The sequence below is a fragment of the Pseudomonas sp. TH04 genome, from assembly GCF_016651355.1.
In the GTDB taxonomy this organism is placed as follows: Bacteria; Pseudomonadota; Gammaproteobacteria; order Pseudomonadales; family Pseudomonadaceae; genus Aquipseudomonas; species Aquipseudomonas fluorescens.
Map to the genome: position 1 here is coordinate 3386551 of NZ_JAEKEA010000001.1, position 57671 is coordinate 3444221.

Sequence of the window (57671 nt, forward strand, 5' to 3'; positions counted from 1 at the left end):
ACCTGGGAGGGCGCAAGCCTGGGTGACCCGGAGCACATCCAGTCCGCCGCAGGCCGCGAGCTGCGCACGTATCTTCAAGCCGCTGGCGACTTCTACAGCGGCCGGTTCGGCGACGCACAGCGCGGCTTTGTCGCCGCCGCCAGCGCCAGCCTGCCCTGGGTCAAGGAAACGGCGCTGTACATGATCGCCCGCACCGAGTTGAACCAGGCCCAGGAAAACGCGTTCGACGAATACGGCATGCCGCAATTGGAGCATGTGGATAAGGCCGTGTTGGCCGATGCGGATACCCGCTTCAACCTGTACCTGAAAACTTATCCACAGGGCGAATACGCAGCTTCCGCTCAAGGCCTGTTGCGCCGGGTGCATTGGCTGGCGGGCGATACCGACAAGCTGGCAAATGACCTGGCCGCGCAACTGAGCAGCGAGCAGCGCAACGTGTCGTTGGACGACCTGGTGCAGGAAACCGACAATAAGCTGCTGAGCGCGACCAACAAGCCTGCGGCCAACCCGCTGATGCTGGCCCTCAACGACTTGATGTGGATGCGTGCCGGCAACCCGCCCAAATTGACCCGCGACGCTTTGGCCGCGCAGAAGCCGGTGTTCGCCGAGGAGCCAGCGCTGTACGACTACGTGCAAGCAGCGTTTGCGCTGTACGTCGAGCATCAACCCGACAGCACGTTGAAACTGCTGCCTCAGGACGTACCCGCCAACCTGGGCTACCTGGCGTTCAGCCAACAGACCCTGCGCGGCCTCGCCCTGGAAGCCAAGAATGATTGGAAAGGCGCCGAAGCGCTGTGGCTGAAACTGTTGCCCCTGGCCAAGCAGCCCTTGCAGCGTGACCAGTTGGAACTGGCCCTGGCGATGAATTACGAGCGCAGCGGGCAACTGGCCAAGGTGTTTGCCACCGACTCGCCGATCAGCGCCAAACAGGTGCGCTACATCTTGCTGCGCAACATCGCAGGCCAGGATTTACTGCGCCAGCAGATTACCCAGGCAAGCGACCCGGCCGAGCGTGAAACTGCGCAGTTTGTGCTGCTGTACAAAGACCTGATGCGCGGCCAGTACGCCACCTTCGCCGAAGACTTCAAGCAACTGCCGGCATCCGTGCCACAAGACAAACTCAGTACCAGCCTGGGTTATGTCTATGGCGATGGTCGCTCGTTGCAGCTGTTCCAGTGGAACGGCGATAAACCTGAAGACGGCTACGCGTGCCCGAGCATTGCGCAAATCGCGAGCGCCCTGCAGGCCGATCCGAAAAACCCCAAGGGCCTGAATTGCCTGGGTGAGTTCATCCTGCGTAACCATCTGGATGGCATGCCGCTGGACCAGGCGCGCGCGGCGGGCAGCCTGGGCAGCACGGCCTCGCTGTTCAAAGGCGAGACCTTCTCACGGCTCGACGGCTACCGGCAGGTCATCGCCAACCCCAAGGCAGCGCATAACGACAAGGCCTATGCGCTGTTCCGTGCGATCAACTGCTATGCGCGGGCCGGTTACAACAACTGCGGCGGTGAAGATGTGGATAAATCCGTGCGCAAAGGCTGGTTCCGCCAGCTGAAAACCGGGTTTGCCGACACTGAGTGGGCCGAGTCCCTGAAGTATTACTGGTGAAACACCTGTGGCTAGGCTTGCTATTGCTGGCAAGCCCGGCCTTTGGCGCTGTTGACGCCCGCGACTATGACGCCTTCTGGCTGTGGAGCGGCGTCACCCCACAGCCGGTACTCAAACAGGCAAAAACCCTCTACATCCTCCAGGGCCAAATCAACTCCACCCGGCGCGCGCCCCAGCTTGGCGTGCAGTTTATCGCCCAAGGCATCAGCGTTCCGCGCATCACCCAGGGCGACGTCTGGGTGGTGTACCGCGCCCACACCCTGCACTGGCCGGAGCAGGTCTACACCCAACTGCTCGGCCAGGTGCAACGCTGGCGCGAGGCGGGCAACCCGGTGGTTGGCATCCAGATTGATTTCGACGCCCGTACCCAATACCTGCACGAGTACACACGCTTCCTGCGTGACCTGCGCCAGCGCCTGCGCGCCGACCTGAAGTTAAGCATCACGGGGCTTATGGACTGGAGCAGCAACGCCGATCCGGCCGCCATCGCCCAGCTCAAGGGCGTGGTAGATGAAGTGGTGGTGCAGACCTATCAGGGGCGCCACAGCATTCCGGATTACGCGGCGTATTTGCCCCGGATGAACCGGCTGGGGCTGCCATTCAAGATTGGGCTGATTCAGGGTGGCGTGTGGGACGAGCCGGGGTATTTGAAGGGCAGCGAGTGGTTTCGCGGGTATGTGGTGTTTTTGCAAAACCGGTGATCACGCAGTACTCCCTGTGGGCGTGGGCATGCCCGCGATAGCGTCAGTCCAGTCAACGTGGTGTTGAATGATCCGCCCTCATCGCGGGCATGCCCGCTCCCACAGGGAGAGGTATTCAGCCTGCAGGAAGGGAGGCTGTTTCAGGGTAGACGGATTGCCACCCGCCGCCCAACGCCTTGTACAACCCGACCATGGCCAACGACACGCCGGTGGAGCTTTCCACCCACTGTTCCTGCGTCGCCAGCAGCGCGCTTTGCACCGTGAGCACGTTGACGAAATCCACCACGCCTTCGACGTACTGCTGTTGCGCGGTCGCCAGCGCGATCTGGTTCTGGCGCACCGCTTCGGCGAGGCTGTCGCGGCGCAGTTGACTGGCGTTGTAGCGGGTCAATTGGTCGTCGATTTCATGCCAGGCGCGCAATACGGTTTGCTGGTACGCCAGCGCCGCTTCCTGCTGCTGGGCCTCACGCAGGTTTAACATGCCTTGCAGGCGCCCACCGTTGAACAGCGGCAGGCTGAACTGCGGGCCGAAGGCGAACGCGCGCGAGCCCCACGAACCGAAATCTGACAATTGCAGCGCTTGGGAACCGAGGCTGCCGGACAGGGTGATACGCGGGTAGAAATCGCCTTGGGCCACGCCAATGTTGGCGGTGGCGGCGTGCAAGCGTGCCTCGGCCTGACGGATATCCGGGCGGCGTTCGGCCAACTCCGACGGCAGGCCGATCGCGACCTGGCGCTGGGTTTGCGGCACGGCGGCGTCTTTGGACAGTTGCGCGTGCAGCGCTTGCGGCGGCTCGCCCATCAACAGGCTCAGGGCGTTGATCAGTTGGTCCTGGCGCTGCTGCAAATCCGGCAGGCGCGCGTCGATGGCAGCGACCTGGGCAGCGGCTTCGGCCACGTCAAGGTCTGTCGCCACACCGTCGGCCAAGCGCAGTTGCGAGAGCTTGAGGCTGTGCCGGGCCACGTCGAGGTTTTGCTCGGTGACCGCACGGGTGTTCTGCACACCGCGCAGTTGGATGTAGTCCTGGGCGGTCTCGGCGAGTACCGATAAGAGCACCGCACGGCGGTCGTTCTCGGCGACTTGCAGGGTGGCGTCGGCGGCTTCGGTTTCACGTTTGACGCGGCCCCAGAAGTCCAGCTCCCAGGCCGCAGAGAAGCCCGTGTCCCACTGGTTGTAAGCCGACCGGCCACCCTCACCAGACGGGTCGTTCAGGCCTTTGGCGCTGTTGCGTTGGCGCCGGTAGTCACCCGTGGCGCTGACGTCGGGGTAACGCTCGGCGGTGGTCACCTGGCGTACCGCGCGGCTTTGTTGCAGGCGGCTGCTGGCCAGTTTCAAGTCGAGGTTATCGGTGACGGCACGGCGTGTGAGGGCCGAGAGTTGCGCATCGTGGAACACGTCCCACCAGCGCTCCTGCAACGGCTCGGTGACGGCGCGGCTGGCGGCCTGACGACCTTGAGGCTCGCTCCATTGCGTGACGTGTGGACCTTGAGGCCGTTGGAAATCCGGGCCGACGGTGCACGCGCTCAGGCTGATCAGGCTCAAGCTGAGCCAGACAAATGACTTCATTGCTGGGCCACCTCACGCGGTTGCGCGAGCGACTGGGTGTCGACACTGGCCTCCACCGACATGCCGACGCGCAAGCGCTCGGTCAGCGGTTGGTTCGGCTCGAGGATGATCTTCACTGGAATACGCTGCACCACCTTGGTGAAGTTGCCGGTGGCATTGTCCGGTTTGACCGAGGCAAACGTCACGCCGGTGGCGGGCGCCAGGCTTTCCAGATGGCCGTTGAGCAACTCGCCGTCGAGGCTGTCGACACGCACCTGCACCGCCTGGCCAGCGTGCATATGCGACAGTTGAGTCTCCTGGAAATTAGCCACCACATAGGCCTCGGCCAAGGGCACCACCGCGAGGATCTTGCTGCCTGGCGTCACATAGGCGCCGACCCGTACCGCACGCTCACCGACCATGCCATCCACCGGCGCAACGATGCGCGTGTATGACAGCTGATAACTGGCCATTTCCAGCGCAGCCTGGGCCCGTTTGAGCCCACCGGCGGCCGCATCACGCTGGGCGGTGAGGATTTCCACTTGCTTGCGTTCGGCGGCCAACACCGCCGTGGCACTGGCCAGGCGCGCGGTGGCCTGGTCGATGCGGGTCTTGGCCTGCTGCGCGTTCTGCACGGTGCCGGCCCCCACGCCGGCGAGGTGGTTGTAGCGGTTCAGTTCATGCTCGGCGAAGGCCACTTCGGCGCGGTCAGCCGACACGGTGGCCTGGGCCTGGGCGATCACCGAGCTTTGGCGCTCCAGGGTGGCGGTGGCGTTTTTCAGTTGGGCTTGGGCAACCAACGTATCCGCGTCGGCGGCTTGGGCGGCCGCGCGAAAATCACGGTCGTCGATCAATGCCAATAATTGGCCGGCTTTGACACGCTGGTTATCTTCCACCAGCACTTCCTTGATGAAGCCGGCAACACGCGGCGCCACCAGGGTGAAGTCGGCGGCGACGAAGGCATCGTTGGTGGTCTGGCGCTGGCTGCCCAGCACGCCTGGCGCGACCCGATAAACCAGCACGCCGACGGCAAACACAGCAATAACGGCGACGGCAATTTTGTCTTTGCGTTTCATGAGAAGTCCTTGAGGCTAGGTCGGTGCGCGAGGCGGAAAGATCCGCGTGGGCATCCAGAAAATCAGCAGGATCAACGCCACCGCGACACCGGCCATGACGTAATAGAGGTCCGCAGAGGTCAGTACCACGGCCTGTTGGTGCAGGCGGTGCGCCAGGCCCGCCGCGTCGCCGTCGGCCAGCGGTGAATTGCCCAGTCGGTCCACCAACATCGTCGAGTGGAAGTGCAGCCGCTGGGTGGTCAGTACCTCAATCACGGCCGTGGCGATCACCGCCGCGAGGCCTTTTACAGTGTTGAACCAGGCCGAGGCGAACGGCCCATCAATCGGCTGGATGCTGCCGGTGGACAGCATCAGCAGCGGCAGTACGGCCATCGGCTGACCAAAAATTTGCAGCAGGTACAGGCCATAGAAGTCATCGCGAATCCACGCCGAGGTCAGGTGTGCGCTGCCGATGCAGCACAGCACCAACAGGCTCAAGCCGATCCCCAGCACCCAACGGCAATCTACCCAACGCAGGTTGCACAGCGCCGCCACCAGCGGCAACGCGATCAACTGCGGCAACGCCATCAGCAACATCACCGGCGCGGTTTGCAGCGGCCGGTAACCCTGGACCTGAGCGAGGAAACTCGATGGGATGATGATCACCGAGGTCAGCACCATCAGCACGCCGGCCAGCACCACCAGGGCAAACGCCAGGTTGCGCAGGCCAAGCATCTGCAACTTGAAGAACGGAATCGGCTGCGACCATTCGTTGATCAAAAACAGCACCAGCAACAGCGTGCCGCCGCTTAGCAGGAATGTGATCAGGCCAGACTCGAACCAATCCAGGCGATTGCCCTGCAACAGACCAATCACCAACATGCAGATCGCCGGAAACCCCAGGAGCAGGCCGCGCCAGTTGAACTGCTTTAATCGCTCCAGGCGCAACGGGTCTTGCGGCAAGCCGTAGGCCACGGCGGCCATCGCCAGCAGGCATGGCCCGACGATCTGCCAGAACGCCCATTGCCAGCCGACGTATTCGGTCCACAACGCCGCCAACGGCGTGCCCAGGCTGGGCCCGAAAGTGGCCGTGAGCGCATAGCCAGCCAGGCCATATAACTTGACGTTGGCCGGCAGGAAACGCAGCGCCACGGTCATCAGCATCGGCGGCAACGCGCCGCCAGCCAGGCCTTGCACAGTACGCAGCACCCACAGGCTTTCGTAGTTCGGGGCAAACGGACACAGGATCCCCAACACCGTGAACAAACCGATGGCCCACAGGGTGAAGCGGCGCAGGGAAAAGGTCACCGAACACCACGGCGCAAACGCCATGGCCGCAACCGAGGTGGCCGTGTAGGCCGCAACCAGCCAGGTGCCTTCGTCAAAGCCGATGTACAGCGCACCACGGATATCCGCGAGGGCGACCTTGGTGACCATCTCGTTGAGCCCGGAAACCAGCACCGCGAGCAACACACCGACCAATCCGATGATGATGCGCGGGCCGAACACGGGCGGGTTCAGCGCAACAGGTTTGGCTGCAGCCTGGAGGGCGGGGGCAGCGAGGGACGTCATGAACAGGTAACTCGGCATTAGAAATACCCGAGCAGTTTAATCAGGCTAATACATGACAAAAAAGTTACTTATCGGCAGGTTATAAGTGCGTCAGACGCAACTGTTAACAACAACGAAATGCTCTAGGCACCGGGCTTGCCCGCGATGCAGGCAACTCGGTCTGTCCGGCAGACCAAGGTGAGGTGATTGCAGGCAAGCCAGCTCCCACCGTTTAAGTGGGTTGGGCTTCCAGCCACGTGGCGTGGCAACTCGCGCGCATGGTCTCGCGCAGCCATTTGTGGGCCGGGTCTTTGTCGAAGCGCGGGTGCCAGGATTGAGCCAGAACCAGCGTCGGCAGGGAGATCGGCAGCGGGAATGAGCGCAGTGGCAGGTTCAGGCGGTTAGCGCTCAACAGGGCTTCCTTGGGCACCGGCAGCAGCAGGTCGGAATCAGGCAGCATGAACATCGCACCGTGAAAGCCGGGCGCGATCATCGCGACACGGCGCTCCAGGCCCTGGGCATTCAGCGCCGTGTCGATCGGACCACGGGCGATACCGCGCCGCGAAATGCTGATGTGGGAATAACTGGCGAAACGTGCGGCGGTGATTTCTTCGTCGAATAACGGGTGGTCTTGCCGCGCCAGGCCGACGAAGGTGGTTGAGAACAAATTCTGCACCTTCACCTCAGGGCTGGCCGGCGGCGTATTGCTGACCCGCAGGTCCAGGCGCCCTTCACGCAACGCATCGTCGTCGGTGTCGCCTTCGGGTACGAAACACAGCTCGCACAGCGGCGCCATGCGCTCCAGGGTGTCGAACAACCGACCGCCATACACCCCGACAAAAAAGTCATTGGCCCTCACGCTGAACCGGCGGCGCAAAGTGCGGAGGTCGACCTGATCCGCCGAGCGAAACAGCAACGCGGCCTGCTCCACCACGTTGCGAACCTGGCCCTGCAACTGCAACGCCTTGGGCGTCGGCACCAGGCCGCGACCGGCGCGCACCAGGATCGGATCACCCACCGCTTCGCGAATTCGCGTGAGGGTGCGGCTCATGGCCGCCGGGCTCAGGTTCATGCGCCGCGCGGCACCCACCACGCTGCCCTCGTCAAGCAAGGCGTCGAGGGCGACCAGCAGGTTCATGTCCGGTAGTTGCATGCCAAGCACTCGTGACCAATGGGGAGTGAACTGGGCGCAATCGTAGCAGGGATGAGGGGCTCAGCGCTGCATACCCCACCGCTTCACCGTCAGCCGCTCGAAGGTGTCGAACACCAGGTTTTCTACAAGCAGGCCGATCAGAATCACCACAGCCAAGCCGGCGAAGACTTTGTCGGTGTACAGCTCATTACGGTTCTGGAAGATGTACCAACCCAAGCCGCCCTTGCCGCTGGTGGCGCCGAACACCAGCTCGGCGGCGATCAACGTACGCCAGGCAAACGCCCAGCCGATTTTCAGGCCCGCCAGGATCGACGGCAGCGCCGCCGGGATCAGGATGAACAGCACAAAACGCATGCCCTTGAGGCCATAGTTGCGACCGGCCATGCGCAGGGTTTCCGACACGCCGAGGAACCCGGAGTAGGTATTCAGCGCCAAGGCCCATAGCACCGAATGCACCAGCACGAAAATCAGGCTGTTCTGCCCCAGGCCAAACCACAGCAGCGCCAGCGGCAGCAAGGCAATCGCCGGCAGCGGATTGAACATCGAGGTCAGTGTGCTAAGCAGGTCGCGCCCCAATTGGGTCGACACCGCCAGCGTGGTCAAGGCGAACGCCAGCACAATGCCGATCAGGTAACCCTTGATCAGCACCGCCAGCGAGATACTCACTTTGCTGAGCAACTCACCACTGAGCAGGCCGTCGAACAGGGCGTGAGAGGTCTGCAGGAAACTTGGCAGCAGCAGGTCATTGTTCTGATAGCGGGCGACCGCCTCCCAGACAATCGCCAGCACGATCAGGATCAGGCCTTTACGCAGCCAACCTTGTTGCCACAGGCGTTGACGCAGGGGAAGCTCGCGTTCCACAGGGACGCTGAGCAGCGGTTCGAGGGTGACTTCAAATTCCTGGCGCATGAGGTGTCCCTTCAGTAGGCGATGCGGATATCGGCGAAACCCAACTCACGTTCGGCCTCGGGCGCTTCATCGAACAGCAGGCGATGAATCCGCCGCGCCGACGCCTGGAACTCCACACCCCCCAGGCTGTGCAGGTCATATTGATGGCTGTGAATTTCCGCCCGCACACGCCCGGGATGCGGCGACAGCAACAGGATGCGATTGCCCACCACCAACGCTTCTTCGATGGAGTGGGTGACGAACAACAGGGTAAAGCGCACCTCTTCCCACAGCAGCAGCAACTCTTCCTGCATCTTACGTCGGGTCAGGGCGTCGAGGGCGGCGAAGGGTTCATCCATGAGCAGGATTTTCGGTTGCATGGCCAGCGCACGGGCAATGGCCACGCGGGCTTTCATGCCGCCGGAAAGGGTATGCGGGTAAGCCTCGGCGAACGCACTGAGGCCGACTTTTTCGAGGTAATGCAGGGCCCGCTCTTCGGCTTCGCGCCGCTTCAGGGTTTTCGACGCCAGGAGCGGGAACATCACGTTCTGCTTGACGGTTTTCCACGGCGGCAGTTGGTCGAATTCCTGAAACACCACAATACGATCCGGGCCGGGCTCATCGACCTTTTGCCCCAACAGGCGAATCTCGCCTTCGCAGGGCTTGATAAACCCGGCAATGGATTTGAGCAAGGTGGACTTGCCGCAGCCTGAGGGGCCGAGCAGTACGTAACGGTCGGCCGGGTCGATCTCGAAGCTGACCTGGTGCGTGGCCCGCACCACGCGCTCGGGGGTACGGTATTCAAGGCTGACGTTATCCACCGCCAACAGGGGTTCGACGGTGGTGTTCCGGTTGCTGGCCGCGTGGCCTTGCAGGGGCGCGTTCATTTCATCTCTCTTGCCGGGAATAAGGTTCAGAAAGGCGCGTCGCCCTGAATGGTGGTGCGAAACAGCTTGCGGCGCAGATGGCTTGGGCAACCTGCGGCCAGGTGAATCAGCGAGCGGTTATCCCAGAACACCAGGTCGTGGGGCTGCCACGGGTGGCGGTAGATGTTTTGCGGCAGCACGCTGTGGGCGTAGAGCTGCGCCAACAGGTCGCGGCTTTCGTCTTCCGGCAGGTCGACGATGCGGGTGGTGAACCCTTCGCTGACGAACAGCGCTTTGCGGCCGTTTTCCGGGTGGGTGCGCACAATCGGGTGTACCACCTCCGCGACTTGGGCGAGTTGCTCGGGCGTCAGGGTCGGGCGCCAGTTGCCTTCGAATTTGCTCTCGCTGTAGCGCGCCGTGTAGGAGTGCGCAGCGCTGCGACCCTCCACGGCTTTGCGCAGGTGCTCGGGCAATTGCTCCCAGGCTTTGTGCATGTCGGCGAATAACGTGTCGCCGCCCTCGGCAGGCAGCTCTTGGGCGTGCAACATCGAGCCCAGGCTCGGCAGCTCTTTGTACGACAGGTCCGAATGCCAGAATTTGCCCGCGTCACCCAGGCCGATGGATTGGCCGTTTTCGATGATATTGGAGACGATCAGGATTTCCGGGTGGTTGGCCAGCAGGAATTGTTTGAGCACGTGGATCTGCAGCACACCGAAGCGGCGGCTGAAGGCGATCTGTTGTTCGGGGGTGATGCGTTGGTCGCGGAATACCACGACGTGGTGATCCAGGTGCGCGCGGTGAATGCGCGCGAAGTCCGTGTCGTTGACCGGGCGGGACAAGTCCAGGCCAATAATCTCGGCGCCGACGCTACCGGGGAACGGGCGAATCTCGAACGTTTGGGCGGTAGAGGTCGCTGTTGGAACAGTAGAGGTGGCGGACATGAGGGCACTCCCGGTCGGACAGGGGAGTGACTTTATAGATATAAGAACGGACGCTTAAATACCGTTAGCGAATATCGATATGCATTAGGGTTGGGATCTGCAGTGAAGCTGATGGCGCCATCGCAGGCCAGCCAGCTCCCACACTTGAATGTGTTCACAAATCAACATGTGGGAGCTGGCTTGCCTGCGATGAGGCCCTGGCAGGCGATAGAGATTACCGCTCGTGCAACGCCTCGGCCCGCGCCTTGATGATCGGCTTGAGCAGGTAGCTCAGGATGCTTTTCTTGCCAGTGATGATATCCACTGACGCCACCATGCCGGGGATGATCAGCAACGGCTTCTCATCGGTGCCCAAGTGGCTGCGGTCGGTGCGCAGGGTGATCATGTAGTAAGTGGTTTTTTTGTCTTCATCGGTAATGGTGTCGGCACCAATGCGTTCCAGCTTGGCCTTCAGGCCGCCGTAGATGGTGTAGTCATAGGCGGTGAATTTAACGATCGCTTCTTGCCCCGGGTGCAGGAAAGCAATGTCTTGCGGGCGGATCTTGGCTTCCACCAGCAGGGTGTCGTTGAGCGGCACGATTTCGACCATGTCGCTGCCCGGCTGGATCACGCCGCCCACGGTGTTGACCAGCAACTGCTTGACGATACCGCGCACTGGCGAGGTGACCAGCGTGCGGCTGACGCGGTCTTCGAGGGCGCGGCCAGTGGATTCGGCCTTGTTCAGTTCGGTGCGGGCTTCGTTGAGCTGGGTCAGCGCTTCACTGCGGAATTTGCCACGGGTTTCGTCGATCTTGCGCTGCACTTCCTTGATCGCCGATTCGGCGCGGGGAATCGCCAGGGTGGTGGCGTCGAGCTGACCACGGGTTTCCATTTCGGCGCGCTTGAGGCGCAAGACTTCCACCGGCGACACCGCACCCTGCGCCACCAACGGCTCGGACATGTTGATTTCCTGGCGTTGCAGGGACAACTGGCTGCGGTACTGGCCTTGCTTAGAGGTAAATTCGCGCAGTTCCTGCTGGCGCTGCACCAATTGCTCCTGCAAGCCGCCCACTTCGTCCTTCAACTGCTGGCGACGGCTTTCATACAAGGAGCGTTCGTTGGCGGCCTGGCTTGGGGCGGCCTTGAGCACCTCGTCAGGGATGTTCAGCGGGCGATCATCCACCTGCGCGCTGAGACGCTCGACACGCAGTTGCATGGCCAGGCGCAAGGCTTCGGTTTCACCGGCATTGGAGACAAACCGCGTGTCATCGAGGCGAATCAACGGCGCGCCAGCCTCTACAATCTGGCCTTCTTTCACATACAACTCGGAAACGATGCCGCCTTCCAGGTTCTGGATTTTCTGCAGCTTGGACGACGGAATCGCCTTGCCGTCGCCACGAGTGACTTCGTCAATGCTGGAGAAACCCGCCCATACCACCAGAAATACGAAGAACGCGATGATCGCCCAGATGGTCAGGCGGATAACCCGCGGTGCATCTTCGATCAGGGCTTTGTTAACCTCGGGCAGGGGCTGGTTGCGCAGGGAGTCGGAGCCTTTGAAATAGCGGCCAACCGCGCTTTTGATGGACTTAAGCAACACTGATCTGCCCCTTTTTCAACGCTTCCATAACCACCGCTTTCGGGCCGTCCGCGAGGATCTGCCCACGGTCGACGACCAACAGGCGGTCCACCAGAGAAAGCAGCGAGGCACGGTGGGTGACCAGCACCACGGTCTTGCTTTGCACCACGGCTTGCAGGCGTTGTTTCAAGCGTTCTTCACCGGTGTTGTCCATGGCGCTGGTGGGTTCGTCCAGCAGCAGGATGGGCGGGTTGAGCAACAATGCACGCGCCAGGGCGACGTTCTGACGTTGGCCGCCGGACAGGTTTTGCCCACGCTCGCCGACTTGCAGCTCATAGCCCTGGGGGTGCAGGCGCGCAAATTCGTGCACGCCGGCCAGCTCGGCGGCTTGCAGGACCATTTCGTCTTCTACGTAACGCGCACCGGACACCAGGTTGTCGCGCAGGGTGCCGGCCAGCAATTGGATGTCTTGGGCGACGTAGCCGATGTTGTGGCGCAGTTCGCTCACATCGATCTGGCGCACATCGACGCCGTCCACCAGCAAGGCGCCGGAGTCGGGCTGATAAAGGCCGACAATCAGTTTGGCGAGGGAGCTTTTACCCGAGCCGCTGCGGCCGATGATGCCGATTTTCTCGCCCGGTTTGATCACCAGGTTGATGTTTTTCAGCGCGGCGTTCTGTTGGTTCGGGTAGGTGAAATTCAGGCCCCGGCACTCGATGGCGCCTTGCAGGGTGCGACGGCTCATCGGGCGCTCTTCGAAATTGCGCTCCTGGGGCAGCTCCATCATCTGGTCCACCGAGGTCATGGTGACCTTGGCTTGCTGGTAACGGGTCAGCAGGCCCGACAGTGAGGCCAGCGGGCTCAAGGCGCGGCCGCTGAGCATGTAGCAGGCAATCAGGCCGCCCATGCTGAGGTTGCCGTCGATGATCTGGTACACGCCGAATACGATCATGACCACGCCGGCCAATTGCTGGATCAGCAGGGTCATGTTCATCGACAGGCCCGACAGCAACTTCACGCGCAACTCAAGCCGGCTCAGGGTGCCGATGGTCTGCTCCCAACCGTACTGGCGCTCGCTTTCGGCGTTGTTGACCTTGACCGCGTCCAGCCCGGCGAGGGTTTCGATCAGGCTCGACTGGCGCTCGGCGGCCAGGGCCATGGTTCGCTCCATGGTCGCCACCAGCGGTTTTTGCAGGGCGTAGCCAATGCCGAGGGCAAGCGGGAACGCCAGCACCGGAATCCACACCAGGTGCCCGCCGAGAATCGCGATTACCAGGAAAATCAGCAGCGTAAACGGCAGGTCGATCAGGCTGGTAAGGGTCAGCGACGCGAGGAAATCACGCAGGCTCTGAAACTCATGAATGTTCTGCGCAAAGCTGCCGACCCGCGCCGGGCGGTACTTCATGGACATGCCGACGATGCGCTCGAACAGCGTGGCCGAGATGATCAGGTCGGTCTTTTTACCGGCCAGGTCCAGGCACAGACTGCGCAGGCTTTTGAGGATCAGGTCGAACAGGTACGCACCGCCGATACCTACGGCCAGCACCCACAGGGTGGCAGTGGCCTGGTTCGGCACGACACGGTCGTACACGTTCATCACGAACAGCGGCGCGGCCATGGCGATGATGTTGATCAGGAAGCTCGCGGCGATGGCATCGGTGTAGAGCCAGCGCGAGCGCATGAGGGTGTCACGGAACCACGAGCGCGCCCGGGGAATCAGGGTGCCGTGGTTGACGTCGAATTTGTGCTGAGGCTGGGCGAAGAAGACCTTGCCGATGTAGTCCTCGGCCAATTGCTCACGCTTGATCAGCACTTCACCGCCGTCGCTTTCGCTGAGCAGGATTCGCGCCTCGTCTTCGCCTTGCCAGCCCACCAGCACGGTACTGCGCCCGTCTTTGAGCAACAGCAGCGCGGGCAATGCAATTGTCGGAATCTGTTCGAGCTTGCGTTGCAGCAACCGCCCCTGCAGCCCGGCACGCGCGGCGGCGCGAGGCAGCAGCTCGGCGCTCAACCGCTGCGAAGGCAGCGGCAGGCCGGTGGTGAGCATGGCTGCGCTGGCGGGTTTTTGATGCAGGGCACAAAGCGCCAACAACCCGTCCAGTAACGGGTCGTCGTGCAGCGTGCGTGGATCATGACTGAGATGAACTCGACTGACTTCGGATTCCACGCGCTGCACTCTCGACTAACAGATGGGGCTATTGGGGTGGCTCAATTCATCCCAGGCAGTTGGACTTTAGGCTTCACGTCGTTCTGCACGACGGAGGCCATCGGTGCGACCACTCCCTGGCTTTTGAGCAATTCGCCCATGGTCGCCTTGATTCGATATTGAGTAAATAACTGAATGTTCTTGATCTCTTCCAAACGACGGGAAGCGGTGAACAATTCGTTCTCGCTGTCGAGCAAATCCAGCAGGGTACGCTGGCCCAGACTAAACTGCTGCTGGTAGGACGTGCGCACACGGGTGCTGTGATCCACGTATTGCTGAGCCACCGGCAACTGCGCATTCGCGTTGTTCAAGGCGTTCCAGGCAAGGCCCAGTTCTTCATTGAGTTGGCGCAAGGCGTTGTTGCGGATATCCAGTGCCTGGCTGGCCTGATACGACTTGGATTGAAGGTCAGCCTTGTTGCTGCCACCGGCGAACAGGTTGAAGCGCATGCGCACCATGGCTTCCCAGCCGTTACTGTGGCTGGCATCGCCGGATACGTTGTTGTCGGCGTTGGTGCCGAGCTCGGCATCAAAACGCGGGTAGAAGCTCGACTTGGCGGCTTCGTACTGGCTTTCGGCGGCGGATATGTCCGACTCGGCCGAACGCAGGATCGGGCTGTTGTCGAGCATCTGGCGGCGCGCTTCATTCAGGTCTGCCGGCAGCATGGCCATGAACGGCGCCGGGCGCTCGAGCTGGTCGGGCATCTGGCCGACTGCACTGAGGTAGTTGACCTGCGAGTCGGCCAGGTTGGTCTGCTCGGTGATCAGGTTGTTGCGGGCCTGGGCCAGACGCGCTTCGGCCTGGTCCTGGTCGGCGCCGTTGCCAACGCCGCGCTGGGTGCGCAATTTGATCTGGTCGTAGATGCGTTCGTGGTTACGCAGGTTTTCTTCAGCCAGGCGCACGAATTCGCGACGGGTCAGCACGTCCAGGTACACCTGGGCGACGGTCAGCCCGGTGCGCTCGGAGGTACCCAGCAACGAGTAAGCACGAGAATTAACGTTGGCTTGTTGACGCCCGACTTCGCTGGAGGTGGCGAAACCGTCAAAAATCATTTGTTGCAGGCGCAAGCTGGACTCGCCGCGATTGAGCGTGTCCCAGTGGTTGCCGTTTGGGCCATTGGCGGCGCGGGTGGTGGAGTTGTCGGTGCCTTCACGGCCGTAACCGGCGTTCAGGTCAACGCGCGGCAGGTAACCACCTTGGGCGGCGCGCAATTGGTAATCGGCGGCGATACGGCTGTTCACACCGGCTTGAATTTCCGGGTGCACATCCAGCGCCTGTTGCATGGCCTGGGGCAATGTTTGGGCTTGTACAAAACTGGCGGCGAGGACGAACGGTATTGCCTTAAACAGGTGCAGACGCATTAAAAAATTCCCCAGGACTTCTTGTCTCAAATCACAGCGATTGGCCTCGCTGCGTCGGATAATGGCTACCGTTATGACCGTACGTCGGAAAGTTCAAAAAGCGGAACTGCTTCACACATGTAGGACGGTTCGCCGCATAAATATCAATGTGACATTACGGAGGCGATTGTTTAGGATGACGACCAGAAGGTCAATAGTTTGGCATAAACTAGATCGCGAAAAAATATAGCCAAATATTTGACGTCATTAACACCATAGACTACGCCCCCTACTATCTGGCGTCCTAACTTGGGCTGCCACATGGATTTCATCAGAACGGAACGCCGGAGAAAATTTTAATGAGCAGTGTTGTTGCCATCGTCAAAAGCATTGTTGGTCAAGTTTTCGTTATTTCTCCGGAAGGAACGCGCCGAGTTCTTGTTGAGGGCGACCGTCTGTTCGCGGGCGACCAAGTAGACACTGGCCTGTCTGGCGCTGTCAGCCTGGAGCTGGCCGACGGCCGTACGCTGGACCTGGGCCGCGATACCCAGTGGAGCGCCGATTTGCCGGACTCCAGCACCGACCTGGCCGCTGCCGCTGAGAACGCCGCGCCGTCGGTTGCCGAGCTGCAACAAGCCATCGTCGCAGGTGCCGACCCGACCACCGACCTGGAAGCCACTGCTGCCGGCCCGACCGCAGCCGGTAACGGCGCTGCAGGCGGGGGCCACAGCTTCGTCGTACTGGATGCGACCGCTGGCCGTGTCGATCCCACTATCGGCTTCCCAACCGGCCCGCTGGGCCAGGGCGCTTCGACGCTGACCCAACTCACGGGCGCCCAAGCCGCCAACACGGGCAACCTCGCCCTGCAGGCCTCGACGCTGAGCCTGAGCGCGACCCCAACCATTACCGAAGCCGGCGGCGTACTGACCTACACCGCCACCGTCACGCAGGCGCCCTCCAGCGACTTGAGCATCACCCTGTCCAATGGCGCGGTGATCACGATCAATGCCGGCCAACTGACCGGCACCGTCAACGTACCGCTGGCACCCAATGACAGCCCATACATCGACGCAAGCCAGATCACCGTCAACGTCACCGGCACCACCGGCGGCAACAACCTGGTACTGACCCTCGACCCTAATCCGGCCGTTACTCAGATTACCGATACCATCGACACCACTACCGTTACGCTGACCGCAGGTCAAAACGTGACCGAAGGTGGGCAGATCACTTACACCGCTACGCTGACCAATCCTGCGCAGACGCCGGTAACTGTCACCTTGAGCAATGGCGCGGTGATTACCATCAAGGCTGGCGAGTCGGTGGGCACGGTTGTGGTCGATACACCGGCTAACGACGTCTACAACAATGGTTCGACTGTCAGCACTACGATTACAGGCGCGACCGGCGGCAACTTTGAGAATCTGGTACCGAGTACAACACCTGCGGTCACCACAATTACTGATTCGATCGATACCACCACCGTTACGCTGACCGCAGGTCAAAACGTGACCGAAGGTGGGCAGATCACTTACACCGCTACGCTGACCAACCCAGCGCAGACACCGGTAACTGTCACCTTGAGCAATGGCTCGGTGATTACCATCAAGGCCGGCGAGTCGACTGGCACGGTTGTGGTCGATACACCGGCTAACGACGTCTACAACAACGGGTCGACTGTCAGCACTACGATTACAGGCGCGACCGGCGGCAACTTTGAGAATCTGGTACCGAGTACAACGCCTGCGGTCACCACGATTACTGATTCGATCGATACCACCACCGTCACGCTGACGGCGGGCAATACCGTGACCGAAGGCGGTCAGATCACTTACACCGCTACGCTGACCAATCCTGCGCAGACACCGGTAACTGTCACCTTGAGCAATGGCTCGGTGATTACCATCAAGGCTGGCGAGTCGGTTGGCACGGTTGTGGTCGATACACCGGCTAACGACGTCTACAACAACGGTTCGACTGTCAGCACTACGATTACAGGCGCGACCGGCGGCAACTTTGAGAATCTGGTACCGAGTACGACACCAGCGGTCACCACGATTACTGATTCGATCGACACCACCACCGTCACGCTGACGGCGGGCAATACCGTGACCGAAGGCGGTCAGATCACTTACACCGCTACGCTGACCAATCCTGCGCAGACGCCGGTGACTGTCACTTTGAGCAATGGCTCGGTGATTACCATCAAGGCCGGCGAGTCGACTGGCACGGTTGTGGTCGATACCCCGGCTAACGACGTCTACAACAACGGTTCGACTGTCAGCACTACTATTACAGGCGCGACCGGCGGCAACTTTGAGAATCTGGTACCGAGTACGACACCAGCGGTCACCACGATTACTGATTCGATCGATACCACCACCGTCACGCTGACGGCGGGCAATACCGTGACCGAAGGCGGTCAGATCACTTACACCGCTACCTTGACCAATCCTGCGCAGACGCCGGTGACTGTCACCTTGAGCAATGGCTCGGTGATTACCATCAAGGCTGGCGAGTCGGTGGGCACGGTTGTGGTCGATACTCCGGCTAACGACGTCTACAACAACGGTTCGACTGTCAGCACTACGATTACAGGCGCGACCGGCGGCAACTTTGAGAACCTGGTACCGAGCACAACGCCTGCGGTCACCACGATTACTGACTCGATTGACACCACTACCGTGACCCTGACGGCTCCGTCGCAGGTGAGTGAGGGTGGTCAGATTACTTACACCGCTACGCTCTCCAATAAAGCGGGTACTGACGTCACTCTGAAGTTGGATAACGGCTCGACTATCACCATCAAAGCCGGCGATACCGTCGGCACTGTGACTGTCCCAGCACCTAGCGATGACGTGTTCATCGACAAGAGCACCCAGACGGTCAAGATCACTGACACCGCTGGCGGTAACTTCGAGAAGCTGGAAGTTGCTGGCGACGGCGCAACGACGACGATCAACGACACCATCGACAAGGTTGATGTAGTCCTGACTGCCACCACCACCGTTGGTGAGGGCGGCAATATCGTTTACACCGCGTCGCTGGTCGATAAGTCGGGTAACGCGGTGACCAACATCACCAACCCACTGACCGTGACCTTGGATAACGGCCAGACCATCACTATCGGTGTGAACCAGTCCAGCGGCACCGTTACCACCGTGGCGCCGAACGATGTCTACAAGGGCGACCAAACCGTAACGGCTGCTATCAAAGGCGTGACCGGCGGCGAGCACTTCGAAAACCTGGTGCCGGGTACCGATAAAGTCACCACCACTGTGACGGACACTCCGGGCACCGCCGATACCACCACCGTGACCCTGACAGCTCCGTCCGAGGTGAGTGAAGGTGGCCAGATTACCTACACCGCTACGCTTTCTAATAAAGCGGGTACCGACGTAACCCTGAAACTCGACAACGGCTCAACTATCACCATCAAGGCCGGCGACACCGTCGGTACTGTGACTGTCCCAGCGCCAAGCGATGACGTGTTCATCGACAAGAGCACTCAAACGGTCAAGATCACTGACACCGCTGGCGGTAATTTCGAGAAGCTGGAAGTTGCTGGTAACGGTGCGACCACCACGATCAACGACACCATCGATAAAGTTGATGTGGTTCTGACTGCCAATACCACTGTTGGTGAAGGCGGCAATATCGTCTACACCGCCAGCCTTGTGGATAAAAACGGCGCGGCAGTGACTAACATCACCAACCCGTTGACCGTGACTTTGGATAACGGCCAGACCATCACCATCGGTGTGAATCAGTCGAGCGGTACAGTTACAACCGTTGCGCCGAACGATGTCTATAACGGTGATCAGACCGTCACCACCGCAATTAAGGGTGTGACTGGCGGCGAACATTTCGAAAACCTGGTGCCAGGTACCGATAAAGTCACCACCACTGTGACTGACACTCCGGGTACCGCCGATACCACCACTGTCACGCTGACCGCACCAAGCGCAGTCAACGAGGGTGGTCAGATCACGTACACCGCTACGCTTTCCAATAAAGCGGGCACCGACGTCACCCTGAAACTCGACAACGGCTCGACTATCACCATCAAAGCCGGTGATACCGTCGGTACTGTGACTGTCCCAGCACCTAGCGATGACGTGTTCATCGACAAGAGCACCCAGACCGTCAAAATCACTGACGCTACTGGCGGCAACTTCGAGAAGCTGGAAGTTGCTGGTAACGGTGCGACCACCACGATCAACGACACTATCGACAAAGTTGATGTGGTTCTGACTGCCACCACCACCGTCGGCGAAGGCGGCAACATCGTCTATACCGCCAGCCTTGTGGATAAAAACGGCGCGGCAGTGACTAACATCACCAACCCGTTGACCGTGACTTTGGATAACGGCCAGACCATCACCATCGGTGTGAACCAGTGGAGCGGCACCGTTTCGGTTGTAGCTCCAGATGACGCCTACAAGGGCGACCAGACCGTTACTACCGCTATCAAAGGCGTAACCGGCGGCGAGCACTTCGAAAACCTGGTGCCAGGTACCGATAAAGTCACCACCACTGTGACTGACACTCCGGGCACCGCCGATACCACCACCGTGACCCTGACAGCTCCGTCGCAGGTGAGTGAGGGTGGTCAGATTACTTACACCGCTACGCTTTCCAATAAAGCGGGTACTGACGTCACGCTGAAACTGGATAACGGTTCGACTATCACCATCAAAGCCGGTGATACCGTCGGTACTGTGACTGTCCCAGCGCCAAGCGATGACGTGTTCATCGATAAGAGCACTCAGACGGTCAAGATCACTGACGCTGCTGGCGGTAACTTCGAGAAGCTGGAAGTTGCTGGTAACGGTGCGACCACCACGATCAACGACACCATCGACAAGGTCGACGTCGTACTGACCGCCACCACCACCGTGGGCGAAGGCGGCAATATCGTCTACACAGCGTCGCTGGTCGATAAGTCGGGTAACGCGGTGACTAACATCACCAACCCGTTGACCGTGACCTTGGATAACGGCCAGACCATCACCATCGGCGTGAACCAGTCGAGCGGTACCGTTTCGGTTGTAGCTCCAGATGATGCCTACAAGGGCGATCAGACTGTCACCACCGCAATTAAGGGTGTGACTGGCGGTGAGCACTTCGAGAACCTGGTGCCGGGTACCGATAAAGTCACTACCACTGTGACTGACACTCCGGGCACCGCCGATACCACCACCGTGACCCTGACAGCTCCGTCCGAGGTGAGTGAAGGTGGCCAGATTACCTACACCGCTACGCTTTCTAATAAAGCGGGTACCGACGTAACCCTGAAACTCGACAACGGCTCAACTATCACCATCAAGGCCGGCGACACCGTCGGTACTGTGACTGTCCCAGCGCCAAGCGATGACGTGTTCATCGACAAGAGCACTCAAACGGTCAAGATCACTGACACCGCTGGCGGTAATTTCGAGAAGCTGGAAGTTGCTGGTAACGGTGCGACCACCACGATCAACGACACCATCGATAAAGTTGATGTGGTTCTGACTGCCAATACCACTGTTGGTGAAGGCGGCAATATCGTCTACACCGCCAGCCTTGTGGATAAAAACGGCGCGGCAGTGACTAACATCACCAACCCGTTGACCGTGACCTTGGATAACGGCCAGACCATCACCATCGGTGTGAACCAGTCGAGCGGCACCGTTACAACCGTTGCGCCGAACGATGTCTATAACGGTGATCAGACCGTCACCACCGCAATTAAGGGTGTGACTGGCGGCGAACATTTCGAAAACCTGGTGCCGGGTACCGATAAAGTCACCACCACTGTGACTGACACTCCGGGCACCGCCGATACCACCACCGTAACGCTGACCGCGCCAAGCGTAGTTAACGAAGGTGGTCAGATTACGTACACCGCCACCTTGAGCAACAAGGCCGGCACCGACGTCACTCTGAAGTTGGATAACGGCTCGACTATCACCATTAAAGCCGGTGATACCGTTGGCACTGTGACTGTCCCAGCACCAAGCGATGACGTGTTCATCGATAAGAGCACTCAGACCGTCAAAATCACTGACGCTACTGGCGGTAACTTCGAGAAGCTTGAAGTTGCTGGTAACGGCGCAACCACCACGATCAACGACACCATCGACAAGGTTGATGTAGTCCTGACCGCTACCACCACCGTCGGCGAAGGCGGCAACATCGTCTACACCGCCAGCCTTGTGGATAAAAACGGCGCGGCAGTGACCAACATCACCAACCCGTTGACCGTGACCTTGGATAACGGGCAAACCATCACCATCGGTGTGAATCAGTCGAGCGGTACCGTTTCGGTTGTAGCGCCAGATGATGCCTACAAGGGCGATCAGACTGTCACCACCGCTATCAAAGGCGTAACCGGCGGCGAGCACTTCGAAAACCTGGTGCCAGGTACCGATAAAGTCACCACCACTGTGACTGACACTCCGGGCACCGCCGATACCACCACCGTGACCCTGACAGCTCCGTCGCAGGTGAGTGAGGGTGGTCAGATTACTTACACCGCTACGCTTTCCAATAAAGCGGGTACTGACGTCACGCTGAAACTGGATAACGGTTCGACTATCACCATCAAAGCCGGTGATACCGTCGGTACTGTGACTGTCCCAGCGCCAAGCGATGACGTGTTCATCGATAAGAGCACTCAGACGGTCAAGATCACTGACGCTGCTGGCGGTAACTTCGAGAAGCTGGAAGTTGCTGGTAACGGTGCGACCACCACGATCAACGACACCATCGACAAGGTCGACGTCGTACTGACCGCCACCACCACCGTGGGCGAAGGCGGCAATATCGTCTACACAGCGTCGCTGGTCGATAAGTCGGGTAACGCGGTGACTAACATCACCAACCCGTTGACCGTGACCTTGGATAACGGCCAGACCATCACCATCGGCGTGAACCAGTCGAGCGGTACCGTTTCGGTTGTAGCTCCAGATGATGCCTACAAGGGCGATCAGACTGTCACCACCGCAATTAAGGGTGTGACTGGCGGTGAGCACTTCGAGAACCTGGTGCCGGGTACCGATAAAGTCACTACCACTGTGACTGACACTCCGGGCACCGCCGATACCACCACCGTGACCCTGACAGCTCCGTCCGAGGTGAGTGAAGGTGGCCAGATTACCTACACCGCTACGCTTTCTAATAAAGCGGGTACCGACGTAACCCTGAAACTCGACAACGGCTCAACTATCACCATCAAGGCCGGCGACACCGTCGGTACTGTGACTGTCCCAGCGCCAAGCGATGACGTGTTCATCGACAAGAGCACTCAAACGGTCAAGATCACTGACACCGCTGGCGGTAATTTCGAGAAGCTGGAAGTTGCTGGTAACGGTGCGACCACCACGATCAACGACACCATCGATAAAGTTGATGTGGTTCTGACTGCCAATACCACTGTTGGTGAAGGCGGCAATATCGTCTACACCGCCAGCCTTGTGGATAAAAACGGCGCGGCAGTGACTAACATCACCAACCCGTTGACCGTGACCTTGGATAACGGCCAGACCATCACCATCGGTGTGAACCAGTCGAGCGGCACCGTTACAACCGTTGCGCCGAACGATGTCTATAACGGTGATCAGACCGTCACCACCGCAATTAAGGGTGTGACTGGCGGCGAACATTTCGAAAACCTGGTGCCAGGTACCGATAAAGTCACCACCACTGTGACTGACACTCCGGGCACTGCAGACACCACCACTGTCACGCTGACCGCACCAAGCGCAGTCAACGAGGGTGGTCAGATTACGTACACCGCCACTTTGAGCAACAAGGCCGGTACCGACGTCACTCTGAAACTCGACAACGGCTCGACTATCACCATCAAGGCGGGCGACACCGTCGGTACCGTGACTGTCCCAGCACCTAGCGATGACGTGTTCATCGACAAGAGCACCCAGACCGTCAAAATCACTGACGCTACTGGCGGTAACTTCGAGAAGCTTGAAGTTGCTGGTAACGGCGCAACCACCACGATCAACGACACCATCGACAAGGTTGATGTAGTCCTGACCGCTACCACCACCGTCGGCGAAGGCGGCAACATCGTCTATACCGCCAGCCTTGTGGATAAAAACGGCGCGGCAGTGACTAACATCACCAACCCATTGACCGTGACCTTGGATAACGGCCAGACCATCACCATCGGCGTGAACCAGTCGAGCGGCACCGTTTCGGTTGTAGCTCCAAATGACGCCTACAAGGGCGACCAGACCGTTACTACCGCTATCAAAGGCGTAACCGGCGGCGAGCACTTCGAGAACCTGGTGCCAGGTACCGATAAAGTCACCACCACTGTGACTGACACTCCAGGCACTGCAGACACCACCACCGTCACGCTGACCGCACCAAGCGCAGTCAACGAGGGTGGTCAGATTACGTACACCGCTACGCTTTCCAATAAAGCGGGCACCGACGTAACCCTGAAGTTGGATAACGGCTCGACCATCACCATCAAAGCCGGCGACACCGTCGGTACTGTGACTGTCCCAGCACCTAGCGATGACGTGTTCATCGATAAGAGCACTCAGACCGTCAAAATCACTGACGCTACTGGCGGTAACTTCGAGAAGCTGGAAGTTGCCGGTAATGGTGCGACCACCACGATCAACGACACCATCGACAAGGTCGACGTCGTACTGACCGCCACCACCACCGTGGGCGAAGGCGGCAACATCGTCTACACCGCCAGCCTTGTGGATAAAAACGGCGCGGCAGTGACTAACATCACCAACCCGTTGACCGTGACCTTGGATAACGGCCAGACCATCACCATCGGTGTGAATCAGTCGAGCGGCACCGTTACAACCGTTGCGCCGAACGATGTCTATAACGGTGATCAGACCGTCACCACCGCAATTAAGGGTGTGACTGGCGGCGAACATTTCGAAAATCTGGTGCCGGGTACCGATAAAGTCACCACCACTGTGACTGACACTCCGGGCACCGCCGATACCACCACCGTAACGCTGACCGCGCCAAGCGTAGTTAACGAAGGTGGTCAGATTACGTACACCGCCACCTTGAGCAACAAGGCCGGCACCGACGTCACTCTGAAGTTGGATAACGGCTCGACTATCACCATTAAAGCCGGTGATACCGTTGGCACTGTGACTGTCCCAGCACCAAGCGATGACGTGTTCATCGATAAGAGCACTCAGACCGTCAAAATCACTGACGCTACTGGCGGTAACTTCGAGAAGCTGGAAGTTGCTGGTAACGGTGCCACCACCACGATCAACGACACTATCGACAAAGTTGATGTGGTTCTGACCGCTACTACCACCGTAGGTGAAGGCGGCAACATCGTTTACACCGCGTCGCTGGTCGACAAGGCGGGTAACGCGGTGACCAACATCACCAACCCACTGACCGTGACCCTGGACAATGGCAAAACCATCACCATCGGCGTGAACCAGTCGAGCGGCACCGTTTCGGTTGTAGCGCCAAACGATGTGTACAAAGGCGACCAGACCGTCACCACCGTCATCAAAGGCGTGACCGGCGGCGAGCATTTCGAAAACCTGGTACCGGGCACTACGCCGGTTAACACCACCGTCACCGACACACCGGGCACTGCGGACACCACCACCGTAACGCTGACTGCGCCAAGCGTAGTTAACGAAGGTGGTCAGATTACCTACACCGCTACGCTTTCCAATAAAGCGGGTACTGACGTCACGCTGAAACTGGATAACGGTTCGACTATCACCATCAAAGCCGGCGATACCGTCGGCACCGTGACTGTCCCAGCACCTAGCGATGACGTGTTCATCGACAAGAGCACCCAGACCGTCAAAATCACTGACGCTACTGGCGGTAACTTCGAGAAGCTGGAAGTTGCTGGTAACGGTGCCACCACCACGATCAACGACACTATCGACAAAGTTGATGTGGTTCTGACCGCTACTACCACCGTAGGTGAAGGCGGCAACATCGTTTACACCGCGTCGCTGGTCGACAAGGCGGGTAACGCGGTGACCAACATCACCAACCCACTGACCGTGACCCTGGACAATGGCAAAACCATCACCATCGGTGTGAATCAGTCGAGCGGTACTGTTTCGGTTGTAGCGCCAAACGATGTGTACAAAGGCGACCAGACCGTCACCACCGTCATCAAAGGCGTGACCGGCGGCGAGCACTTCGAAAACCTGGTGCCGGGCACTACGCCGGTTAACACCACCGTGACCGACACACCGGGCACTGCGGACACAACCACCGTAACGCTGACCGCACCAAGCGCAGTCAACGAGGGTGGCCAGATTACGTACACCGCCACTTTGAGCAACAAAGCCGGCACCGACGTCACTCTGAAACTCGACAACGGTTCGACCATCACCATCAAAGCCGGCGATACCGTCGGTACTGTGACTGTCCCAGCACCTAGCGATGACGTGTTCATCGACAAGAGCACCCAGACCGTCAAAATCACTGACGCTACTGGCGGTAACTTTGAGAAGTTGGAGGTTGCAGGCAACGGCGCAACAACGACTATCAACGACACCATCGACAAGGTTGATGTGGTTCTGACTGCCACCACCACGGTTGGCGAAGGCGGCAATATCGTTTACACCGCCAGCCTTGTGGATAAAAACGGCGCGGCAGTGACCAACATCACCAACCCACTGACCGTGACCCTGGACAATGGCAAAACCATCACCATCGGCGTGAATCAGTCGAGCGGTACCGTTTCGGTTGTAGCTCCAGATGACGCCTACAAGGGCGATCAGACTGTCACCACCGCTATCAAAGGCGTGACTGGCGGCGAACATTTCGAAAACCTGGTGCCAGGTACCGATAAAGTCACCACCACTGTGACTGACACTCCGGGCACCGCCGATACCACCACCGTGACCCTGACGGCTCCGTCGCAGGTGAGTGAGGGCGGTCAGATTACTTACACCGCTACGCTTTCCAATAAAGCGGGCACTGACGTCACGCTGAAACTCGACAACGGCTCGACCATCACCATCAAAGCCGGCGATACCGTCGGTACTGTGACTGTCCCAGCACCTAGCGATGACGTGTTCATCGACAAGAGCACCCAGACCGTCAAAATCACTGACGCTACTGGCGGTAACTTTGAGAAGTTGGAAGTTGCAGGCAACGGCGCAACAACGACTATCAACGACACCATCGACAAGGTCGACGTCGTACTGACTGCCACCACCACGGTTGGCGAAGGCGGCAACATCGTCTACACCGCGTCGCTGGTCGACAAGTCGGGTAACGCGGTGACTAACATCACCAACCCACTGACCGTGACCCTGGACAATGGCAAAACCATCACCATCGGCGTGAATCAGTCGAGCGGCACCGTTTCGGTTGTAGCGCCAAACGATGTGTACAAAGGCGACCAGACCGTCACCACCGTCATCAAAGGCGTGACCGGCGGCGAGCACTTCGAAAACCTGGTGCCGGGCACTACGCCGGTTAACACCACCGTGACCGACACACCGGGCACTGCGGACACCACCACCGTAACGCTGACTGCGCCAAGCGTAGTTAACGAAGGTGGTCAGATTACCTACACCGCTACGCTTTCCAATAAAGCGGGTACTGACGTCACGCTGAAACTGGATAACGGTTCGACTATCACCATCAAAGCCGGCGATACCGTCGGCACCGTGACTGTCCCAGCACCTAGCGATGACGTGTTCATCGACAAGAGCACCCAGACCGTCAAAATCACTGACGCTACTGGCGGTAACTTCGAGAAGCTGGAAGTTGCTGGTAACGGTGCCACCACCACGATCAACGACACTATCGACAAAGTTGATGTGGTTCTGACCGCTACTACCACCGTAGGTGAAGGCGGCAACATCGTTTACACCGCGTCGCTGGTCGACAAGGCGGGTAACGCGGTGACCAACATCACCAACCCACTGACCGTGACCCTGGACAATGGCAAAACCATCACCATCGGCGTGAACCAGTCGAGCGGCACCGTTTCGGTTGTAGCGCCAAACGATGTGTACAAAGGCGACCAGACCGTCACCACCGTCATCAAAGGCGTGACCGGCGGCGAGCATTTCGAAAACCTGGTACCGGGCACTACGCCGGTTAACACCACCGTCACCGACACACCGGGCACTGCGGACACCACCACCGTAACGCTGACTGCGCCAAGCGTAGTTAACGAAGGTGGTCAGATTACCTACACCGCTACGCTTTCCAATAAAGCGGGTACTGACGTCACGCTGAAACTGGATAACGGTTCGACTATCACCATCAAAGCCGGCGATACCGTCGGCACCGTGACTGTCCCAGCACCTAGCGATGACGTGTTCATCGACAAGAGCACCCAGACCGTCAAAATCACTGACGCTACTGGCGGTAACTTCGAGAAGCTGGAAGTTGCTGGTAACGGTGCCACCACCACGATCAACGACACTATCGACAAAGTTGATGTGGTTCTGACCGCTACTACCACCGTAGGTGAAGGCGGCAACATCGTTTACACCGCGTCGCTGGTCGACAAGGCGGGTAACGCGGTGACCAACATCACCAACCCACTGACCGTGACCCTGGACAATGGCAAAACCATCACCATCGGCGTGAACCAGTCGAGCGGCACCGTTTCGGTTGTAGCGCCAAACGATGTGTACAAAGGCGACCAGACCGTCACCACCGTCATCAAAGGCGTGACCGGCGGCGAGCATTTCGAAAACCTGGTACCGGGCACTACGCCGGTTAACACCACCGTCACCGACACACCGGGCACTGCGGACACCACCACCGTAACGCTGACCGCACCAAGCGCAGTCAACGAAGGTGGTCAGATTACGTACACCGCTACGCTTTCCAATAAAGCGGGCACCGACGTAACCCTGAAACTCGACAACGGTTCGACCATCACCATCAAAGCCGGTGATACCGTCGGTACTGTGACCGTCCCGGCGCCAAGTGATGACGTGTTCATCGACAAGAGCACCCAGACCGTCAAGATCACCGACGCTGCTGGCGGCAATTTTGAGAAACTGGAAGTTGCTGGTAACGGCGCAACCACCACGATCAACGACACCATCGACAAGGTTGATGTAGTCCTGACCGCCACCACCACCGTCGGCGAAGGCGGCAACATCGTCTACACCGCCAGCCTTGTGGATAAAAACGGCGCGGCAGTGACCAACATCACCAACCCACTGACCGTGACCCTGGACAATGGCAAAACCATCACCATCGGCGTGAACCAGTCCAGCGGCACCGTTTCGGTTGTAGCGCCAAACGATGTGTACAAAGGCGACCAGACCGTCACCACCGTCATCAAAGGCGTGACCGGCGGCGAGCATTTCGAAAACCTGGTACCGGGCACTACGCCGGTTAACACCACCGTCACCGACACACCGAGCAGCACCGATCTCACCAGCGTTACGCTGACCGCACCAAGCGCAGTCAACGAAGGCGGCCAGATCACCTACACCGCCACCTTGAGCAACAAGGCCGGCACCGACATGGTGGTCCAGCTCGATAACGGCGCCAGCATCACCATCAAGCAAGGTGCGACCGTGGGCACCGTGACCGTCCCTGCTCCGAGCGATGACGTGTTCATCGACAAGAGCACTCAGACCGTCAAGATCACTGGTACCACTGGCGGTAACTTCGAGGGTGTGACCATCACCCCGGGTGGTGCGACCACCACGATCAACGACACCATCGATGACGTGACGGTTTCGCTCAAGGCCACCGGCTCGGTCAGTGAGGGCGGCCAGATCGTCTACACCGCCTCCTTGGTCGACAAGAATGGTGCAGCAGTGAACAACGTCGGTTCCGACTTGGTGATCAAGCTGGCGAACGGCTCGACCATCACCATCGGCAGCGGCACGTCCAGCAGTACCGTTACGGCTGTTGCGCCTAACGACGCGTATGTCGGTGCCAATGATGTCAGCACCAAGATCACTGGCGTGGTCAGCGGCGGCGACAAGTACGAACACCTGATCGTCGACGGCAGCACTGTGGTCACCAAGGTGACGGATGTAGTCAACAGCACCACCATCAGCATTACCGGCGACGCTTCGGTCACTGAAGGCGGCACTGCGCACTACACGCTGAACCTGAGCAACCCGGCACAAACCGATATGACCGTGACGCTCAAGTACAGCGGCACCGCCACCGACGGTTCGGACTTCAACGGCGTGTACACCGTGAAGATCCCGGCCGGCTCCAGCAGCGTGCCGTTTAACATCGCCACGATCGACGACAAGATCACCGAGCCGACGGAACAGATTGTCATCACCATCGACAAGACCACCGGTGGCAACTTCGAGAGCCTGGTGGTGGGTAATGGCAGCGTCAGCACCAACATCATCGACAACGATGCGCCGCCGGTTATCGACCTGGATGCCAACAATTCCAGCGGCGCCACGGGTACCGACTATAAGACGTCGTTCACCGAAGGCGGCACTGGCGTGTCGATTGCTGACACCGATATCAAGATTACCGATCCGGACAGCACCCAACTGACCGGCGCCACCGTGGTGCTGACCAACACTCAGCAAGGCGACTCGCTGAACGTCACAAACGTCACCGGCATCACCGTGACCCCGACCACGGACCCTGCTACAGGCAAGATCACGCTGACATTGACCGGCACGGCGTCGCTGGCTGACTACATGCAGCAGATCAAGAACATCACGTTCACCAACAGCAGCCACGACCCGAGCACCACGCCGCGCGTGATTACCGTGACCGTGACCGATGGCGGCAACTACTCCAACGTCGCCACCACCACGATTAACGTCGTGGCCGTCAACGATCCGCCGGTAGCCACTGGCAGTGCCGTGACCGGCACCGAAGACACGGCGCTGGCACTGACCTGGGCCAACTTCGGCGTCACCGATGTGGACTCGCCACAAGCCAGCCTCGGCGTGAAGATTACCGACCTGCCAGTGGCCGGCAAACTGCAATACCTGGCGGCGGATGGCGCCACCTGGAGCAACGTGACCGCGGGCCAAACCTTCACCAAAGCCCAGATCGACGGCGGCCAGTTGCGCTTCATGCCTAACGCCAACGAGTCCGGCACCAACGGTTATGGCGGCACCGGTATCGGCAACCAGCAAGCCGATTACGCGCAGTTCAAGTTCCAGCCGACTGATGGCAAGGACTTGGGCAATAGCGCCACGGTGAAAGTCGATATCACACCGGTGGCCGACGCACCGACCCTGACTGTGGCCGACAACAGCGTCAATTCGGTCGGCTTGCTCAAGCAAAGCTGGAACAGCATTTCCGGGCTTGGCACCAACGGGAACGGCGCAGCACCCGCCGACCTGAAAAACGCCATTGATAAAGCTGGCACACCCAATAGCAGTGGGGTGGTGACCAACGTCGAGTCCACCGCAAACGTCTCTGCGGGTGCCGGCTCGAAGACTTCCGGCCTGATCTACATGGAAGCCGGTAAGACCTATACCTTCAGCGGCACCGGCGATGACAGCCTGGTGATCAACGTCGGCGGCAAAGACGTGGCCAGCGCGCAGTGGGGCACTAACAGCGGTGCGTTCAGTGGCTCAATCACCCCGACAGTGAGCGGTTACTACAGCCTCGAGATCTACCACGCCAACCAGTCCGGCCTTGGCAGCTACGACGTCAACCTGTCGGTCAACGGTGGCGCGACCAAGGACCTGAGCACCAGCGGCGTACCGTTGTATACCGGTATCACTGACCTGACCAACGCCGGCGTGACCGTGTCCGACCTGCATGGCAGCAATGGTGACGGTTACTACGTGGGCTACAAGCTCAACGAAGGCCAGGAAAACGGCACCGTGAAGCTGTCCAAGGTCACCACCGCGCTGACCGACACCGACGGCTCCGAAACCTTGAGCGTGAAGATCGGCGGCGTCCCGGCCGGCTCGGTACTGACCGATGCTTCCGGGCACACCTTCACGGCCACCAAGACCGTGGGCGAAGTCAACGTCACCGGCTGGGACCTGAGCACTCTGACCATCAAGCCGCCGACCTACTACAGCGGCCAGTTCAACCTGACCGTCACCTCGACCTCCACCGAAAGCCTCGGCGGTTCGGCCGTCACCACCGCGCAATTGCCGGTCACGGTGTACCCGGCCACCTACAGCGCGGTGACGGGCACTTCGGGCAGTGACAGCATCAACGGCACCGATGGCAACGACATCGTCGTGGCCGATATCGGCGGCCTGAACGTGGTGCAGGGCAAGAACTACAACATTGCGTTCATGGTGGACAGCTCCGGCAGTATGAGCACCTCCTCGATCAACGCGGCGAAGGCTTCGTTGACCTCGGTGTTCAATTCGCTCAAAGACAGCCTGGGCGCCAACACCTCAGGCACCGTGAACATCTTCCTGGCGGACTTCGATACCCAGGTGAACAAGTCGGTCGCGATTAACCTCAACGATCCAAACGCATTGGTCCTGCTCAAGGCCGTGCTGGACTCGATGGTGTCGGGCGGCGGTACCAACTATGAAGACGTGTTCAAGACCACGGCCAACTTCTTCCAAAGCGGCCTGGCCACCAACAACACCGGTGCCACCAACCTGACCTACTTCATCACCGACGGCCAGCCGACGTACTACCAGAGCGGCGAGCAGACCAACCCGACGCTGTATGGCAACGTCAAGTTCGATGACGTGGTGACCACCTCAAACTACACACCAGGCACAACGGTCGCCAAGTACCTGGACAACACTCACTACTTCACCATCGACTCCTCCGGTAACGCTGTACTCCAGACCTTGGTTGGCAACTGGTGGTACAGCAACAACCTGGGCACTGTTCATGCACAAGGCGACGGCACCTTTGAGCTGTCCAACCGCGCAGGCCTGGGCAACGACACCGATTCGTCGACACTGAGCAATTCGAAGAGCGCCTTTGCATTGCTGGGTGGGTTGTCGCAAGTGGAAGCGATTGGTATCAATGGCGACGTCAGCCTCACCGATCTAAAACCGTACGACAGCGATGGCAAGCCGCAGAGCAACATCGATCCGAAGGACCTGGCCAACGCCATCCTCGGCCACACCGAAGCGACCCTGCCTGGCGCCGACACCGTGAACGGTGGCGACGGCAACGACATCATCTTCGGCGACCTGGTGAGCTTCAGCGGGATTACCGGTGAGGGTTACAACGCGCTGCAGGCCTTCGTCGCGCAGAAAACCGGTGTGGCCGTGTCGGCGGTGACCACCTCGAACGTGCACCAGTACGTCACCGAGCACTACGCGGACTTCGATGTATCCGGCGCCAAGGACGGTAACGACACGCTGCTGGGCGGCTCGGGCGATGACATCCTGTTCGGCCAGGGCGGCAACGACATGCTGGACGGTGGCAAAGGCAATGACATCCTGCTGGGCGGCACCGGTAACGACACCTTGATCGGTGGGCCGGGCAACGACATCCTGATCGGCGGCTCGGGGGCCGATACCTTCGTGTGGAAGGCCGGTGACATTGGCAACGATGTGATCAAGGACTTCAAGGCGTCGGAAGGTGACCGGATTGATCTCAAGGATCTGTTGAAAGGTGAGACGGACAGCACTATCGACAACTACCTCAAGATCACCACAGTCGATGGCGTGTCGACCTTGCAAGTCAGCACCGAAGGCAAGCTCAACACCGCCGGCGGCCTGGCCAATGCCGATGTAACGATCAAGCTGGAAGGCAACGATTGGTCCCACACCAGCATCAACTCGCTGATCAGTGGTGCCGACCCGACTATCAAGATCGACCACACCGCCTAAGCCTCGGTTTATCGGCCGCCCTCACGGGCGGCCGATTTATTTGGACGACAGGTGGCTGGCCCTGGCGCAAGGTTGCATCGCATACTCGCGCCCATAAACACACCGTTGGCCTATGCTGGTGAACGCGTGTGGCTCATTTTCGAGGGTTTGTTATGTTTTACGTGCAACGTGATGCACAGGGTGCATTGAGTCGCGTGGAGGCCGCCGCCTTTACCGAGTCGACCGAAACCCTGCCGGCCGATCACCATGAGATCCAGGCCTGGTACGCCAACGAAGTGGTGGAAACCAGCCTGGCGCAGCTCAAGCAGAGCGACCTGGAGATGATCCGGGTACTGGACGACTTGATTCAGGTGCTGACCCGCAAGGGTGTCATCAGCGTGACGGACTTGCCGCCGGCGGCACAGGCCAAGTTGATGGACCGTACCCACGCACGGGAAGCGTTGGGTGGGTTGAGCCACCTGATCAATGACGAAGAGACTGGGTTGATCTGAACCCACGAATTTTAACGGTAAGCGTGTGTGGGAGCCGGGCTTGCCCGCGATTGCATCACCTCGGTATGTCAGTCACACCCGAGGTGATGCAATCGCAGGCAAGCCAGCTCCCACATAAGCCTGCTTGCACATTAGGTTTGGCTTACTTCCAGGGCGCAGGCTCACCAAACAGCTGACCCTGCACGCCGAAAATCCCCATCTCGCGAATCACTTTCAGCTCTCCCTCGGTTTCCACGCGCTCGGCGATCAACGGCAAGTCGATGCTGTGGGCCGCGCGCTGGATCGCCTCGATAAACAGGCGTTTGTCGCTTTCCTGGTCGATGGCGCGGATGTAGCTGCCGTCGATCTTCAGGTACGCCAGGCCCAGCCGTGCCAGGTTGCCGATCATGCTGAACCGCCCACCAAAACGCTGCAGGCTCAGGGAGAATCCCAGCTCGCGCAGGCGCTGGGTCAACTGTTCCAGCAAGGCCTGTTCGGGCAATTGTTCTTCGCCGATTTCCAGGGTCAGGCGCGGGCCCAGGTTGCTGTGCTGGCGTAGCAGCTCAAAAATCCGGCTGAGCGCCTGGGTATCCTGCAAGGTTGCGGCCGAGAGGTTCAGCGCCAGGCTGTGAGTGTGACCGGCCATCTGCTTGAGCACTTGCTCGAGCATCAGACGGTCCAGGCGGGCGGTCCAGCCGAAACGCTCAAGCCACGGCAGGAAACGCCCGGCGGGTATCGTATGGCCGTCTTCGTCCTGCAAGCGCGACAGTACTTTGTAGTGCAAGACCAGTTGCGGGTCCTGGCTGGCGACAACCGGTTGGAAGTACAGCTGAAACCGCTGCTGGGTCAGGGCCTGGTCCAACAGTGTGTGCCAGGCATGGTGATCGTCACCCACGCTGGCGGCGGCACTGTGGTCGAGGCATACCCAACTGGAGTCGCCCTGCCCTTCGGCCTGGGCCAGGGCCTGATCAGCCAGGGTCAACAGGGCCTGCGGTGAATCGCCATGGTTAAACGGCGCCAGGCCGATGTAGGCGACCGGTGTGACATCACTGGCGGCGGTCGCCTGAAGGCTGAGCAAGGTGTTTTCAAGGTTCTGCGCCAATTGCAGTGCTTCTTCACGTGTCAGCCCCGGCGCCAGCACTGCGAACTCACCGCCACGGATACGCGTGACGAGGTTGTGGGTTTCCGGATAAGGCTCACACTGGCGCAGCAGTTGTTCGCCGACCGCTTGCAGCAATTGGTCGGTGCGCTGGCCACCCAGGCGCTGGTTGAGACCGGCCAGGTCCTTGACCCGCAATAGCAGCAGATAGCCGGAGTTGGTCTCTTCCGGGTTGCTGACGCGCGCATTGAGCTGCATCTCGAAATAACGACGGTTGGCGAGGCCGGTGAGGTTGTCCTGGTAGGATTCGATGCGCAGTTTTTCGCTGCGCTCCGCTTGCTCCTGGAACAGCGCCTTGAGCTTTTCGACCATCTGGTTCATGGCCTGCACCACACGTCGCAGTTCCGGTGTGCGTGGCAGGTCTGGCAAGCTTAGGAATTCGCGACGAGCGATGGCGTGGGACTGCTTGACCATGTAGTCCAACGGCTTCAACTGCCGCCGCAGCAACAACGCGCCAAGCACCGCACTCACCGCCCCGCACAACAGCAACCAACCCAGGCTGCCCAAGGCGCTTTGCCAGAGTTTGGCCAGGGCGAACATCGGGTGGCTGACCACCTCCACGCGCGCCGCCTGTTCCCAACCGCGACTGACCAGCGCGTCACCACCGGCCGGCTCCAGCCCGATGAGTTTGACGAACCAGTTGGGCACACCGTTGTTGTCAGGAATACCGCTGCGTTCGACGATGGTTTTATCGGTGGCCAAGTCCACGACGCGGATGCTGGCGTAATAGCCGCTGTCGAAGATCGAGCTGACCAGCAACTCCACCATGGCCGGGTCGTCGATATTCGGCGTCAGCGACAGCGCCAGTGCGGTCGCCGCGTCCTGTGCATGGGAACGCAGTTGGTTGACGTATTGGGTACGCGAGCTTTCGAGACTGACCATGAAGCTGCCGCTGAAGGCGACTACCAGGAACAGACAGATTGCGATCAATAGTTGTTTGAACAGAGACATCCGATCAGTTACTCCTAGTTGGCAGGCTCGGCCGGGAAGCCTTCCGCACGCATTTTTCTCAACACATCCTGCCAGCGCGACAAGCGTTTGGTGTCACCGACTTTCTTGTTGCCCTTGGCGCCGGGCAGGTACAAGCCCTCGGCGTTGAATGAGTACACCGGGACCAGGTCGGTACGGCGGGTCGCCGGCAGAATCTCGTCCATCAGGCTGTCGAGCACCAGCGGGATGGCTTCGGGGGTCGGATAATACGTCAGCACCATATGCGCGCGATTCTGACGCAAGGCCTTGACGTACGTAATGCGCAATTTGTCGCTGGAGACGCCCAGGTGACGCAGGCTGAAATACTTGGCGATTGCGTAGTCCTCACAATCTCCGGCACCTTTCCACAGCGCTTCGATAGGGGTCTCCCAATAGTCGACCACGTGCCACAAGTCGATGTCTTCCACATAAGTCATTTGCTTGTTGAAGAACAGGTTCACGACCTTGAGTTGCTCCTGTTCGTCGACCTTCTTTTCGGTCGCCAGCAGCCGCTGCCAGGCATCGATACGCTGCTGTCCCTCCCCCAGCGGCCCATACAAAGCGGTGGCTTTGCGGCTGATCTGAGAGAAATCCCAATCGGCATGCAGCCCGCCGGGCATCAAGCCAGCCAACAAAGTCGCTGAAAGTAGCCAGCACACTATTCGAGAGGGAATAAAACTTACCGCCAAGGCGTTCAGTCCGTGAAGAGAGACGGAATTTCAGGGATGGTGAAGCTTCAACCACCAAAAAACAATGGCACAGTGCAATCATTCATAAGCGGCCCGAATTTATAAACGCCCCTTGTGGGATGCATAAAGTACATCCCGTAAGCCCTTACAAACTGAAACCCTGGCTGTTTGACAAGTGTGTGACCCATCTTTAGTGTGCATTGGATCCAATTAAACACACTTTATTCAAGCAAGGAGGATAGCGTAACCGTGACGCAGAAGCCGAACCCTTTAAGCAGCATCAAAATCAGCGGGCCTATCCCAGCCCATCTTGCTCGCGCCGTTATTGAAGAAACGTTGCGCAATGCCATTCTCGATGGTCGCTTGCCCTGTGGTACCGCGATGCGCCAGCAAGAACTGGCCAGCCTGTTCGGCGTCAGCCGCATGCCTGTGCGAGAAGCCCTGCGCCAATTGGAAGCTCAATCCTTACTGCATGTGGTGACCCACAAAGGCGCCGTGGTTGCGCCGTTGATCGAAGATAATTCGGCCGAGACCTATGCACTGCGCATGTTGCTGGAATCCGAAGCGCTGCGCTTATCGATTCCGCGGCTCACCGATGCGGATATTGCGCAAGCCGACGCCTGCATCCATGCCCTGGAACGCGAGAAAGACTATTCCGAGATTGGCCGACTCAATCGCCTGTTCCACATGGCGCTGTATGGCAAAGCGCCGAACCAGCGGCTGCTCAAATTGGTTGAGCATGGTTTGAACGAGGAAGAGCGTTTTCTGCGCTTCAACCTCGAGGCAATGGGGCTGGGCGAGACGTCTCAGGAAGACCACCGTGAACTGTTGAGCCTGGTCGCGCAGAAAAAAGTCGAGGAAAGTATTCTGACGCTGCGCAATCACCTGACGCGCGGGATGGAGGTGATCTCCACTTATCTCAATAGTCTTGAAGCCAACGAAAAGAATAGCGCGCGGTAAACTTCTAAAGCGCTGTGCCTACACCTTACCCATACAGTGCGGTACTCCTGTTCCATCAGGGAGCCTCCGCACAGGCATACGCCAGCCCCAACAACTCGACTTAAATAAACCCGCTCGTCGCAAGGAAACATCCGACAACCCATCAAGTAACGCATTCACAGCAATTATCTCTCGAAAAAACTTCTAATACATTTACACGCTCATCAAAACGTTTAGTCAGATTATTATCCGCCCCGAATAAAACACACACTTCGTACCGCGGCGCGGACCTGCGTCCGTCCAGCGCTGCACGTGCGCCGGGGCTAAAACGCCAACTTTTCATATTGAATTAAACACCTCATCACTGTTTCCAGAACAGTCGCAACAACTTATAGGCGTCAACCATGCACCAACACTTACTTGAACAAAAAAAACTGCAGTTATGCAGCCATCCGTTATTTACTGAAATAACTACACTTAACAAGTTACAACTTTTCATGGAACACCATGTGTTTGCCGTCTGGGACTTCATGGCACTGACCAAACGCCTGCAGCAGGATCTGACCTGCACGCAATTACCCTGGCTCCCACCGACAGACCCACTCGCCGCACGCCTCATTAATGAAATCGTGCTCGGCGAAGAGTCGGATGAACACCCGACACGAGGCGCTTGCAGCCACTTTGAACTGTATCTGGAAGCCATGGCTGAAGTCGGCGCCAGCACCACCCCTGTTCGGCGCTTCATTGAGCTGCAGCGTCAGGGCGTGCCGGCGAGCGTTGCCTTGCAGTTGGTCAACGTCCTGCCAGGCGTAGCTCGCTTCGTAGATACCACGTTGCAGATCGCACTGAACGCACCCACACACTGCGTGGCTGCGGCCTTCTTGCATGGCCGCGAGAGTGTCATACCGTCGATGTTCGAACGCATTCTGCACGGCAACCCATTGATTGAGCGCCAGGCACCGACCTTATGCCACTACCTCAGCCGTCACATCGCGCTGGACTCCCAGGAACATGGGCCAGGGGCAGAGGCTGTGCTTGACCGCCTGATCGACGCAGACCCGGCGCGTCAAAACCAGGCAGATGACTACGCGCTCGACGCCGTAGAAAGTCGACTCAGCTTGTGGGACGACGTACGGGCCTCGTTGCAAGAGGTGCAATCATGATTGCCGCGCACTACCGCTCCTTTGCCGAAGACTGGGAACGCCGGGCAACTGTCCGAACCCGCCCTCGGCGCTTGCTCGAAAACGATGACAGATTGATCTACCCGCTGTGTCGGCAGCCGCTGGTACTCAATGCGACCTTTCTCGAACACTGCCCGCAGTGGCGCGACTTTGTGCTGGTGCAAAGCTTCTACAAATTCATCAATGATGTGGTGATCTTCGAAACAGAAATCGTCGACAAGACCGCCCGCAGTATCGCCAAGAATCGCTTCTCGTTGCCCTTCCCTCTCGCCTGTCGCGTGGATGCGATGACCATCGTGGTGGATGAGGACTACCACGCGCTGGTTGCACTGGATTTCCTGCAACAGACCGTGGAAATGACCGGCATCCAACCGCTCGATCTGCCCGCGCAAATCGAACTGAGCCGCGCCCTGCCCGCCGCGTGTGCAATGGCAGCGCCACACCTGCGCGATGCCGTGGAGTTGATTGGCGTAGCCATCGCCGAAAACACCGTAACCCATGCCGTAGCGGCGTTTTCCAAGGACGACAGTGTCAAGCCATCCATCCGTGGCCTGATGGCCGATCACTTGTGTGACGAAGGGCGCCATGCACAGTTCTGGACGCAATTGGTGCGTCTCTACTGGCAGGCGGCAACCCCGGGCGATCGCGATAGCATCGCGGAAATCCTGCCGATTTTTTTGACGCATTACCTGACCAATGACCTGCAAAAAGGCTTCGATCTACAGCTGATCGAACACCTGGATGTCAGCGGCGATACCCGACAGGCGCTGCGGGACGAAGTCGCGGCGCTGGACTTTCCCATCACCCGCCAGCATCCGCTGCTCGGCAACATCATGGGGTTCCTGCACCAGAGCGGCGTGCTGAGCACACCCAGCGTGGCCCGTGCCCTGAGCGACTATCTCCCCGACACGCGGAGGCCGGCATGAGACGCTTGAGGATTGGATGGAGCGGCACCAGCGAGGCCCTGGAGGCGGTCAGGCAAACGTTGGAACAATACGGGCATGTCAGCGCAACAGAAGCCGTTGATGTGCTCATTGAGGACGGCAGCCAACCACCGCCCACACGTTCCGACAACGCTCTAGGGTTAAGCCTGCGCCTGGGTATCGGCCCGGTGACCGACTACGGGCTTCCCTCTGTGCAGTTGCGTTGCTATGCCCATGACCAGCGTGTGCTGGCGGTGCAGGACGTTGCCGAGGAGCCCAGCGGCAACGGCCAACGTCTGCGCCGGCAAGCGACGAACACACTGGTCGAATGGATCGCCTTGCTGATCAGCGGCTTCGCAAGGGACACCGCGCTCTTCACGGCCGTAACCACCGCCAATACGTGGCCCGAGCACAGCTTGAAAGGGCTGGACGCACTGGCATTTCTGCATCGATTCAATCGCACTGCGCAGCCGGCGCTGCTGCAGGCCGCCCAAGTACCGATCATCGAACGGCTACAGACCAGTCTTTATGCCTTCGCAGAACGAACGGCGCTGAACATCGCGGGCGACAGGCTCAGCTACCGCCAATTACACCAGCGAGCCCTGTCGATCCAGCAACGCCTGCGCCCGTTATTGGAGGGCATTGAGTCGCCCCCGGTGGTCGGCGTGTGTCTGCAAAAATCTGTCGAGCTGTACGCCAGTATTCTCGCGGTATTGGGGTGCGGTGCGGTTTACCTGCCACTGGCGCCGGAACATCCGTCACCGCGCCATCAAGCCATGCTGCAAAGCACTAAGGCCAGGCTGTTGCTCGATGATGGCCAGCACCCTCTGCGCGACCATTTCATTGCCCTGAATGTCTGTACTGTCGACCCCGTCCTGGCCGACCCCACGCAACCCTTGATGCACCATCACCCCAGCATCGAAGCACCCTGCATCGCGCTTTTCACCTCGGGCACCACTGGCCAACCGAAGGGCGTACTGCTGAGTCAACGCAACCTTGCGCATTTCACCGCCTGGTTCGCTACTCGCCTGGCGCTGGACGAACAGAGCCGTGTGCTGCAATTTTCGCCGCTGAGTTTCGACTCCTCGTTGATTGATATTTTCCCTGCTCTGATAGCCGGTGCCGAGTTGATCGTCCCGAGTGAAGCCCAGCAACGCGATCCTCATCAGTTGGTCGAGCTGATTCGCCGTCAGCCCATCAGCCATGCCTTTCTGCCGCCCGCGCTCCTCAGCATTCTGCCGTTGGAGGAGCCGTTGGGCCTCAGCCATCTGTTGACCGGTGGTGATGCCTGCGAGCCGTCTGTGATCGAACGATTGGCGAGCCAGTGCCAAGTGCACAACCTCTACGGCCCTACCGAGAGCACGGTGCTGGTCACCCACCGGACGTTTCAACCCGGTGACAGCAACCGCAACATCGGCCACCCCATCGCAAACAGCCAAGTGTTGATCCTCGACGACACGCTGCAACCCGTGGATGAACAGGTAATGGGCGATCTGTACATCATCGGCCCCGGCATAAGCCTGGGGTATGTGAACGCGCCGCAGCAGGTCGAAAACCCGTTCGTGGTGGTGACACTGCCTGATGGCCAGACACTGCAGGCTTACCGCAGCGGTGACCTGGCGAAATGGATGCCGGACGGTATCGAGCTGGGTGGCCGGCGGGATGACCAGGTGAAGATCCGTGGCTTTCGAGTCGAGCCCCAGGAGATCGAACAGTGCCTGAGCGCCAGTCGATTATTCCGTCAGGTGGCCGTGGTGATCGATGGTGATCGCAGGATTCTCTGCGTTGTCGCCCAGCCCGAATCGGGCGCCACGGTGGCGGGCCTCAAGCGACATGCACAGCAGTGGCTGCCGGATTACATGCAGCCCGCGGTGTGGACTGAGTTACCCACGATGCCGCGCACCACCCATGGCAAGATCGACCGCGTGGCCTTACTGGCGCTGCCGAAGCACGCCAGGCCCCACTCACACCGCCGACCTGCGCAAACACCTCTGCAAACGCGTCTGGTGACGTTATGGAGCGAGTTGCTGGATATACCCGGCGATGACTTTTCAATTGATGACAGCTTTTTCAATTTGGGCGGTCATTCCATCCTGCTGTCGACCCTGCTGCTGCGACTGCGCGAAGCGTTTGGCCACAGCCTCTCATTGAACCGTTTCTTTGAAGCTCCGACGATTCGTACGCTCACTGCACTGATGGAGGACGGCGCGACAACTGAAGTACCGTCAGGCCAGGTGGAGCAAGATGCTTCGCAGGCGCTGAATATACAAATGCTGCACGAACATCGCATTGGCGATCTGCGCAAGGTGATCGTCACAGGCGCCAACAGTTTTGTCGGCGTGCATCTCGTCGAAGCGTTGTTGGCAGGGGGAGCACTGGAGGTGACATGCCTGGTGCGTGAACAGCCGGGCCAGTGCGCCATGGCGCGGTTTACCCAGGCATTACGCGAGTATCGCCTGGAGCATTTGGACATGAGCCGGATGCAGGTATACGCCGCCGATATCAGCCAGCCTCGTCTGGGCCTGGCCTGCGATGTGTATGAGCGAATCGCTCGCAGCCATGGCGTGTTGGTGCACAACGCAGCGCGGGTCAATCATGTGATGGATTATGCGTCACTGGCCAGGGACAACGTCGAACCGGTACTGGAGTGCCTGCGACTGTGTGAAACCCACTGCAAAAAAGTCTTCAATTTCATCTCGACGCTGTCGGCTTGCAGCAGCATCAACGCCCAAGGGTACATCCTCGAAACACCGGCGGTGGCCACGTTGCCGCTCTACCTCAAGAATGGCTATAACCTGTCCAAATGGGTCGCCGAGCGGCTGTTGGGGCGTGCGGTCGAACAAGGTGCCTGGGTGAACATCTATCGCCCGGGCAACATCGCCTTCAACAGCCGCAGCGGAGTCTGCCAGCCGCAAAACAATCGCCTGATGCTAATGCTCAAAGGCTCATTGCAATTTGGTATGGCGCCACGCCTGAACGTGAACTTCGACCTGATGCCGTTGGATTTTTTTGCCCGTTTTGTCGCGTTCCACTGCGGCCAATCTGCGGTCGGGCAAAACGTATTCAACCTGCATAACCCGCAACCCTTGAGCTGGGATCACTATCTGGATGCTTTCAGCCAGGCGGGCCATCACTTCGAACGGGTGAGCGTTGCACACTGGCAACGAGAGCTACACACGGTGGGTCGCGATAACGCCCTGTTTGGTGTGCTGGGTTTCTATCTGGATGACCTTGCCGAAGACATCAGCGACATCTCGATGATTTGTCACGAGAACGCCCGCCAAGGTGTGGAAGCCATGGGCGAGCGATACCCGCAAAAGGACGCGACGCTGTTGCGCAGGGGCTGCGATCACCTCAGCGCCATCGGCTTTCTCTGACCGTTTCAGGACACCCTTATGAAATTGCTGCAACCCGATACATTGATCCGCAACCCGAATGGCTCCCCCTTGAAGGCGTCTGTCGACGTCGCGTGCGAAGCCGCCCGCCTATGGAGCGTGGTAGGCAACTTTGCGGAATTTGATGCCTTCATTCCCGCCCTTTCGCACGTCGAAATGACCGGCACAGGTGTAGGCGCACTGCGTACGAAATTTTTCCATGACGGGCATTGTGTCGTTGAGCAGCTCAACAGCCGAAACGACGACGCGATGTGCATGACCTGGACCACCCTCTACAACACGTTGGGTGTCGCCCAACTGTGGGCCGCAATGAGTGTGCAAGCGCTTGGCGCGGGATACTCCAGGGCGATCTGGACACTGATTGGCGAACCGGTCGATACACCGCAGGCGGAGTTTGAACAGTTTGTTCAAGCCTTCGCCGACAGCGCCCTGGAGAATGTGCGAAAGATGCTTGGCTGATCAGCAGGAGCGAAAGGCTTCGCCCCTGCATAACGTGGATCAGATTTTGAAGCTGTCGACCAATTGCTTCAGGCGGCTGGCCTGCTGGGACAGCGCATCGCAGTCCTTAAGCGTTTCGTTGAGATTGGCCACGCCTTGCTGGTTCAGCAGATTGATCTGGTTGATATCCACGTTGAGGGTTTCAACCACCGCCGTCTGCTCCTCGGTGGCGGCAGCAACCGATTGGTTCATGCCATCGATCTCGACGATTCGCTGCGTCACGCTGACCAGGCGCTCACCGGCCTGGTTGGCCACTTCAACGCTTTCTTCGCTGGAGGTCTGGCTGGCGTTCATGGTGGTCACCGCTTCACGCGAACCCACTTGCAGCGAAGTGATCATTTTGTGGATCTCTTCCGCAGACTCCTGGGTACGGTGAGCCAGGTTACGCACCTCATCGGCAACCACGGCAAACCCACGCCCGGCTTCCCCGGCACGGGCAGCTTCGATCGCGGCATTGAGCGCTAACAAGTTGGTTTGCTGGGAGATACCTTTGATCACATCGAGAATGTGACCAATGTTGTCGGTGCTGGCGTTGAGGGTTTCGATCTGCGTGCAGGACAGGCTGATCTTTTGCGACAGTTCCGACATTGCCAGGATGGTTTTTTCCACGACCTTGCGCCCGTCGTCTGCTTGTTCACTGGCACCACTGGCGTGCTGCGAAGCATCGGCCGCGTTGCGCGCGATTTCCTGGGTGGCGGCACCCAGCTCGTTGATCGCTGCAGCTACGCTGTTGGTACGTGCGCTTTGTTCGTCCGAGCCGATAATCGACGCATTGGAAGACGCCATGACACGCTGCGACAGGTCGTGTACCTGACGTGTTGCCGAAGAGACTTCGGAAATGGAGGCGTGGATACGCTCGACGAACTGGTTGAAAGCACTGCCGACCTCGCCAAACTCATCCTTACTGGTCACGTCCAAGCGGCGAGTCAAATCGCCTTCACCCTGGGCAATGTCCTGCATGGCAACACCCATGGTGGTCAGCGGGCGCAACAGTACTTGAATCAGCAAGCTCAACAGCACCGCAATCGCCACCACAGCAATCAACATGGCAATCAACGCTGAAGTACGGAATTTACCCAGTGGTGCGTAGGCTTTGTCCTTGTCGATCGAGAGACCGATGTACCAGTCTGCACCCGGCAAACCGCTGATTGGCGTGAACGACAGAATGCGGTCCTGACCGTTTAAGACGACATCCTGACTGACCTTCTCAATACGAAGACTGGTGCCTGGGTAGATGTCCTTGAGGTTTTTCATCACCTGGTCCTGGTCAGGACTGACGATCACCTGACCATCCGCACTGACCAGAAACGCATGGCCGATGCCGCCAAAGTCCACCGAGTTGATGATCTTCACCAGGGTTTGCAAACTCAGGTCACCACCGACCACACCCAGCAGCTCACCGTTCTTTTTGACTGGCAGAGCGATGGTTACGATCTGACCACCCACTGCGGCCATGTAAGGCGGGGTGAGCATGGTTTTATCGGCAGCCACCGCTTGCTTGTACCAAGGTCGCTGACGTGGGTCGTAACCGTCAGGCATCTTCGCGTCAGGGCGCTGGGTGAACACACCATTGGTTTGACCGACATAGGTGAATTGGAAGTTTGAGGTGAATGCAGGCTGGTCGACCAGCCCTGGAAGGTCGGCACCACTCCCCTGATGGGCAACGTTTTGCGCCAGACTTTCGAGCACAAGGATGCGCCCACTGAGCCAGTTCTGCACACTGCTTGCCGTGAGCTCGCCCGATTGCTGGATAGACGACTCGAGATTTTGCTTGATCGTGCTGCGCTGCAGGTAGTCGTTGTAGAGCGTGAATAACGCGAAGGCCAAAACCACGACGCCTGACGCGGCCAGTAGAATTTTATGACTGAACTTGAGATTCATTTCATCGACTTCTTTTGCCAAAGGGGGGTGAGCGTGCCGAGTGGAACATTCCATGTAACGGGATAGGCAGACTCTCAGGCCGCTCTATTTCGGTGCACGCATGGCTCATCAGGCTTTCGGCCAGGACGGAATAAATCTTAGAAATTTGTGAGATCCATCGTCGTTTTGAGTAGGAAAACGACCAGTGGTAGAGCTTCAGCACAGATACCTGTCCCGCTGCTTTCGATGGTTTCAGCGAAAGAGTGCCTATCTGCCAGACGTGGTTGAGATGGATAAATGGGGGTTCGTCGCGTTGTAGCTGCCTGGGACAGCTTGCGACTTGGCAGTGCGATGTCGGGTATAGAGATGGATAGATGCAGAGAACGCTTAGCATCGTTGATGCTTGCCTCTTAATACCGATCAATAGTCAGCAGCAAGAGCAGGTCAATTATCAAACCCTCTAAACGACAAAACCCCTGTCTGCGTTAGCAGACAGGGGTTTCGGAATTTAATCTTGACGATGACCTACTCTCACATGGGGAAACCCCACACTACCATCGGCGATGCATCGTTTCACTGCTGAGTTCGGGATGGGATCAGGTGGTTCCAATGCTCTATGGTCGTCAAGAAATTCTGTGTACCAGTACGTTGCATCAGCAACACACCAGTGAAATTCATGGACTTCTACATAAACAAAACCCCTGTTCGCGTTAGCAAACAGGGGTTCTGGAATTTAATCTTGACGATGACCTACTCTCACATGGGGAAACCCCACACTACCATCGGCGATGCATCGTTTCACTACTGAGTTCGGGATGGGATCAGGTGGTTCCAATGCTCTATGGTCGTCAAGAAATTCGGGTACTGAGTCGTGGCCAGCTGGCCTCGCTTCAGCAAATTGGGTATGTGACAGCTTTCGGTGTTTTGTGAAATTCGAACTTTCGGTTCTATCGTCTTCACACACCGCAATCTGATGCTTCTGCTTGTTTCCAAGTCAGGAGTAGTCAAATTGCTTGGGTGTTATATGGTCAAGCCTCACGGGCAATTAGTATTGGTTAGCTCAACGCCTCACAGCGCTTACACACCCAACCTATCAACGTCGTAGTCTTCGACGGCCCTTCAGGGGACTCAAGGTCCCAGTGAGATCTCATCTTGAGGCTAGTTTCCCGCTTAGATGCTTTCAGCGGTTATCTATTCCGAACATAGCTACCCGGCAATGCCACTGGCGTGACAACCGGAACACCAGAGGTTCGTCCACTCCGGTCCTCTCGTACTAGGAGCAGCCCCTCTCAAATCTCAAACGTCCACGGCAGATAGGGACCGAACTGTCTCACGACGTTCTAAACCCAGCTCGCGTACCACTTTAAATGGCGAACAGCCATACCCTTGGGACCGGCTTCAGCCCCAGGATGTGATGAGCCGACATCGAGGTGCCAAACACCGCCGTCGATATGAACTCTTGGGCGGTATCAGCCTGTTATCCCCGGAGTACCTTTTATCCGTTGAGCGATGGCCCTTCCATACAGAACCACCGGATCACTAAGACCTACTTTCGTACCTGCTCGACGTGTCTGTCTCGCAGTCAAGCGCGCTTTTGCCTTTATACTCTACGACCGATTTCCGACCGGTCTGAGCGCACCTTCGTACTCCTCCGTTACTCTTTAGGAGGAGACCGCCCCAGTCAAACTACCCACCATACACTGTCCTCGATCCGGATAACGGACCTGAGTTAGAACCTCAAAGTTGCCAGGGTGGTATTTCAAGGTTGGCTCCACGCGAACTGGCGTCCACGCTTCAAAGCCTCCCACCTATCCTACACAAGCAAATTCAAAGTCCAGTGCAAAGCTATAGTAAAGGTTCACGGGGTCTTTCCGTCTAGCCGCGGATACACTGCATCTTCACAGCGATTTCAATTTCACTGAGTCTCGGGTGGAGACAGCGCCGCCATCGTTACGCCATTCGTGCAGGTCGGAACTTACCCGACAAGGAATTTCGCTACCTTAGGACCGTTATAGTTACGGCCGCCGTTTACCGGGGCTTCGATCAAGAGCTTCGCGTTAGCTAACCCCATCAATTAACCTTCCGGCACCGGGCAGGCGTCACACCCTATACGTCCACTTTCGTGTTTGCAGAGTGCTGTGTTTTTAATAAACAGTCGCAGCGGCCTGGTATCTTCGACCGGCATGAGCTTACGGAGCAAGTCCTTCACCCTCACCGGCGCACCTTCTCCCGAAGTTACGGTGCCATTTTGCCTAGTTCCTTCACCCGAGTTCTCTCAAGCGCCTTGGTATTCTCTACCCAACCACCTGTGTCGGTTTGGGGTACGGTTCCTGGTTACCTGAAGCTTAGAAGCTTTTCTTGGAAGCATGGCATCAACCACTTCGTTAACTAAAAGTTAACTCGTCATCAGCTCTCGGCCTTAGAATCCCGGATTTACCTAAGATTCCAGCCTACCACCTTAAACTTGGACAACCAACGCCAAGCTGGCCTAGCCTTCTCCGTCCCTCCATCGCAATAACCAGAAGTACAGGAATATTAACCTGTTTTCCATCGACTACGCTTTTCAGCCTCGCCTTAGGGACCGACTAACCCTGCGTCGATTAACGTTGCGCAGGAAACCTTGGTCTTTCGGCGTGGGTGTTTTTCACACCCATTGTCGTTACTCATGTCAGCATTCGCACTTCTGATACCTCCAGCAAGCTTCTCAACTCACCTTCACAGGCTTACAGAACGCTCCTCTACCGCATCACTTACGTGATACCCGTAGCTTCGGTGTATGGTTTGAGCCCCGTTACATCTTCCGCGCAGGCCGACTCGACTAGTGAGCTATTACGCTTTCTTTAAAGGGTGGCTGCTTCTAAGCCAACCTCCTAGCTGTCTAAGCCTTCCCACATCGTTTCCCACTTAACCATAACTTTGGGACCTTAGCTGACGGTCTGGGTTGTTTCCCTTTTCACGACGGACGTTAGCACCCGCCGTGTGTCTCCCATGCTCGGCACTTGTAGGTATTCGGAGTTTGCATCGGTTTGGTAAGTCGGGATGACCCCCTAGCCGAAACAGTGCTCTACCCCCTACAGTGATACATGAGGCGCTACCTAAATAGCTTTCGAGGAGAACCAGCTATCTCCGAGCTTGATTAGCCTTTCACTCCGATCCACAGGTCATCCGCTAACTTTTCAACGGTAGTCGGTTCGGTCCTCCAGTTAGTGTTACCCAACCTTCAACCTGCCCATGGATAGATCGCCCGGTTTCGGGTCTATTCCCAGCGACTAGACGCCCTATTAAGACTCGCTTTCGCTACGCCTCCCCTATTCGGTTAAGCTCGCCACTGAAAATAAGTCGCTGACCCATTATACAAAAGGTACGCAGTCACAGAACAAAGTCTGCTCCCACTGCTTGTACGCATACGGTTTCAGGATCTATTTCACTCCCCTCTCCGGGGTTCTTTTCGCCTTTCCCTCACGGTACTAGTTCACTATCGGTCAGTCAGTAGTATTTAGCCTTGGAGGATGGTCCCCCCATATTCAGACAAAGTTTCTCGTGCTCCGTCCTACTCGATTTCATGACTAAGAGATTTTCGCGTACAGGGCTATCACCCACTATGGCCGCACTTTCCAGAGCGTTCCGCTAATCTCAAAGCCACTTAAGGGCTAGTCCCCGTTCGCTCGCCACTACTAAGGGAATCTCGGTTGATTTCTTTTCCTCAGGGTACTTAGATGTTTCAGTTCCCCTGGTTCGCCTCTTACGCCTATGTATTCAGCGTAAGATAACCATCTTATGATGGCTGGGTTCCCCCATTCAGACATCTCCGGATCAAAGTCTGTTTGCCGACTCCCCGAAGCTTTTCGCAGGCTACCACGTCTTTCATCGCCTCTGACTGCCAAGGCATCCACCGTATGCGCTTCTTCACTTGACCATATAACCCCAAGCAATCTGGTTATACTGTGAAGACAACATTCGCCGAAAATTCGATAATACTCAATTACGAGTAACTCACAAATTTTACCTTAGCCTGATCCGTTACCAGTGAAAGTAACGTTCAGTCTATCTTTCTATCACATACCCAAATTTTTAAAGAACGATCTAATCAAAGACTAGAAATCAACATTCACCATCATCACAATGGAATGCTCATTTCTAAGCTTTCGAAACTTCAGAAGCAGTAGTGGTGGAGCCAAACGGGATCGAACCGTTGACCTCCTGCGTGCAAGGCAGGCGCTCTCCCAGCTGAGCTATGGCCCCGTATTTCTACAGGCGTTTCCCACACAAAATTGGTGGGTCTGGGCAGATTCGAACTGCCGACCTCACCCTTATCAGGGGTGCGCTCTAACCAACTGAGCTACAGACCCAATTTCGGGCTGCTTCTTATCGTCTTCTTCAATGAATCAAGCAATTCGTGTGGGAACTTATGGAGCAGCTGATGTCGTCGATTAAGGAGGTGATCCAGCCGCAGGTTCCCCTACGGCTACCTTGTTACGACTTCACCCCAGTCATGAATCACACCGTGGTAACCGTCCTCCCGAAGGTTAGACTAGCTACTTCTGGTGCAACCCACTCCCATGGTGTGACGGGCGGTGTGTACAAGGCCCGGGAACGTATTCACCGCGACATTCTGATTCGCGATTACTAGCGATTCCGACTTCACGCAGTCGAGTTGCAGACTGCGATCCGGACTACGATCGGTTTTGTGGGATTAGCTCCACCTCGCGGCTTGGCAACCCTCTGTACCGACCATTGTAGCACGTGTGTAGCCCAGGCCGTAAGGGCCATGATGACTTGACGTCATCCCCACCTTCCTCCGGTTTGTCACCGGCAGTCTCCTTAGAGTGCCCACCATTACGTGCTGGTAACTAAGGACAAGGGTTGCGCTCGTTACGGGACTTAACCCAACATCTCACGACACGAGCTGACGACAGCCATGCAGCACCTGTCTCAATGTTCCCGAAGGCACCAATCTATCTCTAGAAAGTTCATTGGATGTCAAGGCCTGGTAAGGTTCTTCGCGTTGCTTCGAATTAAACCACATGCTCCACCGCTTGTGCGGGCCCCCGTCAATTCATTTGAGTTTTAACCTTGCGGCCGTACTCCCCAGGCGGTCAACTTAATGCGTTAGCTGCGCCACTAAGAGCTCAAGGCTCCCAACGGCTAGTTGACATCGTTTACGGCGTGGACTACCAGGGTATCTAATCCTGTTTGCTCCCCACGCTTTCGCACCTCAGTGTCAGTATTAGTCCAGGTGGTCGCCTTCGCCACTGGTGTTCCTTCCTATATCTACGCATTTCACCGCTACACAGGAAATTCCACCACCCTCTACCATACTCTAGTCAGTCAGTTTTGAATGCAGTTCCCAGGTTGAGCCCGGGGATTTCACATCCAACTTAACAAACCACCTACGCGCGCTTTACGCCCAGTAATTCCGATTAACGCTTGCACCCTCTGTATTACCGCGGCTGCTGGCACAGAGTTAGCCGGTGCTTATTCTGTCGGTAACGTCAAAACACTAACGTATTAGGTTAATGCCCTTCCTCCCAACTTAAAGTGCTTTACAATCCGAAGACCTTCTTCACACACGCGGCATGGCTGGATCAGGCTTTCGCCCATTGTCCAATATTCCCCACTGCTGCCTCCCGTAGGAGTCTGGACCGTGTCTCAGTTCCAGTGTGACTGATCATCCTCTCAGACCAGTTACGGATCGTCGCCTTGGTGAGCCATTACCTCACCAACTAGCTAATCCGACCTAGGCTCATCTGATAGCGCAAGGCCCGAAGGTCCCCTGCTTTCTCCCGTAGGACGTATGCGGTATTAGCGTCCGTTTCCGAACGTTATCCCCCACTACCAGGCAGATTCCTAGGCTTTACTCACCCGTCCGCCGCTCTCAAGAGAAGCAAGCTTCTCTCTACCGCTCGACTTGCATGTGTTAGGCCTGCCGCCAGCGTTCAATCTGAGCCATGATCAAACTCTTCAGTTCAAACATCTTTGGGTTTTTAAGAAACCCTAAACTTGGCTCAGCAATCGTTGGTTACATCTTTGATTTCTCGCGGAGTAACTTGTGATGCTGATAATCTTGTTGACTATCAGTCTGACTCCACAAGCACCCACACGAATTGCTTGATTCAGTTGTTAAAGAGCGGTTGGTTAAGATCTTTCGTCTCAACCGAGGCGCGCATTCTACAGCAGCCTCATTTGCTGTCAAGTGATTATTTTCAGAAGTTTTCAAGGAATTCCTCAACAACTTCAACCACTTGCGCTTCCGATCTCTCGTTAGCGGGAGGCGAATTCTACAGCGTTACACGCTGCTGTCAACACCTCTTTTTCTCCGCTTTCGACCGAGAGGATCGAAACGTTAATAGAGCCAAACAACACTGCTCTACCAACTCCTTCTGGGCTTCGATGACCTGAAGCAACTCACTGTCGAATCTCGCATAACTCTTTGTTTACCAAGGAGTTTTCCGTTTCGACTGCGCCGGAAGTGGGGCGAATTATAGACGTCCAGAATCTGCCGTCAACGCTTAATTTTGTCTTTCTATCAATTAGTTAGAATTGATTAAAAAACAATCGACATAGCGTTGTTCACACGCTCTATATAGAAGAAGCGACTCAGATAACGCCTGCCTCCTTTAAGGCAGCCACATTCGCCGCCCCCAGCCCAAGCACGCCCTGCAATACCTGAACCGTATGCTCTCCTAATAAAGGAGGCGCACTCCGATACTCGACCGGTGTCTTGGACAACCGTATCGGACTGGCCACCTGCGGCACCATCCCTGCCAGCGAATGAGGCAACGTCATCGCCAACCCACGCGCCTTGACCTGCGGATCGGCAAACACCTGCGCCAGATCATTGATCGGCCCACACGGCACGCCGACTTGCTCCAACTGCGACACCCACTGCGCCGTGGTCTTGAAGACGGTAGCCTGGCGAATCAACGGAATCAGTTCGGCGCGATTGGCCACCCGCATCTTATTAGAAGCAAACCGCGGGTCATCGGCCCACTGCGGCTGCCCAGCCACCTCAGCGAACTTGCGAAACTGGCCGTCATTACCCACCGTCAGGATGAAATCACCATCAGCCGTAGGAAAATCCTGATAAGGCACTATATTCGGGTGAGCATTGCCCAAGCGTTTTGGTGACACACCCGTCGTCAGGTAATTCATCGCTTGGTTAGCCAGGCAAGCCACCTGCACATCCAGCAAGGCCATATCGATATGCTGCCCACCACCGTCGTGGTCCCGGTGAGCCAATGCCGCCAGGATCGCCACAGTCGAATAAAGCCCCGTCAGGATGTCCGTCAGTGCAACCCCCACCTTCACCGGCCCAGCCCCATCATCGCCCTCTGGCCGCCCCGTCAGACTCATGAGCCCTCCCAGCCCCTGAATCATAAAGTCGTAGCCCGCTCGCGTCGCATAAGGGCCCGTCTGGCCGAAGCCCGTGATAGAGCAGTAGATCAACTCCGGATTGATCTCTTTGAGCGACTCATAGTCCAGCCCATATGCCGCCAGACCACCTACCTTGAAGTTCTCGATCAGAATGTCGGACTTGGCAGCCAGATCACGCACCAGCTTCTGCCCCTCCGGACGCGTGAAGTCGATAGTCACCGATTCCTTGTTACGGTTAGCCGACAGGTAATACGCCGCCTCACTGGTGTTCTCGCCATAAGCGTCCTTCAGGAAAGGCGGCCCCCATGCACGCGTGTCATCGCCATTACCCGGCCGCTCGACCTTGATCACCTCAGCCCCAAGGTCCGCAAGTATCTGCCCGGACCAAGGGCCCGCCAGCACTCGCGATAAATCCAGTACCCGCAGATGTGAAAGCGCGCCCATGCCGTGCTCCTATTAATAGAACGCCTGAAGACCAGTTTGCGCGCGCCCCAGAATCAAGGCGTGCACGTCATGAGTGCCCTCATAGGTGTTAACCACCTCCAGGTTGACCAGGTGTCGCGCCACCCCGAACTCGTCGGAAATACCGTTGCCACCCAACATGTCCCGCGCCATACGCGCGATATCCAGAGACTTGCCGCACGAGTTGCGCTTCATGATCGATGTAATCTCGACAGCCGCCGTGCCTTCATCCTTCATACGCCCCAGACGCAGGCAGCCTTGCAAGGCCAGAGTGATCTCGGTCTGCATGTCGGCCAACTTCTTCTGGATCAACTGGGTGGCCGCCAGCGGGCGACCAAACTGATGACGGTCAAGGGTGTATTGGCGAGCGGTATGCCAGCAGAACTCGGCGGCACCCAGTGCCCCCCAGGAGATGCCATAGCGCGCCGAGTTGAGGCAGGTGAATGGCCCCTTCAAGCCACGGACATCCGGGAAGATGTTCTCTTCCGGCACAAACACGTTATCCATGACAATTTCACCGGTAATCGACGCCCGCAGGCCGACCTTGCCGTGAATCGCCGGAGCGCTCAGCCCCTTCCAGCCCTTCTCCAGGACAAAACCACGAATGTCGCCGGCATCGTCCTTGCCCCACACCACAAACACATCCGCGATCGGGCTGTTGGTGATCCACATCTTGGCACCAGTCAGGCTATAGCCGCCGTCCACCTTACGGGCACGGGTAATCATCGCGCCAGGATCGGAACCGTGGTTGGGCTCCGTCAGACCAAAACAGCCAATCCATTCACCAGAGGCCAGCTTCGGCAAGTACTTCTGCTTTTGCGCCTCGGTGCCGAACTCATTGATAGGCACCATGACCAGCGAGGATTGCACGCTCATCATCGAGCGATAGCCGGAGTCGACACGCTCCACCTCACGGGCAATCAACCCATAACTGACGTAGTTCAAGCCGCTGCCACCGTACTGCTCGGGAATCATCGCGCCCAACAGGCCGGTTTCACCCATTTCGCGAAAGATCGCAGGGTCGGTCTTTTCATGCCGGAAGGCTTCGAGCACACGCGGCGCCAGCTTGTCCTGGGCAAATTGCTCAGCACTGTCGCGCACCATGCGCTCTTCTTCGGTGAGCTGCTGATCCAGCAGCAGTGGATCAATCCAGTTGAAGCTTGCCTTACCAGCCATGAATAAGCCCTCGCGCAATAAATCAGAAGTCGTGGATGCAGCCTAGGCCGGGCACGCGCAGAGGGCAAACGAGGTTTGTGCATAGGGTTGTGCTAATTTCTCACTCCGAAACGACTGAGAATGGCGCAGACGCGCTTTTTAAGTGAGCACTAAGTACATGCGCAGAAAAATTCCCAGCACCACGGCCCTTGTCAGTTTTGAAGCGGCGGCCCGCCACGAGAGCTTTACCAAGGCGGCGCACGAGCTTTCCATCACCCAGGGCGCCATCTGTCGACAGATAGCCAGCCTTGAGGAGTTTTTGAGTGTCGAGCTGTTTCGGCGCTCACGACGCGGAGTGAAGCTGACGGAAGCGGGGCTGTCCTATAGCCGTCGAGTCGCCATGCAATTGGACGCCGTTGAACGTGACACCCTGTCGGTAATGGGACAGCAAGGCACCAACGTCATCGAACTGGCCGTGGTTCCAACCTTTGGCACCCAATGGCTGATCCCCCGCCTCAAGGACTTTCAACATCGGCACCCGGAAGTGACGGTCAACCTCACCAACCGCACGCGCCCCTTTCTATTTGCCGATACCGAATTCGATGCCGCGATCTACTTTGGCGATGCCGACTGGTCCGGTACCGAGTCCCATCGGCTGATGGGAGAAAACCCCGTCCCCGTGTGCAGCCCAGGATTACTGGGCACCCGAACCCACTTCAGCCCCCAGGAAATCGCAGAACTGCCGCTGCTGCAGCAGACCACCAGGCCTTACGCCTGGCGCCAATGGTTTAACGCGCAACAACTGAACATACCCCGCGACATGACAGGCCCTCGTTACGAGCTATTCTCGATGTTGTCTCAAGCCGCCATGCATGACATGGGGATCGCGCTGATTCCACCCTTCCTCATCCAGCGCGAACTCAAGGAGAACCAACTGGTGATAGCAAGCCCCGAGGCACTGCACAGCGCCAAGGCTTACTACCTGATGATTCCTGAAAGAAAAGTCGAATCTGCATCACTGCACGCTTTCAGGGACTGGCTAATTGACCAGTCACACCGCTACAGCCCAGGTATTTAAAGGAGAAAGCGCATTTGTTGACCTTGTAGTCAATTAAATTTAAAACCTACAGATGTACGTATATGTCGCTTTTAGACAGACTGTACTTATCAGCCATAAAAAGGCTAAGAGCCATGATCAACATGGCTTTCAGGGCCTAGCGCCGGCCAATGCCCAACCATTCACACCGGCGATTGAAAAAGCATCAATAAACCTCTGCAACCCTTTAAACACCTGTATTTAAAGAGGTTATTTGCGTGCATTGCGACAATCAGTCACAGGGTGACTTGTAGTTAATTTTTCGTCACCCGTCATAATCCCTTGAAGGCCGTAAAGTTCGCCTGCAAAATGCCGCGCCCCGCTGTCATTTCAGCGGGATCGTGCTGATCGGCCGCCCCAGATGCGCCACTCACGGTGCACTGGCCTTTTTACAAAAAGATCAAAAGCAAAAAGATCATGCAGGAGATTTGACGTGCACATTGGTGTTCCTCTCGAAACCCAGACCGGTGAAACGCGGGTGGCTGCCACCCCGGAAACCATCAAGAAGCTGATCGGCCAGGGCCATAAGGTCACTGTTCAAAGCGGAGCAGGCCTCAACGCCAGCATCGTCGACAGTGCCTATGAAACGGCAGGCGCAACCATTGGCAGTGCCAACGATGCGTTTGGCGCCGAGCTGATTCTCAAAGTGGTTGCCCCCAGCGCCAGTGAACTGGCGCTGATCAAAAGCGGCACTGTGTTGGTGGGCATGCTCAATCCGTTCAGCAACGAAACCATTGCCAAGTTGGCCGAGCGTGGCGTCACGGCCTTCGCGCTTGAAGCCGCCCCCCGTACATCGCGAGCCCAGAGCCTCGACGTGCTGTCGTCCCAAGCCAACATCGCCGGTTATAAAGCGGTCCTGCTGGCAGCCCACCACTACCCGCGTTTCATGCCGATGCTGATGACCGCCGCAGGCACCGTCAAAGCAGCGCGCGTGCTGATTCTCGGCGCGGGTGTCGCCGGACTGCAAGCCATCGCCACGGCGAAGCGTCTGGGTGCGGTGATCGAAGCATCTGACGTGCGCCCTGCGGTAAAAGAGCAAATCGAATCGCTTGGCGCCAAGTTCGTCGACGTCCCTTATGAAACCGACGAAGAGCGCGAATGCGCCGTCGGTGTCGGCGGATATGCTCGCCCAATGCCGTCCAGCTGGATGCAGCGCCAGGCCCTGGCCGTACACGAACGCGCCAAGCAAGCCGACATCGTCATCACCACTGCATTGATCCCAGGTCGCAAGGCACCCACCCTGCTCAGTGCCGAGACCGTCGCGCAAATGAAGCCGGGCTCGGTGGTCATCGACCTCGCCGCAGCCCAAGGCGGTAACTGCCCGCTAACGGTGGCCGATCAGGTCGTCGTGGAAAACGGCGTGACCATCTGCGGCCCGACCAACCTGGCGGGTGCCGTAGCCGCCGATGCTTCTGCGCTATACGCGCGCAACCTGCTGGACTTCCTGAAGCTGGTCTTCACCAAGGAAGGGCAGTTTGAAATCAACCTCGAAGACGACATCGTCGCCGCGTGCCTGATGTGCCGCGACGGCCAAGTCATCCGCAAAAACGCCTAAGCAGGGATTCAGACGATGGAAGAGCTTATCTCCCCCGGTATCTACAACCTGATCATCTTTGTGCTGGCGATTTATGTCGGCTACCACGTGGTATGGAACGTGACCCCCGCGCTTCACACGCCGCTGATGGCGGTGACCAATGCGATCTCCGCAATTGTCATCGTCGGCGCCATGCTCGCCGCCGCGCTCACCGTAACGCCACTGGGCAAGACCATGGGCACCCTCGCCGTGGCGCTCGCGGCGGTTAACGTGTTTGGCGGTTTCCTGGTCACTCGCAGGATGCTTGAGATGTTCAAGAAGAAAGCCCCGAAAGCAAAAGAAGAGGCGCCATCGTCATGAGCATGAATCTCGTCACGACGCTCTACTTGATCGCGTCGATCTGCTTTATCCAGGCCCTTAAAGGCCTGTCACACCCCACCACATCGCGACGCGGCAACCTGTTTGGCATGCTCGGCATGGCGCTGGCGGTACTCACCACCGTCGGCCTCATCTATAAACTGGGCGCTGAACTCGCCACCGCTGGTATTGGCTACGTCATCGTCGGCCTGCTGGTCGGCGGCACCGCCGGTTCGATCATGGCCAAGCGCGTAGAAATGACCAAGATGCCAGAACTGGTCGCGTTCATGCACAGCATGATCGGCCTGGCAGCGGTGTTCATCGCCATCGCCGCCGTGGTCGAGCCACAATCCCTGGGCATCGTGAAACATTTGGGCGACTCGATTCCGGCCGGTAACCGCCTGGAGTTGTTCCTCGGCGCAGCCATCGGCGCCATCACCTTCTCGGGTTCGGTGATCGCGTTCGGCAAACTGTCGG

The 57671-nt window shown here is 58.2% G+C and carries 28 protein-coding genes, 2 tRNA genes and 4 rRNA genes (2 of these 34 only partly in view); 13 read left to right on the plus strand and 21 right to left on the minus strand.

Features of this window, described 5'->3' with window-relative positions; translation table 11 throughout:
• Together JFT85_RS15165 and JFT85_RS15170 are read left to right on the plus strand one after the other, a co-directional pair.
• A protein-coding gene (locus JFT85_RS15165; RefSeq protein ID WP_053253725.1) for a hypothetical protein crosses the window boundary here: on the plus strand, positions 1 to 1608 show its 3' portion. The gene continues 549 nt to the left of window position 1, outside the view; only the last 1608 of its 2157 coding nucleotides appear in the window; the start codon falls outside the window, past its left edge; its stop codon occupies positions 1606 to 1608.
• Positions 1605 to 2309 (plus strand): DUF3142 domain-containing protein, encoded by a 705-nt coding sequence (locus JFT85_RS15170; RefSeq protein WP_069553057.1) that lies wholly within the window; start codon positions 1605 to 1607, stop codon positions 2307 to 2309. Before JFT85_RS15165 ends, JFT85_RS15170 begins: the two co-directional genes overlap by 4 nt.
• 115 nt (positions 2310 to 2424) lie before the next feature.
• On the opposite strand, the gene JFT85_RS15175 is transcribed toward JFT85_RS15170, so the two are convergent.
• The 10 genes from JFT85_RS15175 to JFT85_RS15220 form a co-directional block, all read right to left on the minus strand.
• Complete coding sequence (locus JFT85_RS15175) at positions 2425 to 3876, minus strand: efflux transporter outer membrane subunit (protein WP_053253723.1); 1452 nt, start codon at positions 3874 to 3876, stop codon at positions 2425 to 2427.
• Entirely contained in the window at positions 3873 to 4931 is a 1059-nt protein-coding gene (locus JFT85_RS15180; protein ID WP_073637962.1) for an HlyD family secretion protein, read from the minus strand. Before JFT85_RS15180 ends, JFT85_RS15175 begins: the two co-directional genes overlap by 4 nt.
• Before the next feature lie 15 nt (positions 4932 to 4946).
• A complete protein-coding gene (locus JFT85_RS15185) occupies positions 4947 to 6482 on the minus strand; it encodes an MFS transporter (RefSeq protein ID WP_201230906.1) in 1536 nt (511 codons plus the stop codon).
• A 211-nt stretch (positions 6483 to 6693) separates the two neighbouring features.
• Entirely contained in the window at positions 6694 to 7614 is a 921-nt protein-coding gene (locus JFT85_RS15190) for a LysR family transcriptional regulator (protein ID WP_053253721.1), read from the minus strand.
• Between the two features lie 60 nt (positions 7615 to 7674).
• Positions 7675 to 8523, minus strand: a complete 849-nt coding sequence (locus JFT85_RS15195) for an ABC transporter permease (RefSeq protein WP_053253720.1) — start codon at positions 8521 to 8523, stop codon at positions 7675 to 7677.
• Between the two features lie 11 nt (positions 8524 to 8534).
• Complete coding sequence (locus JFT85_RS15200) at positions 8535 to 9389, minus strand: ABC transporter ATP-binding protein (protein WP_073637964.1); 855 nt, start codon at positions 9387 to 9389, stop codon at positions 8535 to 8537.
• A 26-nt stretch (positions 9390 to 9415) separates the two neighbouring features.
• The gene (locus JFT85_RS15205; protein WP_073637965.1) at positions 9416 to 10309 is read right to left on the minus strand and encodes a TauD/TfdA dioxygenase family protein; all 894 of its coding nucleotides are present in this window, start codon (positions 10307 to 10309) and stop codon (positions 9416 to 9418) included.
• Between the two features lie 214 nt (positions 10310 to 10523).
• Entirely contained in the window at positions 10524 to 11888 is a 1365-nt protein-coding gene (locus tag JFT85_RS15210; protein ID WP_053253717.1) for an HlyD family type I secretion periplasmic adaptor subunit, read from the minus strand.
• Positions 11878 to 14034, minus strand: coding sequence for a type I secretion system permease/ATPase (locus JFT85_RS15215; RefSeq protein ID WP_053253794.1), 2157 nt, complete (start codon positions 14032 to 14034; stop codon positions 11878 to 11880). Before JFT85_RS15215 ends, JFT85_RS15210 begins: the two co-directional genes overlap by 11 nt.
• Positions 14035 to 14075: 41 nt before the next feature.
• A complete protein-coding gene (locus JFT85_RS15220; RefSeq protein ID WP_053253716.1) occupies positions 14076 to 15434 on the minus strand; it encodes a TolC family outer membrane protein in 1359 nt (452 codons plus the stop codon).
• A gap of 338 nt (positions 15435 to 15772) precedes the next feature.
• Between JFT85_RS15220 and JFT85_RS15225 the strand changes: the two genes are divergently transcribed.
• Entirely contained in the window at positions 15773 to 33133 is a 17361-nt protein-coding gene (locus tag JFT85_RS15225) for a retention module-containing protein (RefSeq protein WP_201230078.1), read from the plus strand.
• Between the two features lie 152 nt (positions 33134 to 33285).
• Positions 33286 to 33624 carry a hypothetical protein gene (locus JFT85_RS15230; protein WP_053253715.1) on the plus strand — a complete coding sequence of 113 codons (339 nt, stop codon included), beginning with the start codon at positions 33286 to 33288 and terminating at the stop codon, positions 33622 to 33624.
• Between the two features lie 142 nt (positions 33625 to 33766).
• Here JFT85_RS15230 and lapD read toward each other — a convergent pair whose 3' ends face one another.
• Positions 33767 to 35713, minus strand: coding sequence for a cyclic di-GMP receptor LapD (lapD, locus tag JFT85_RS15235; RefSeq protein ID WP_053253714.1), 1947 nt, complete (start codon positions 35711 to 35713; stop codon positions 33767 to 33769).
• Between the two features lie 14 nt (positions 35714 to 35727).
• Positions 35728 to 36420 carry a cysteine protease LapG gene (lapG, locus tag JFT85_RS15240; RefSeq protein ID WP_053253713.1) on the minus strand — a complete coding sequence of 231 codons (693 nt, stop codon included), beginning with the start codon at positions 36418 to 36420 and terminating at the stop codon, positions 35728 to 35730.
• A 249-nt stretch (positions 36421 to 36669) separates the two neighbouring features.
• Here lapG and JFT85_RS15245 point away from each other — a divergent pair, with 249 nt between their 5' ends.
• From JFT85_RS15245 to JFT85_RS15265, 5 genes are all read left to right on the plus strand, one after another.
• A complete protein-coding gene (locus JFT85_RS15245) occupies positions 36670 to 37380 on the plus strand; it encodes a GntR family transcriptional regulator (RefSeq protein WP_069553062.1) in 711 nt (236 codons plus the stop codon).
• A 383-nt stretch (positions 37381 to 37763) separates the two neighbouring features.
• A complete protein-coding gene (locus JFT85_RS15250) occupies positions 37764 to 38522 on the plus strand; it encodes a DUF3050 domain-containing protein (RefSeq protein WP_073637967.1) in 759 nt (252 codons plus the stop codon).
• The gene (locus JFT85_RS15255; protein ID WP_073637968.1) at positions 38519 to 39466 is read left to right on the plus strand and encodes a diiron oxygenase; all 948 of its coding nucleotides are present in this window, start codon (positions 38519 to 38521) and stop codon (positions 39464 to 39466) included. The genes JFT85_RS15250 and JFT85_RS15255 overlap by 4 nt, the downstream gene beginning before the upstream one ends.
• A complete protein-coding gene (locus JFT85_RS15260) occupies positions 39463 to 42840 on the plus strand; it encodes an amino acid adenylation domain-containing protein (RefSeq protein WP_201230079.1) in 3378 nt (1125 codons plus the stop codon). Before JFT85_RS15255 ends, JFT85_RS15260 begins: the two co-directional genes overlap by 4 nt.
• An 18-nt stretch (positions 42841 to 42858) precedes the next feature.
• Complete coding sequence (locus JFT85_RS15265) at positions 42859 to 43317, plus strand: SRPBCC family protein (RefSeq protein ID WP_201230081.1); 459 nt, start codon at positions 42859 to 42861, stop codon at positions 43315 to 43317.
• A gap of 39 nt (positions 43318 to 43356) precedes the next feature.
• On the opposite strand, the gene JFT85_RS15270 is transcribed toward JFT85_RS15265, so the two are convergent.
• The 9 genes from JFT85_RS15270 to JFT85_RS15310 form a co-directional block, all read right to left on the minus strand.
• The gene (locus JFT85_RS15270) at positions 43357 to 45237 is read right to left on the minus strand and encodes a methyl-accepting chemotaxis protein (RefSeq protein WP_053253707.1); all 1881 of its coding nucleotides are present in this window, start codon (positions 45235 to 45237) and stop codon (positions 43357 to 43359) included.
• A 491-nt stretch (positions 45238 to 45728) separates the two neighbouring features.
• Positions 45729 to 45844, minus strand: a 5S ribosomal RNA gene (gene rrf / locus JFT85_RS15275).
• Between the two features lie 109 nt (positions 45845 to 45953).
• Positions 45954 to 46069: ribosomal RNA gene (gene rrf, locus JFT85_RS15280) — 5S ribosomal RNA — on the minus strand.
• Positions 46070 to 46240: 171 nt separating this feature from the next.
• Positions 46241 to 49132, minus strand: a 23S ribosomal RNA gene (locus JFT85_RS15285).
• 250 nt (positions 49133 to 49382) lie between these two features.
• Positions 49383 to 49458: transfer RNA gene (locus tag JFT85_RS15290), tRNA-Ala, on the minus strand.
• A 30-nt stretch (positions 49459 to 49488) separates the two neighbouring features.
• Positions 49489 to 49565 (minus strand) — tRNA-Ile (locus JFT85_RS15295).
• An 82-nt stretch (positions 49566 to 49647) separates the two neighbouring features.
• Positions 49648 to 51184, minus strand: a 16S ribosomal RNA gene (locus tag JFT85_RS15300).
• The 16S, 23S and 5S rRNA genes sit together here with 2 tRNA genes alongside, the layout of an rRNA operon.
• A 629-nt stretch (positions 51185 to 51813) precedes the next feature.
• Entirely contained in the window at positions 51814 to 53034 is a 1221-nt protein-coding gene (locus JFT85_RS15305; RefSeq protein ID WP_053253704.1) for a CaiB/BaiF CoA transferase family protein, read from the minus strand.
• Between the two features lie 12 nt (positions 53035 to 53046).
• Positions 53047 to 54228 carry an acyl-CoA dehydrogenase gene (locus JFT85_RS15310; RefSeq protein WP_053253703.1) on the minus strand — a complete coding sequence of 394 codons (1182 nt, stop codon included), beginning with the start codon at positions 54226 to 54228 and terminating at the stop codon, positions 53047 to 53049.
• A gap of 157 nt (positions 54229 to 54385) precedes the next feature.
• Between JFT85_RS15310 and JFT85_RS15315 the strand changes: the two genes are divergently transcribed.
• From JFT85_RS15315 to JFT85_RS15330, 4 genes are all read left to right on the plus strand, one after another.
• Complete coding sequence (locus JFT85_RS15315; RefSeq protein WP_169876353.1) at positions 54386 to 55285, plus strand: LysR family transcriptional regulator; 900 nt, start codon at positions 54386 to 54388, stop codon at positions 55283 to 55285.
• A gap of 451 nt (positions 55286 to 55736) precedes the next feature.
• A complete protein-coding gene (locus JFT85_RS15320; RefSeq protein WP_078827563.1) occupies positions 55737 to 56858 on the plus strand; it encodes a Re/Si-specific NAD(P)(+) transhydrogenase subunit alpha in 1122 nt (373 codons plus the stop codon).
• Positions 56859 to 56873: 15 nt separating this feature from the next.
• Positions 56874 to 57197 (plus strand): NAD(P) transhydrogenase subunit alpha, encoded by a 324-nt coding sequence (locus JFT85_RS15325; protein WP_008439664.1) that lies wholly within the window; start codon positions 56874 to 56876, stop codon positions 57195 to 57197.
• Positions 57194 to 57671 carry the 5' portion of an NAD(P)(+) transhydrogenase (Re/Si-specific) subunit beta gene (locus JFT85_RS15330; protein WP_053253700.1) on the plus strand. 959 nt of this gene lie beyond the right edge of the window, so only the first 478 of its 1437 coding nucleotides appear in the window; the start codon lies at positions 57194 to 57196; the stop codon falls past the right edge of the window. The genes JFT85_RS15325 and JFT85_RS15330 overlap by 4 nt, the downstream gene beginning before the upstream one ends.

What these genes read in the sequence shown, in the direction of transcription:
- JFT85_RS15230 (WP_053253715.1), top strand. Translation starts at nt 33,286, where the DNA reads ATGTTTTACGTGCAACGTGATGCACAGGGTGCATTGAGTCGCGTGGAG.
- JFT85_RS15220 (WP_053253716.1), bottom strand. Translation starts at nt 15,434, where the DNA reads ATGCGTCTGCACCTGTTTAAGGCAATACCGTTCGTCCTCGCCGCCAGT.
- JFT85_RS15260 (WP_201230079.1), top strand. Translation starts at nt 39,463, where the DNA reads ATGAGACGCTTGAGGATTGGATGGAGCGGCACCAGCGAGGCCCTGGAG.
- JFT85_RS15250 (WP_073637967.1), top strand. Translation starts at nt 37,764, where the DNA reads ATGCACCAACACTTACTTGAACAAAAAAAACTGCAGTTATGCAGCCAT.
- JFT85_RS15325 (WP_008439664.1), top strand. Translation starts at nt 56,874, where the DNA reads ATGGAAGAGCTTATCTCCCCCGGTATCTACAACCTGATCATCTTTGTG.
- JFT85_RS15200 (WP_073637964.1), bottom strand. Translation starts at nt 9,389, where the DNA reads ATGAACGCGCCCCTGCAAGGCCACGCGGCCAGCAACCGGAACACCACC.
- lapD (WP_053253714.1), bottom strand. Translation starts at nt 35,713, where the DNA reads ATGTCTCTGTTCAAACAACTATTGATCGCAATCTGTCTGTTCCTGGTA.
- JFT85_RS15225 (WP_201230078.1), top strand. Translation starts at nt 15,773, where the DNA reads ATGAGCAGTGTTGTTGCCATCGTCAAAAGCATTGTTGGTCAAGTTTTC.
- JFT85_RS15205 (WP_073637965.1), bottom strand. Translation starts at nt 10,309, where the DNA reads ATGTCCGCCACCTCTACTGTTCCAACAGCGACCTCTACCGCCCAAACG.
- JFT85_RS15190 (WP_053253721.1), bottom strand. Translation starts at nt 7,614, where the DNA reads ATGCAACTACCGGACATGAACCTGCTGGTCGCCCTCGACGCCTTGCTT.
- JFT85_RS15305 (WP_053253704.1), bottom strand. Translation starts at nt 53,034, where the DNA reads ATGGGCGCGCTTTCACATCTGCGGGTACTGGATTTATCGCGAGTGCTG.
- JFT85_RS15310 (WP_053253703.1), bottom strand. Translation starts at nt 54,228, where the DNA reads ATGGCTGGTAAGGCAAGCTTCAACTGGATTGATCCACTGCTGCTGGAT.
- JFT85_RS15175 (WP_053253723.1), bottom strand. Translation starts at nt 3,876, where the DNA reads ATGAAGTCATTTGTCTGGCTCAGCTTGAGCCTGATCAGCCTGAGCGCG.
- JFT85_RS15195 (WP_053253720.1), bottom strand. Translation starts at nt 8,523, where the DNA reads ATGCGCCAGGAATTTGAAGTCACCCTCGAACCGCTGCTCAGCGTCCCT.
- JFT85_RS15180 (WP_073637962.1), bottom strand. Translation starts at nt 4,931, where the DNA reads ATGAAACGCAAAGACAAAATTGCCGTCGCCGTTATTGCTGTGTTTGCC.
- JFT85_RS15270 (WP_053253707.1), bottom strand. Translation starts at nt 45,237, where the DNA reads ATGAATCTCAAGTTCAGTCATAAAATTCTACTGGCCGCGTCAGGCGTC.
- JFT85_RS15265 (WP_201230081.1), top strand. Translation starts at nt 42,859, where the DNA reads ATGAAATTGCTGCAACCCGATACATTGATCCGCAACCCGAATGGCTCC.
- JFT85_RS15255 (WP_073637968.1), top strand. Translation starts at nt 38,519, where the DNA reads ATGATTGCCGCGCACTACCGCTCCTTTGCCGAAGACTGGGAACGCCGG.
- JFT85_RS15185 (WP_201230906.1), bottom strand. Translation starts at nt 6,482, where the DNA reads ATGACGTCCCTCGCTGCCCCCGCCCTCCAGGCTGCAGCCAAACCTGTT.
- JFT85_RS15315 (WP_169876353.1), top strand. Translation starts at nt 54,386, where the DNA reads ATGCGCAGAAAAATTCCCAGCACCACGGCCCTTGTCAGTTTTGAAGCG.